Here is a 57,338-nt window from a genome sequence, read left to right as displayed (position 1 = left end):
CATGATCACAGGTGAAGTATTAATCCCTAAAAAACTCTCAGGAATTTCTCTTAGATACTTAAAAAATAGAATCTCAGTTCCAAGAGATATGCCAATTATTTCAGCAAGGTTATTAAGGCAATCATTAAATAAGATTGAATCGCTTAGTAATATCAATGAAATAGATAAGATACCTTTCAGGCATAGATATGATCAAGATCCTATAAATTTCGTTTCTAGTTATTAGTAAAACTATAAATTTTTTCTTGAATCTATTTGAAGTAAATCTCTTATTTTTTGAACTTGACTTGCAATATTTGGATCAATAGATAATTTTTTTTCAACTTGCTCAATAGCATACATAACTGTTGTATGGTCCTTACCCCCAAACTCATCTCCAATTCTTGGTAAGCTTAGATCCGTACTATGTCTCATAAGATACATACCTATTTGTCTAGCTTGACTTACTGGTTTTCTCCTACTTGAACTGATCAATTCATCAGTAGAAACTTTAAAGAAATCTGACACTTTATTAATAACTTGTTTTGGAGTAACAACTACTCCAACACTATTAGGATCAAGCATTGGAGCAATTGATTGAACTGTCATTGGCAATCCTGTTATTGATGCAAATGCAACAGCTCTAGTAAATGCTCCTTCCAACTCTCGAATATTCGAAGTGAATCTTCCTGCTATAAATTGAATTAAATCTCTTGGGAGACTCATCCTCTCTTGTTCTGCCTTTTTTTGAAGGATGGCTGTCCTCGTCTCAAGGTCAGGTGGTTGAATATCTGCGGTCATACCCATTGAGAACCTAGAAATTAATCTCTCTTGAATTCCCGACAATTGATTTGGTGGTCTGTCACTTGCAATAACTATTTGACTTCCTGATTCATGAAGAGCATTAAAAGTATGAAAAAATTCTTCCTGTGTATACTCTTTGCCTTCTAAGAACTGTATATCGTCTATTAAAATCAAATCTACATTCCTATATTTATCTCGAATAGCTGTCATTCCATCTCTACGAATACCACTAATAACATCATTTGTAAAAGTCTCTGTAGATACATATTTAACTTTTGCTTCTGGATCTATTTCTACTCGATAATGACCTATTGCCTGCATTAGATGAGTCTTACCAAGACCTACTCCTCCACAAATAAATAATGGATTGAATTCTCTCCCAGGAGATTCGGCAACGGCTAAAGCCGCGGCATGAGCCAACCTACTATTTGGACCTACAACAAATCTTTTAAATACGTAGCGTAAATTTAAACCATTAGGATTTTTGAATTGATTTTTTGTAGAATTATTTTGGTTATTACTAGAAAAAGATCTTGTTTTATGATGAAAGTTCTGTTCGTTAGGTTTATCTTCATTTGTTAAATCGCTGCTGTTATTCGTTTCAGATTTAAAAACAACTTTTACATCATGACCGCAGATTTCCTTTGCAGCTTTTTCAATAGTTTCACAATAATTCTTTCTTAACCAATCACTAGAAAATGTATTTGGAGCGATTAAAGTTAATAAGCCATCTTCAAAACAATTAAATTTAGCAGGCCTTATCCATGTCTCAAATGAAGGCTTACTTAAAGTTTTTTGAAGTGATTGTTGAACTTCCGCCCAAATAGGATTAGTTGCTTGCAAAGTTTTATTCTCTAGATTATTAATCTAGTTGGAATTTAATAATTGGCCATTATCAAATCACAAGATCACGACAAATTTAAAATTATTTAACAAAGTATCGACTAAATTTATAAAAATAAATTTTATATTTTTTAATAGGCATATAATTATTTTAAATTTCACTAAATTATTGGATAAAGCATTACTTATTATCATGGCGAAATGGCATGGTTTTGGAAGATGCAAAACAAGATTATCAAAAGACATAGGTAAAAGTAATTCGGCGAAAGTACAAAGCGTAATGACTAAACACACAATTTCAGTCGCAAAATTTCTTCAAGAAAATAAACTGATTGATATTTCTATTGCCATAACTGGTTTGGGAGTAGGAAATTGTAGAAAATGGTCTAGAAAATTAGGCATCAACAAATTTAATTTGCAGGGGAAAGGCTGCTTGGGAGAAAAAATGAAACGGCAAATAATTATCAACAAAAAATATTGTGCAAGACATAAGATCAAAAATATTATTTTTATTGGCACTGACCTTCCAGATTTATGCCATCAAGACTTATTGAATACTCTAAAAGAGCTTCAACATAATGATCTTATTTTAGGACCATCTAACGATGGAGGATATTGGCTTATTGGTTTATCAGAAAAAATAATGTTATCACATACATATTTACCTTTCATCAACATAAAGTGGGGGGGAGAAAATGTTCTTCAAAATACAATTGATAATTTTGCTTCTAAAAAATTAAAATATAAGTTTTTAAATAAAAAAATAGATATAGATACAATTATTGATATTGAAAATATAAAGTAATCGACTTGTCAAAAATTTCAATTATCATTCCAACTATTAATGAAGCTAGTAATTTGCCATTATTGCTTTCAGACTTGTCAAGTATTCAGAAAGAGGGCGAAATCATAATTGTTGATTGTGGAAGTGAAGATAAAACTATAGATATAGCAAATATTTATGGAGCGAAAGTATTTATATCCAAAGAAAGGAATCGAGGTTTACAATTAGATATTGGAGCTAAAAATTCAAAAGGAGAGTGGCTCATATTTTTACATGCAGACACAAGATTAACTTATGATTGGTTTAAAAAAATTAATCCATTTTTAAAGGGAAACAAGAATAGTATTTACTATTTTGAATTCAAAATTAATAACAAAAAGATAATTTATAGAGTTCTAGAAATTCTCGTGAATTTTAGAAGTAAATTTTTTAAAAAACCGTATGGTGATCAAGGGTTGATAATTCATAGAAGTACCTACTTTAAGAATAATGGTTTTAGAAAGATACCTTTGATGGAAGATGTAGATTTTTTAAGGAGATTAAACAAAAAAAAAGATTTAAAACAATTAAATTTACCTATTTTTATAAGTTCAAGAAAATGGGAAAGAACTAATATTTTTCTCCAAGCAATGAAGAACTGGCAATTTAGAAGAAGATGGTTAGAAGGCGAATCGTTAAAATCTATATATTCTGACTACTACAAAAAATGATTAATTTGCATACCAAAAAGCACATTTAGAGCCTCTAGGTTCTAATGTCCAACCTTGTCTTTTATAAAATGAAACCACTTCGGCATCAGCAAAAAGGGTTACTTTAGAAATCCCAATATTTTTCAATTCTTTTAGGACATATTTCATTAACTCTTTCCCCAATCCAAGTCCTTGATAGACAGGGTTAATAGCCACATCCCAAACTGTTGCTTCTAGAATTCCATCGCCAGTGCATCTTGCAAATCCTACAAGTCTAGGGAATTTATCATCATGACGCCATAACCCAACCACCAAAATACTGAAATCCAAAGCTCTTTTTACCCTCCTTATAGGTCTTCTGCTCCAACCAACAGTTTGCAAAAGTTGATCTAGTTCAATAAGATCTAAATCCTTATTTTTACTACATACAAATATTTCTTCTTTATTTGTTTGAGTGAACTCATAAGAATTTAAACCATAGAGATCTATCAGCTCTTCCCTTGATAAAGTGTTTGATTTTTTTATTAACGATCCTTGGTTTCTAAAAATCATTAAAAATTCACGAATCCTTTTTGTTGAAGCTCAGAGAGCTGAAAATATAAACCCTTTTTCAATCTCAGTTCACTATGTGTTCCCTCTTCAACTAATGATCCCCCTTTTAAGACTAAAATCTTATCAGAACTTTCAATAGTTGCTAATCTGTGAGCTATTACTAATGCTGTTCTTTTTGACAGAATTCTCTCAAGATCTTTCTGCAAAGTAGCCTCTGTAGAGGGATCCATAAACGCTGTTGCTTCGTCCATTATTAAAACAACAGGATTTCTAATCGCTACTCGAGCTACTGAAAGAAGTTGTCTCTCTCCGGAAGAGAGATTTCCCCCTCTTTCTCTTAGTAAGGTGTTCAAGCCTTCTGGTAATTTTTGTAATAAAGCATCTAACCCTAATTGGTTACAAAGATTTTCTAATTCAAGATTGTCTACATTGGAATTTAGTTTTAAATTATCTGCGACATTTCCACTAAAGATAAAGGTATCTTGCAAAACCACACCCAACATATTTCTAAGAGTTGCAATAGGAATATCTTTAATATCTATGTCGTCAATTAAAATTTGTCCTGACTGAGGCTCATACAATCTACATAATAATCTTATTATGGTGGTTTTACCTGAACCAGTTGGTCCTACAAAGGCCACATGCTCTCCTGGATTGATATTGAAAGATAAATTCTTTATAATGTGTTCTCCTTCGTTGTAGAAAAAATTAACATTTTTGAACTCAATTTTGCCCTTAAATTTTTTATTTACATTTTTAGCATTTTCTAAAAAATGATTTGCGGCAGTAGAGTCCTTAATCTGTATTTCTTCATCCAATAATTCGTTTATTCTTTCTACAGCTGTTAAACCTCCTTGTATTTGAGTAAATCTTTCTGCAAGCTGTCTAAGAGGTTCAAAAAGTCTTTGGGAATATAAAATAAAAGTTGTTAATGTTCCTAAACCAATATTTCCAGAAGTAACAAGATAACCTCCAACTGCTAAAACCAAGGAAACTGCGGCAAGAGAAATCCACTCTATAAATGCCGAAATACTACTATCATAAAATATTGTTCCATTAACTGCTTTCTTATAAGCGACTCCAGTTTTAGAAAATTTCTTGCTATTAAAAGCCTCTCTTCTGAACATCTGAACGACTTCTAAACCTTGAAGATTCTCTTGAAAATCAGAGTTGAGTTGAGACAATTCTTCCCTTACTTGATAATTGGCTCTTCTATAACGTTTTTGAAGCCAAATAATAAAATATGAAACTGGGATTTGAGTCAAAAGTAATATAATGGCAAGCCCTCTATCAATTGATAGCATTGTTAAAGAAATTACTATCAGACTGACGAAGTCAGCAATGACTCCAACTGCCCCACTACCAAAAACCTCGGCTAAAGCATCAACATCATTTGTTAATCTCGTTAATAATTTCCCTACAGGCATTTTATCGTGATACTTAAGAGATAAAGATATTGAATGTTCAAAAAGTTCTCTTCTTATTCTTGCTGTCAAACGTTGTCCCACTGCTTGGATATTGTAAGTTTGATATCCCTGCAGAACTAATCTAAATAATACAGTTATAAATAAAGTTAGAATTATGGCATTTATTGACTGCCCAAAGAAAGTTTTACTTAGCCAAACATCTGTAGTTTCTTTCTTTAAGATAGTAATGGCTTGACCAACTAATAATGGTTGAATTGCTCCAGAGAAAGAAACAGGTAACAAAACTATCAAGATTAGATAGATTGTTTTTTTATCTTTAGTTAAATATTTACCTAACTTTTTAATCCTTCTAAAATCTTTAAAAAACATTTAGCTAATCTTCTATAAAGCATTAGTTGATTCTATTGATAAAATAGTATCTCTGAGATGATTATCATCTAACCTCATAGATAAAGGATTTCCAATTAGTCTTGCAGTCGAGTAATAAAGATCATCTATTTTAATTAAACCATTCTCTTTAAGAGTCTTTCCGGTTGCAACCAAATCAACTATTGCTTCTGCCATACCTGTAATAGGACCAAGCTCGACTGATCCTGTCAAATGAACTATTTCTACAGGAATATTTAATTCTTCAAAATAAGATCTTGCTGTTTTAATAAATTTACTTGCTACTTTACAATTCGCTGGAAGATCAGTTGGTTTTGAATAATTGCTATTTTTCTTAACCGCCAACGACATATGACAACCACCAAATCCTAAATCTAATAACTTTGCCACTTTTAATTCAGATTCTCGTAAAACGTCATACCCAACAATACCCATATCAGCCTGACCATAACTTACATAAACAGGCACATCTCCATTTCTTACTAACAAAGCTTTTGCCCGTTTGCAATTTGATTCAAAGGTTAATGATCTATTATTTTCGTCCAACGCATCTGAGAAATCTAACCCAGCTCTTTTAAAAGTTGAAATTGAATCTTTTAACAGAGCTCCTTTTGGTAAAGCTATAGTAAACATAGATCAATTTCTTCCAAGGATTCTTCATTCTAAGTTAACAATGGAATTTAATAAAGCTCGAAATATAATCGGACTTAGAGTTTTAAGTGATAACGTCATTTGGTTGTTGGTAAAAGATAAATCAGTTGTGGTTGTAGATCCATCTGTTCACGAACCAGTTGTTAAATATATAAATGAAAACAATTTTCACTTAGAAGCTATTTTGCAAACTCATCATCATTCAGATCATATTGGAGGGACGAAGACTCTTATTGAAAGATGGCCAAATGTAAAAGTGATTGCTTCTTCTAAAGAAAAAAAGCGAATACCTTTTCAAAATGTATCTGTAGAGGATGGAGAAACTTTGAGTATTTTAGGTGAAGAAGTAAAAATAATTGAAGTATTAGGACATACAAGCTCACATATTGCCTTCTTTTTGGATGGAGAAAATCCTGTTCTTTTTATTGGTGACACATTATTTTCTGGAGGCTGTGGAAGAATTTTTGAGGGAACTTATCAACAAATGTATTCTTCACTAGAAAGAATCAAATCTTTACCACAAAATACTCTCATATATTGTGCACATGAATATACAAAGGCAAATATATTGTGGGCATTGAATCTCAGGCCAGAAGATCAAGATATAAAAAATAAACTTTCGGAAGTTGAAAGAAAAATTTCTCTTAATGAATTGACAATTCCATTTTTACTTGATGAAGAGATGAAAATAAACCTTTTCTTAAGAGCAAAAAATTTAGAAGAATTTACTTTTTTAAGAGCAAATAAAGATTTATGGGTTTAAATAGATAGGTAACTTCTTAAACAAATGTCCCCCAAACAAGTAATTAAAACACCAAATGCTCCAGATCCAGTTGGACCTTATAATCAAGCAATAAAAGCTGGGGATTTTATCTATTGTTCTGGTCAAATTGCTATAGACCCAGCTTTAAATGAAATAACATGTTTAGGTGATATAGAAAAGGAAACTATTCAAGTTTTAAAAAATCTCGCAGAAGTTCTTAAAGCTGGTGGAGCCAAAATAGATGATGTAATAAAAACAACTATTTACTTAACGGACTTAAGTAATTTTCAAATTGTCAACAAAATATATAGTGATTTTTTTAATATTGAGAATCCTCCAGCAAGGGCCTGTGTGGAAGTTTCATCTCTTCCAAAAGGAGTTTTAGTTGAAATAGATTGCGTCGCATTTCTAGATTAATTTCTAATTATTGAGAAATTTGAAATATGAACCAATTGTGCACCATAGTTGTATAGATTATTAGTTGATAATTCATCTTTGATCTATGTCAGCAGCAAAGCTTAATATAGATGAACTAGAAGCAGGTTATCCTTTATTTTGCAAAGCTCTTAGACTATTAATTTTAAAAGGAAACTCAGTTAAAGATATAGAAAAGACAGTGTGTTGGAGTCATCTTGAAACTTTAAATAGATGTCTACCTGGTAGATATAAAGCACCAACATATTTAATGGCTCTTATCAAAAGAGATATTGCAAAGCCAAATAATTATTAAAAAAGACTAATCTTCTAAATAAAATTTATCAATATCCATTGAAAAGTCTTTTTCCTTGTCCGATATTTCTTTATTGTCTAAAAATATTGAAAGACTTACAAAATTCTTTCCGAAGCTGATATTTGGATAGATATCCCTTTCTTTACATAATTTCTCAATTTCCCCCATGAATTTACTAATTTTTGAGTATTGATCAAATTCAAATCTTTTTTCAATCCTCAAAGGTGATTCTCTTTCTTGCCACATTACATTCTTTATACAAGACTAATTACACTATACCTTCAACAAAGTTTATCAATAAATTTTTGAAGATAAAATTCTTAGTCACTCTCCCAATAATCAATAATACCGCCAATTGTTAAATCGGTTTGAACTTCTGGATTAGGGCATGCAAACCTAGCGGCAGAGCCACTAGCAGTAAAAACCCAATTACCTTCTCTAGCTCCAACAGGATCAACTGCAACTAATTTCTTTCCTTTATTATTTTCTAAAATTCGTAAATTCATATGACCTAAGCCAGCGACTCTTTGAGTGCATACCATCCTTCCTAATACCTTCATAATTTCCACAATTTATATCCTCCTTTTTATGACTTGTCAGGATCCCAATGATCAATAATTCCAACAATCGTTAAATCGCTTGGATAAGATTTACTACCTGCAGCTTCTCTAGCAGCAGAACTTCCAACACAAATCACCCAATCTCCTGGCTTACAGCCAACAGCATCAACTGCAACTTTATTAGAAGAACCATCTAATACAACCTGCAGATGTTTATGTTCAAAACCAGGAATCCTATTGGTAGAAACAAGTGGTTTTACAACCTTGCAAATTAACATAATTAGTGAGCCTCCTCTGTTTTTTTATCTAAAGACATTCCAATAATTTGGGCGGAATGAATGTTGTCCCTATCTCTAATAGTAGAGCAAGTATGTAACAAACCTTGATCAACTAAATTTTTATATCTAATTGATATCGCATTATTAACTCTTTCACAATCATTTATTGCCCTCTCTTTTGCGCCGGGTACTTTTCCAGAGTAATCAAATCTTATTACTACCGGAATAGGTAGATCTTGAGAAACATTTAATCCAGTAAAAATCTTCACTCCTACATCTAAATCTGGAGCCCCTTCTTCGACTGTATCTAAATGAGCAAAATAAGTTAAATTTCTGAGATGTACTTCTTTGAAACCTATACCTACTCCAATAAACCTCTCTGCATGTCCAATATCTTCATAAGAACCATTATGAAAACTCTTAACATAATCAATTTGAGAAATATTATTGACAATTAATTTATACGTAAATTTTTCCAGTCCACTGAGTTTATCTTTTGAAGATTGATTAGAAATTGTCTGGCAAATTTCTCTTTCCGCATCCTCTTTTGAAAAGTTTATTGTTGAATTATAAATTTCTAATGTAGAAATAGTTTTTTCTAAATCTATACCGCCATCACTAGTTGATAAATGTATTTTCAATGAATCAGTGTCTGTATCAAGTCCAATTAACATTAAATCCACAGAAGCTCCGCAGCAAAAGCTATTCTCTACAGCCTCTTTGAAAGCATATAATTTATTTCTACCTTCTGCTGCAGCTAACTCGTCATTACTCCCATGAGCTGCGCATCCCTGATGTAAAGGATCTACTGAACTAAAATGATAAGTTACAACTTTTAAGTACCTGGTATCTTTATGAGCTTCATTAGGAACATTCTCTCTATATCTTTTATGTTCAGTTTTTACCCATCGATTAACAGTATTTTCAATATCAAAGAGTGCTCCAGCATGGGATCTTCTTCTTACGGAACTAAAAGGTATTCTCATTACATAAGCAACTGAATGAGCTAATCTTCCATCTGAACAAGGAGTTATATCAAGTAAATGAATTCCACAATCTAAGAGAAATTTTTCAAAATCTTCCGCATCCCTACTTCCAGCAGCACCTTCAAGTGGATCATTGTTAAAAAAATTGTCGCTAAGTTTCTCATGCTGTTTAAAAGCACACCATGCATATAAAGCTCTCATATCAAGAGGCTTAACCCAAGATTTATCTAATACATGGAGGGGTAAATCTATTCCTAAATTTTTTCTTGATATTTTCTGAGCCTTATTTATAAAATCTTCGTGATGTTGAATTCGAGCAATTTCCTTGAGAGTTGGAACAATTTCGTCAAAATCACTTTTTATTTTGCTTTCATACCTAAATAGATTTTCATTTTGAATATTATTGGTTAATTTATGAGACTTTCCAGAATTTTGGAAATTATTTGAATTTTTAGTTTGATTATGGATATTTTCAGTAAAAGTTTTCATTGGAGCGGTTGGCCCCAATGTGAAGTTCTTGGCTTTAGCCAGTCCTCTTAAAGGCATTATTTACTTAACCTCTTGCACCACCTGAAAAGGTAACAAGTTGTCCTTCACGAGTATTTCCACTAGATCCAGTTATCAAGAAATCTGGTTTTTCTGTTTCCTCATTTCTTTTAACTTCCATAGGGGGCATTGCGCTCATAAATCCTGCTCTTGATGGATTTCGCTTTCTAGAAGAAGCTCCCTCTGTACCTGTCACCTTATCACCGCGATCCCAATCATCACCAGTTACGTTTCCCACTGATTGTCCTTCACCAGTAATCCTTGATGCAACTCTTTTTTCTGGTGTCTTTGCAGCACGGTCTGCCTCTTCAATTTCCATTTTTTGTTTATAAGTAATATTTTTATTCGGCTCAAATCTAAATTTTTCAGTACCAGTGACCTTATCAACTGCCATATCAAAAGGTCCTGTTACCTTTGAACCATTTTCATATTTATTTCCCGTAACACCTTGAGTATTTTTTTCAGAATATTTGTCTCTTGATGGTGATTCAACAGAGAATTCATTCCAAGGGTTACCTGATGACTTTTCCGGATTCGCATAAGCAGTATCATGTGGAGAATTATCGCATGCTTGTGAGAACTGATCTCCACCAACATAAGGAGTCCCTGTTAGGTTTTTACAAGCACCTTTCTTAGCACCTGTCATTACTCCGCCAATGCCTGGTTGTTGTCCTGTAAGTCTGGCATTTGAATTATTTCCAGAATTAACTGTTGCTCGTGATTTCATATCTTCAGAAGTTTCATTATTACAATTCTCATTAATCTGATCTAAGCCTGCGTATGGTGTTCCTGTTAGCACTTTGCATGAACCTGGTTCATCTCCAGTTACTATTTTTGATCGTCCTGTCATAGTCCCGCTTATTAAATTTGACTTTGAAGAAAGGCTTAAACCTACTTTTCTAGCTTCTGGTTTTGGTTTTGAACCGCAAAACTTCTCATATTGTTGAGATCCTATGTACTCATCACCAGTTACATTCTTGCAACTCCCATGTTCATTGCCTGTCATATGGTCTGATCTTCCTACCCCAGTACCAGTTACATTATTCCCATTAAGAGTGTTATAACTACCTACTTTTTCAAATGCTTTACCTTTTGGATTTGGCTCTGAGCCAAGATATTGATCTCCAGTTAACTGATGTCCAGAACCTGATTCATCTCCAGTAACCAGAGTTGATCTACCCGGAAGTGATCCAGATACTTTTAATCCATCAGTTGTAGTACTATGTTTAACCTTTGAAGGATTTTTTGGAACATCACCACAATACTTCTGTGATTGATTAGCAGATACATATTCAGTACCTGTAAGATTTTTACAAGTCCCTGGCTCATCACCTGTGACCCTCTCTGATCTACCGACTTCATTTCCAGTTACTTTATTACCTGATGTTGTAGTGGTAACAGTAGATCTAAGAGGTTGTTTATAACTTGGTCTATCTTGACAAAATTGGTCAATCACTTCTGCTCCCATGTATTGAGTACCAGTTACAGTTCTGCATGTACTTGCTTCATTACCTGTAGTTTTTACAGATCTATTCGCTTGTGTTCCAGTAACTAATTGACCTGAATCAGTTTCACTTTTACCAACTTTCCAGCTAGCATCAGCAATATTTTGTTTGGCTCCATTTTTATTTGGACCACATGGTCTACATTTACCATTACCTTTTTTGCCTGTGGCACCAGTTTTACTTCTTAGCTCTCTCACTCTCTGAGAAATTTCTCTACTACTTAAATCTGGGTCTCCCCTTCTAGCTAAAGAAGCTGCACTGGTATTCTGTTTAGTTGCAGATTTACCATGCTTAGATTGAGCTTCTCTTCTCGCCAAAACAATATCTCTACTTGTATTAGTAATAGGCTTTCTCTTCTGTTTAATTCTTCTTTTAACGTTTGGTTTTGATGTTTTAATTTCTATATTATGTGAAGTTTGAACTTCTTGATTTTTATTTGTGGTAGTTTTGACTGTATTTACAGGACTTTCTTTTTTAACATCAGTACGAGTTCTATCGGATGAAGTTATAGCTGATTTGCCATGGGTAGACATTGCTTTTCTTCTCTCTATTACTAACTCTTTACTAGATAAATGTGTAGGAGAAGACTTTTTATTTATCTGAGTTTTTGGAATATGTTTTGTAGATGGTTTAGAAAAATTTTGATTATTAGAAGAAGACTGAGTACCAGAAATCTGTATATCTTGAGAAGACCGAACTCTATCTTTAGTATTTGAAGAATAAGCAGCAGCTTTTTTGCCGCTATCACTCATCGCCTTTCTTCTTTCTAGTGCAATCTCTCTACTGGTTTTTTTTGACATAATCTTCAAATGTGAAACTCTTTTGAAAAACTTTCTCCAAAAATATTTTTTGGAGAAAGATATTTACTACATAAAGTAGATTTAACGTCCTTGGAAAACTACAAAAGCTGTTCCTTGGCTTTGAGTGTAAGCATCGTATCCGATGATTCTTACATGGTGATCAGGGTATGCTCTATGACATGCCTCTAATTCACTTACAACCAAGTTAAGATCTTTTTCCCCAAAGAATGGGAGCTTCCAATAAGACCAATAAGTTTGCATACTTCCACTAGGATGAACATGCTCAATAACAGGACTCCAGCCTTGAGCAATTATGTATGCAATTTGATCGTATATCTCTTCCTGGGTCATCGGTGGTAAGAAACCGAATGTTTCCAGGGTTGCAACTGTTTGATAGTCGCCTATTGTGCTCTGGAAAGGCATAATTAATTTAAATGTGAATGAAATTACTCGTAATAGAACGAGATTTGTAGAAGTTTGAGGAGAAGAATAATCTCCTCAATTTTGAAATCTGGTTTAACCTTGAACGTCTAATTTGTCGACGGTATCAAATTCAAACTTAATTTCCTTCCAAGTTTCAAGAGCAATAGCTAATTCAGGACTGTGTTTAGCAGCTTCCATAAGAATGTCTCTACTCTCTTTTTCGATTTCGCGACCAGCATTACGTGCTTTTACGCAAGCTTCTAAAGCGACTCTGTTGGCTGCAGCTCCAGCAGCTGAACCCCATGGATGACCATGTGTTCCTCCACCGAACTGAAGACAAGAATCATCTCCAAAAATTGCTAGGAGTGCAGGCATATGCCATACGTGAATACCACCTGATGCGACAGCAAATACTCCTGGCATTGAACCCCAATCTTGATCAAAGAAGTTACCTCTTGATCTATCTTCGGGAACAAATGACTCTCTTAAGTTGTCAATGTAACCAAGAGTTGTTTGACGATCACCTTCTAGTTTTCCAACAACAGTTCCAGTATGTAATTGATCTCCTCCGGAGAGTCTCAAACATTTTGCTAGAACCCTGAAATGGATACCGTGTTTTGGATGTCTATCAATAACAGCATGCATCGCTCTATGAATATGTAGAAGCATGCCATTTTTACGACACCAGTTTGCTAATCCAGTATTTGCAGTAAAACCGCCAGTTATATAATCATGCATGATGATTGGCATATCTAGCTCTTTTGCAAATTCAGCTCTTTCGTAAAGTTCTTCAGGAGTGTTGGCAGTACAGTTTAGGTAGTGACCTTTAACTTCTCCAGTTTCTTGCTGAGCAAGCTTAACTGCTTCTGCAACAAACTCAAATCTTTCTCTCCAACGCTGGAATGGCTGAGAATTTATATTCTCGTCATCCTTCGTTAAATCAAGACCACCTCTAAGGCACTCATATACAACTCGACCATAGTTTTTACCAGATAATCCTAATTTAGGTTTAATGGTACAACCAAGAAGAGGTCTTCCATATTTGTTTAAACGATCTCTTTCAACTACGATTCCATTTGGGGGACCACCGCAAGTTTTGATGAAAGCGATTGGGAATCTAATATCTTCTAGACGTAGGTGTCTTAGAGCTTTAAATCCAAAAACGTTTCCTACTAGAGATGTTAATACGTTTGTAATAGAACCTTCTTCAAAAAGATCTAAAGGATATGCAATAAAAGCATAAAAAGCTTCAGGATCTCCAGGAACGTCTTCGATTCGATAACAACGTCCTTTATAAAATTCTAAATCTGTAAGTAACTCGGACCAAACTGTTGACCAAGTACCTGTTGAAGATTCAGCGGCAACAGCTGCTGCGACTTCTTCTCTGGGGACACCTTCTTGACCTGTACATTTGAAACAGGCTAGTAAATCGGTGTCTAGGGGTACATATTCAGGAGTCCAGTAGGTATCTCTGTACTCCTTTACCCCTGCATCATACTTCTTACTCATAAGGATAAATTTAGGTCTGTGTAGGGAAAATAATTATTGTGCAAAATTTATAAATTTTGCTTTACTTAATTAGTCCTTTTGACCAAGAAATTCACCGTTACCAAGAGCAGGTTCAACTTCTCTATGAGGACGAGCAATAATGTGAGCTGCAACTAAACCGTCACCAACTCTTTCACAAGCATCAGCACCAGCTCTTACAGCTGCGTTAACTGCGCCTGTTTCGCCTCTAACCAATACTGTGACATAACCGCCACCTACGAATTCACGACCAATAAGGCGAACTTCTGCAGCCTTTGTCATTGCATCAGCTGCTTCGATTGCAGGTACAAGTCCGCGTGTCTCGATCATGCCGAGAGCGATACCCATTGTTTCTGTAGCCATTGTCTACTAATTACTAAATGTGGAATGTTCAATCCGAAGAATGCTTCATTAAGTACTTATAAGTCAAGCGTTTTCGATAAAATCTCCATTAATGTTTTTTCTATCATTCATAAGTTAAACTTATCACCCTTGGTACTATTGATATGTCAATACTTATGCAAATTAGTTAGTGCATCAAAACATACTGTTGTGTTAAGAAAAAATTTACATTATGTTATTTCCGTACGAGACAGGCCCTGTCTACACAGGTGTGGAATGTTCAACCTTTCCTGTCTCCGTATCTAGCTTTGAAGTAAGATAATATTCTCAATTAATTTATTTATTATTTTGAACCATCCAATTTTAACTATTGCGAGTGGCAACAAAAATAAAGTTTCTGAAATTTCGGAAATGCTCGATGTTTTGTCTTTAAGAGTTCAGAAGCAACCAGAATATTTAAATATTGAAGAGACTGGAAACACATATTTTGAGAATGCACTTTTAAAGGCAAAAGCAGCCGCTTTAGAGACAAAAACTTGGGCATTAGCTGACGATTCAGGGCTTGAAGTGGATATCTTAGATGGTCGACCAGGCATATATTCTGCTCGATATGCCAAAAACAACGCTGAAAAAATTAAAAAATTAATTAATGAACTTTCTGATAGTCCTTACAGGAGCGCAAGATTTATAAGTTGTATGGTTTTATGTGATCCCTCAGGAAACTTAGTGAAGGATACAACTGGTATATGCTGGGGAGAAATTCTTAAGACTCCAAAATATCCAAATGGGGAGTTCGATTCTATTTTTTGGGTAAAAGAAGCTAACTCTGTTTATGGAGAGCTCTCACAATCACAACTAAGTAAGTTAGGAAGCAGGGGTAAAGCTGCCAAAATCATGTCACCTTATCTAAAAAAAGAAATTGGTTTAAATTAAAAAATTCTCAATAATTTGAAATTTCATCAATTGCTCTTATAGCAGCAGCAGCTGCTTCTTCTACATCTCCTTCTTTCCCTGCTAAAGTTAATCTACCAAAAGCTCCAACTGCCTTTACATCTACAACAGTTATATTTGATGCTTTTTCTGCTTCATTTGCTGCTTTTAAGACATACCCAGCCGGTTCAGTCTCTAATATGAACATGCTCATTCCAGATTGAATCATTGATCCACTTCTGTTTTGTCTATTTATTAAAACAGCATGATCTGGAGTAATAGCTCGAATAACTTCTGTCCAACTTGTTGAAGGTTTAGTTCTCTTTCTAACTTCACTTCCAATAGCATCTAGAACAACATCCCCAGAATGTAAAACAGTACTTTGATCTTTGTGATAAAGAGCAAGAGAGCCAAATGCTCTTTCAACAATCATCTGACCAAGTCTTACATTACTTGCTTTTAATGCAATGTCAGTGACTCTGTGCACGGCCATCCCAGGTGAAACTTCCATCCAAAGGCATGAATCTCCTGGTATAGGTAAAAAACCTCTACTAACCGTCCCCATATATGCAGCTAATTGAGGTTGAAGAGAATCCAAAAAAACATATGTTCTTAACTCAATTTGCTCAACTTGACTTGCTTGTCTGGACACCAAGGACTTTTCTGAATCAGTAGTAATAAAACAGCTTGCACCACTTGCCTGAGATTGCACCTCAGATCCTGTGACAAGAGAACTGCCTTTTTTTCGTTCCCCTCTGTTTAAACTAGAAGTTGGTTCCATTCACGCGACTATAACGGATAATGGTTCATTTTTTCTATTAAATTTACTTGCATGCTGCCCACAAAACGATAACTTCAAGAAAAGATATGCAATTTTATGGGAACTTCTCAAAAAAAAGAACCAAATGTTTCTGGGACTGAAAAAGAATTAACTCCTGATCAAACTCTTGGATTAGTTAGCCTAAGCTTGATGCAAAAACTAGCTCAGAAAGACCCATCTTTTACTTGGTTAGAAGAAGATAAAATTGAAAAAGTAAATCTTAAGAACCTTAGAGACAGATTAGAGTTAACGCAATTAGCAATAAATACTGGAGCACCTTTAACCACTTCAGAAGTGACAGCTTTAATTGGGGCAAAGCCCGGGAAATCTAAGTTAGAAAGAGCAGGATTATTAGCAACGAAAATAGCTAGAAATGTGTGGAAGATTTCAAAAATAAGTCAAGGAAATTCCTTCTACAGGAATTAAAATACGCCCCAAAAATTTTTTTCATAATTCCCATTTAAGTATTTAAACATTCATATAAGTTTTTTAAATGTGTTCATTTTGTAAGAGAACTTATTAATTACTTTCTTAAATTAAAAAGTTTATGCAAGCTTGAATTATAAGCTATTGAAAGTTTTTAATGAGTAAAGTTGAATTTAATAAGGAAACTGGGCCTAGGGAAGTTTTTTGTGGGTTAACTTCAATAGTCTGGCTCCACAGAAGAATGCCTGATGCATTCTTTCTTGTTGTAGGCTCAAGGACATGTGCTCATTTAATTCAAAGCGCTGCTGGGGTTATGATTTTTGCTGAGCCAAGATTTGGGACAGCTATTCTTGAAGAAAAAGATCTTGCTGGTCTTGCTGACGCTCATGAAGAATTAGATCGAGTAGTAAATGATCTTATTGCGAGAAGACCAGAAATAAAAACTCTTTTTCTAGTTGGATCTTGTCCAAGTGAGGTAATCAAATTAGATCTTGCCACTGTCGCAGAGAAATTAAATAAAAGATTTTTAGGTCAAGTGAGATTCGTTAATTACTCTGGCAGTGGGATAGAAACAACTTTTACCCAAGGAGAGGATGGAGCCTTAAAAGCTTTAATTCCATTAATGGAGTCATCAAATGAGGAGAAATTATTATTAGTTGGGACTCTTGCAAATAATGTGGAGGATAGGTTTAAAAAGATTTTTAGAAATTTAGGAATTTCAAATATTGAGAGCTTCCCACCCCGTCAATCAACAGAATTACCAAAGATTGGCAAAAATACAAAAGTTTTATTAACTCAGCCTTATTTAAGTGATACCGTTCGAGACCTAAAACATCGTGGGTGTGAAATAATTTCGGCTCCATTTCCCCTTGGTATCGAAGGAAGTACTGAATGGTTTTTAGCTGCAGCGAAAGCATTCAAAATTAGTGAACTTAAAGTTCATGAAATTATTTCGCCCTTAATTAATAGAGCAAAACTTGCTCTTAAATCACATAAAGAAATACTTAAAGGGAAAAGATTATTTCTTCTTCCTGAATCGCAACTGGAGATATCTTTGGCAAGATTTTTGCATAATGAGTGCGAAATGGATCTTATAGAGGTAGGCACTCCTTACCTAAATAAAGATTTAATGAAAGAAGAGATTAATTTATTGCCTGATAATACAAAAATTGTAGAAGGGCAACATGTAGAAAAACAATTAGATCGAGTAAGAGAATCTAATCCAGACCTAGTAGTTTGCGGGATGGGTTTAGCTAACCCACTAGAGGCGGAAGGAATTAGTACTAAGTGGTCGATAGAAATGGTATTCAGTCCAATTCATGGTATTGATCAAGCTGCCGATTTGGCAGGTCTCTTCTCCAAACCTTTAAGAAGGAATCAAATACTAACTTCAAAAACTTTAGTAACACATTAATAGACTATGGAATTAACCCTATGGACATATGAAGGACCACCACATGTCGGTGCGATGAGAATTGCCTCTTCAATGAAAGATGTACATTATGTGCTTCATGCCCCTCAAGGAGATACATATGCAGATCTTCTCTTCACAATGATTGAGAGGAGGGGTCAAAGGCCTCCAGTGACTTATACAACTTTCCAGGCTAGAGACTTAGGAGGAGATACAGCTGAATTAGTAAAGAAAAATATTAAGGAAGCAGTAGAACGATTTAAACCAAAAACTCTTTTAGTTGGAGAAAGTTGTACAGCAGAGCTAATCCAAGATCAACCAGGAGCTCTTGCAAAGGGAATGGGGTATGATATGCCAATTGTTAATCTTGAATTACCTGCTTATAGCAAGAAAGAGAATTGGGGAGCTTCAGAAACCTTTTATCAATTAATAAGAACCCTTTTAAAAGATAAAGTAAGTTCTTCAGAGAAAATAAATCCTTTAAGGTGGAAGGAATTAGGGCGAAGACCAAAAGTAAATATACTTGGCCCTTCATTGCTAGGATTTAGGTGTAGAGATGATGTTATCGAAATTCAACGTATACTTTCAGAACAAGGTATAGATACAAACGTTGTTGCTCCATTAGGTGCTAGTCCTAATGATATTAAAAGGCTAATTGATGCTGAAGTAAATATCTGTCTTTATCAGGAAATTGCTGAAACCTCATGTGAGTGGCTTAAACGGAACTTCGGAATGGAATATACAAATACTATTCCAATTGGAATAAAAAATACAATTGAATTTATAAATGAAGTTCATAAGAAATTAGATCTTCCTTTGACGAATAAAAAAGAATTAGAAAATAAATCAAAACTGCCTTGGTACTCAAAATCAGTTGACTCAAATTATCTAACTGGCAAAAGAGTTTTTATTTTTGGTGATGGAACCCATGCAATTGCAGCAGCCAAAATTGCTAAGGAAGAATTGGGTTTTGAAGTAGTTGGTCTTGGAACATACAGTAGAGAGATGGCCAGGCAAGTAAGAGCTACTGCAAAAGATCTAAATGTAGAAGCTCTGATAACCAACAATTATCTAGAAGTGGAAGATGCCATGAAAAAAGCAGCCCCTGAACTAGTTTTAGGGACCCAAATGGAAAGGCATAGTGCAAAAAGACTCGGCATACCATGCTCAGTAATAAGTACTCCAATGCATGTTCAAGATGTTCCTGCGAGATACAGCCCTCAAATGGGATGGGAAGGAGCAAATGTGATTTTTGATGACTGGGTACATCCTCTAATGATGGGATTAGAAGAGCATCTTATTGATATGTTCAAACATGACTTTGAGTTTATTGATGGCCATCAAAGCCATTTAGGGCATACAGCGACAAACACAAAGGACTTTTTAAATTCCGACGAAAAAAAAGAAAAAAATAGTAAAGAAGGAATTATCTGGACTGAATCTGGTAGAGCTGAATTAACAAAAGTTCCATTTTTTGTAAGAGGTAAAGTCAAAACAAATACTGAAAAATACGCAATCTTGAGAGGAATACCAGAGATAAGCGATGAAACTCTTTACGATGCTAAAGCATATTTCAGTTAATTAATTACTAATAAACTATAATTAAGTCATGAGTATTTTCACTCATAATCCAATAGATTTAATCCTAAAAATTCAGTTATAAGAACATATTTCATGCTTTTAATACAATTAAATACATATTTGTTTAGAAACATATTTCATGTGTATTTGCGCTGCAAGAATATAAATAATAATGTGTTTTAAGTTTTAAATGAAAAGTACTATAAATAGACCTCTTGATGGAGAAGGAAGTGTTCAAGTAAAGCAAGATCCAAAAATAAATATTGAGGAAGGGGCTTTAGTTATTGCCGTTTATGGGAAGGGTGGCATCGGAAAATCAACTACATCATCAAACCTTTCTGCAGCATTCTCAAAATTAGGTAAAAAGGTTCTACAAATTGGATGTGATCCGAAACACGATAGCACCTTCACTTTGACGCACAAAATGGTTCCTACAGTTATCGATATTCTAGAAGAGGTAGATTTTCATAGCGAAGAATTGAGGCCAACCGATTTCATGTTTGAAGGTTTTAATGGCGTAATGTGCGTCGAGAGTGGAGGCCCTCCTGCTGGGACAGGGTGCGGGGGATATGTAACCGGTCAGACAGTTAAACTATTAAAAGAACATCATTTATTAGAAGATACTGACGTCGTTATTTTTGATGTCCTTGGAGACGTCGTTTGCGGAGGATTTGCAGCTCCATTGCAACATGCAAATTATTGTCTAATTGTTACAGCTAATGACTTCGATTCAATATTCGCTATGAATAGAATTGTCTCTGCAATCAAAGCAAAAGCAAAAAATTATAAAGTTAGACTAGGTGGGGTAGTCGCAAATAGATCAAAAGACACAGATCAAATTGATAAATTCAATGAGAGAACAGGTTTAAAAACTATGGCCCATTTTAAAGATGTCGACGCCATTAGAAGATCAAGACTAAAAAAATGCACCATTTTTGAAATGGAACCAACTGAAGATGTTATTGAAGTTCAAAATGAATATTTATCTCTTGCCAAAAATATGCTTGAAAATGTAGAACCTTTAGAAGGTAATCCTCTTAAAGATAGAGAAATTTTTGATTTATTAGGATTTGATTAGTCTTAACTAACCCGACCCATTTTGTCATAAGTAAATGTTCTCTGAGAACGTAGTATTTACAATGGTTTTATTGAATGTTCTAATTTAATCCAAGAGTTTTTTGTTTTAATTTGATATATTCATCTTCAGATATTAATTCTTTTTCTCTCAAATCTTTCAACTCTATTAGCTTTTTTTCAAGTTTGTCTTCAGAAGCATAGTTACCGCCCTCGGGAACACTTTCAGTTATAGGTTCAGATTCATTATCCAATGAGTTTGGATCGATTCTTTTATTGGTTAAAAGTGTATAACAAAATGAAAGGAAGTCATTATTTGTAGTATTAGTGGGATATCCATTTTCAAATAAATTTTGCCAACCTAATGAAATTATAATTCCATTATTTACTGGATTTTTTATCAAAGGAGGGGCTTTACCAGAGAACAAAGATGCATGATATGAAAAAAGAACGAAGTATGTATAAATTTCATCTAAAAAATCTTCAGGTGCAAGTAAGTAAAAGTAATCCGTCTCAATTTCCGCATTACCAAAGCCTTTGGATTTATATTTTAATAGGTTAATTTCGTCCCATGGGATAAAAGTATTTGGCACTTCTGAATGTCCAGGCATCCACCAATCACCTTTAGCTGAATAAGAAATTCCATATGCACAATGTTTATATTCCACTACGGCTCTAAACAAAGGAGTTGAATTTTTTGGTCTTAAATGAACAGGTTGTTCCTCCGAACCACCTTTGCCATCCCAATAGTAAATTAGCTGCAAAGCTTCTGAAGGTGGAATACCTGATAGTTCATATAATTCTCTGCAAAATTTACTCTCTAACATTTATTTAAAAGCGAGACTGATTTCCTTTCATTTTAGAGCGACTGTCAATAATTTTATTAATGAATAGATTGGCTTTACCATTTGTTAAAGAAGTTTTTGCGTTAATTTATAAAACCATCTTCAATTGAGCTAAAACTAGTGATACCAATAGGTTTGGCTAACACATTAAGGGTATAGTTAATCTTAATTAATCTAATCCAACCAATTGGCTTGTTAAATCATAAGTTTGTTGCGAGGTCTTCGTATCAATTATTCTTTTTGACAACTTTTGAGAAAAAGCTTTTCTGCCAGTTTTCTGACGATTTCCCCAGCTCCAATGGACTGATGGTTTAGCAAATTCTTTATAAGTTGCCACTTGAGCGACCCTCTCTCCAGCCAGTCTTTGTGAAACATATCCTTTTGTTATGAATTTTTGAAATATCGGGAAAAGGAATCTAAATAACCAAGGTGTATCTCTAAAAAGTTTTGTATCAGCAACACATCCAGGATATAGAGAATTTACAATAATCTTTTCTGCAGGATATCTTTTTGATAATTCCTGAACTGTCACCATATTGCAAAGTTTACTATCCTTATAAGCCTTACCAGGTTTAAATTTCTTTCCATTCGCCATACTTATTGGGGATAAAAAACCATTTTTGAATCCAGATAAATCTCCCAAATCAGCTGGGGCAGGGATGGGGATCCTTCCTCCAAGTTCTGAATAATTAGCCGTAACAGTCCCTAATACCGTAATTCTTGGCTTGAATACAGTTAATTTGCCATTTAAAACAATTTCTCTTTCAGAAGATAAAATATTTTCCATAAGTAGGTTTATCATAAGAAAATGCCCAAAATGATTTACTGCCATAGAGTTTTCAAACCCCTGAGCAGACCTTTCAGGTCTCTTTAGTCTCGGTTTATAAACTGCTGCATTACAAATAAGAGAATTTATTGGGTTCTTAAATCTTTCTAATATTTCATCGCAACCTTTTCTCACATCATCCAAGTTAGAAAGATCTATTTCTATAAAGTGAACATTTTTAACTTCCTCTTTTGTCAAAGATTCCTCAGCTATTTTTATAGCTCTTTTATTTGATCTATTAACTGCTATAACCTCCCATCCAAATCTTAATAGAGGTTTTAGAGTATTTAATCCAACCCCTGAAGTTGTTCCTGTTATTAGGACTAAACCCTTGATGTTCTTACTCACTAGCAAAAAAGTTAATTGAAAAATGAAAAGTAGAATGATACAAGATCATCCTTATCAACGCCATATTACTCTGATAATGTCCCTAGAAATTATTTGATCTTGATCCTTCATAAATCTTTGCTCACCTTCAGAAGAGAATAAATCATCAAACTTATCTGTTAAAACATTAAATCTATATTTTTCGTATAAAAATGAGTCTTCAATTTCCCTTAATCTAGTCAACCTCACTTTAGAACTATAGCCAAGCTTAATCAGGCTTATTATTGCTAAAAGGGAAAAGCTAATTTTTATAATTAAAAAGATCAATGATACAAAATTATCCTGTTTCTGTTGTCTTTTTATAAATACAGACCCTAGATATTTTTTGTAGAAAATACTATTTTTATAAAAAGATTTTGACAAATTAAGTACTAGATATTTTTACTGAATAAATCAATTCAGTCTTACTTTATTATTACCTTATAAATTTTAAATTTTCTAATAGACTTTAGTTCCTACCTAAACTAATTCCTAGTCTTAATGCTAAAACTCCTGCATGCATAACAACTATGAGGCTTAATGCAATTAGATTTATTGTTTGAGTTGGCTCCATTGTAAAAAAATTATTTTCTATATTCTCCACCCAAAAGAGAAGATTTGAAACAGTATTACAAAATGATGTTACGTAATTAACAAATTGAAAGAAAAAATTTATTGAAAATTATCATAAATAAACCTACAAAGTTAATTTTGGGAATTGAAAAACAGGCTTTAATTTTTTCAACAAACAATTTACCTGGATTTGATCAAATGGCTTTAGATTTAAATTCTTTAGATCAGACAATTTCGAATCCTGAAATAATTTTCACATTGAGGTTCTACTATTGGACTGGGGATTGGCTTTCAATTGGCTATCACCAAAAGGAAATTCCTCTTCATTGGAAAAATTTGTCATCAAATGGTGAAATTAATATTGTTAGACGTCCATCTGGAGGGGGAGCTGTTCTGCATTCAGGAGGCATAACATATGCATTAACTTTTAAAAAAATTTACTATAAAGTCTTAAGTTATGAAATGATTAATAATTGGTTAATTAAAAGTTTTAGAGAATTAGGTCTAAACTTACGATATGGTAATTTACGAAAATCAAGCATTAAAACAAATTGTTTTGGGACTTCATTAATTTCTGATTTAGTTGATCAAGATGGGTTTAAAAGAATAGGTAGTGCCCAATTTCGTAAAAAAGGTGCATTCCTTCAACATGGAGAGATTCAAACAAATCCTCCAAAAAAATTGTGGTTCAAATTATTCAAAGAAGAAGCCCCACCAAAATTAAATATAAAACTAACAAATGATGAAATAGTTCAACATTTGAGAAATTCATTCCTGAAAAATAAATCAAATATAAATTTAAAAAATATTGCCATAGATAATAAAAAAATAAAAAATTTTAATGACAAGAATTATTGAAGATCTCCTTTCTGCTTCATTGAATTAATTATTCTTGGCAATTCAATTCCCAAGGGATAATGATTTTTAAAGTTTAATTTGTTAATAATCTCTGAAGGCAAATTAAAACCTAACTTATTCAATACAAAGTTTCCAATTTTTGACCTATCAATTATCCCCAAAGGGATATCTGCAGCATTGAGAACTAATAAAGAACCTTCATTTGTTTTTTCAATTCTTTCTATAGTTTTCCATAATTTTTCGTTATGAGATACACATTCAAAACTATCGATTGGTTTCTTAAAATCTCCAACAAATTTCCGTTCCCATTTTTTTAAGGAAACAGTTTTTAAAATATTCTCATCAACAAAACCGGTCCATCTGCCATTATTAGTAACAAAAAAATATTTATCCGATGCATCTTTTTTATTTTTTATTAATGTATTAAATTCTGAGAAATTTGCATCGTATTCAATTTTCCTCAAAGGCTTTAATTTGATCTCAGAAACTTTACTAAATTTAAGTATGTTTTCAATTTTAAAAAATTGACTTTCAGATTTTGAAGAATTAACTCCAAACAAGCCTAAACAAGAAAGAATAAAACCAAAATAAAAGTTAAATCTAAATAAACAAACTATCCCAAAAAATAAGACAAAAAAAGATAAAAATAAATTTACTTTATTGAGGAAATTTCTTCCTTTATTTTTACTCCCTGAGAAATGCCAAATAATACTTTTTAATAAATTCCCCCCATCTAAAGAACCAATTGGAATCAAATTTAAGAAACCTAAGAATAAATTAAATATACCTACTCTAGAAATTACATTAACTGCTATTTGTTCTTGAGATGCACTGTTATTACTAATTAAAAGTAGTATAGATGCTGTAGCGAAACATAGAAGAGGTCTAACAATTGCAATTTTTATATTACCTAAAGCAGTTTGACAATACTTATCTATTTGCAAAATTGCTCCTAGAAAATAAAAAGTAATTTTTTTTATTTTTACACCCTGATTAATTGAAACAAAAGTATGAAAAACCTCATGAAAAATTATTGAAGATAATAAGAAAAAAGAAGTTAAAAATCCTATAATCCAAGATTCTTTAATATTATAAATATCGCTTGAAGTTAAATTAACCTGATTACTTATACTCCATGAGAATAAAAAGAGAATCGCAAACCAATAAGGATGAACTTTAAAGGGAATTCCCCATATTTTAAAAATTTGCCAACTTCTCAAAAATAATCTCCGCTATATTAAGCAATAATATTAATTTTACATAAAGGATTATTATATGCCCAAGAGTAATACTTTAATTAAAATTTGTGGCCTAACTTCAGAAGAACAAGCTCTTCAAGTAGCAAAATTAGGAGCGCATGCTATCGGCATTATTTCCGTAGAAGAGTCACCAAGATATATATCCGCTGAAATTAAGAAAAATATTTTTACAACCTTAGAAAGGTTGTATCCAAAAATCGAGAGGGTATCAGTTGTACAAAATTGTCCAATAGACTTGATTATTAAAAATTTCTTAGGAAATCCAAGTGAAACTATAATTCAATTACATGGAGATGAAGATATTGATTATTGCAAAAAAATAAGGGAAAAAATTCCTAATATTGGTTTATGGAAGGCTTTCAGAATAAAAACGGAAAAGGACATAGATAAAATAAAACCTTTTGAAGATTTTGTAGATGCGATACTACTTGATTCTTGGAATAAAGAAACTTATGGAGGTTCAGGGAAAAAAATAAATTCTATTTATTTAAAGAATTTGCAATTTAGCAAACCATGGTGGTTGGCAGGTGGAATATCAATTGAATGGATTGATGAAATCCTCACTGACTTCAAGCCAGATGGATTAGATATTTCAAGTAGTATTGAAGTATCACCAGGTATAAAAGATATTAAAAAAACAAAAGATCTTTTTAAATTTTTAAAAAGAAATTAGTAATTATTAGTAGCAGACTGCTGTTTTACAAGCTCAAAAAATTCTTGTTTTAAACTTAAATCGTGTCTAAAATCGCCTCTAACCACAGAATTAATCATACTTGTATTTGGCTCTTTAACTCCTCTCCACTTCATACAATAATGTTGGGCCTTTACAATAATACCTAAACCTTTAGGTTCACACAGTTTTTCAATTTCATCTGCAAGTATCATTACAGCTTCTTCCTGTATATGAGGTCTTGAAAAAACCCAATCAGCAACTCTCGCAAATTTTGAAAGTCCTATGACTTTATTTCCAGGTTTAATACCTATCCAACACTCTCCTAAAATTGGAACTAAGTGATGTGAACATGCAGATCTAACCGAAATTGGGCCAACTGTATAAATTTCATCAAGATTCTTATCATTAGGGAAACTTGTAACTTTAGGTTGTTCATGATATCTGCCTTTAAAAACTTCATTTAGGTACATTTTTGAAACTCTTTCAGCAGTTTCTTGAGTATTATGATCATTTTCAACATCAATTACGAGGGACTTAAGTAAATCTTTAACTCTTGAGGCTACTTCTTTTTCTAAAATTTCTAATTCACCTGGATTTATAAAATCGGAAATATTATCGTTAGCACTAAATCTTGTACCAGAATTCTTAATTCTGTCTCTTATAATTTCGGAGATTAATTTATTAGTAATCTGATCGTCAAAGTTTCTAATATTATCGTTGGGTAATGTAGAGGTCATAAAATTCTTGACAGAAAATTGTACGCAACTTAATTAACTGTATCTTCTTAAGGCTTAATTGCTTATACACTATATCACATTCTTTTGTTTAATCGGGTTCGCTTAGCCCTAAAAAAAATCACTTTTTAAGGATTAAGAAAAGAAAAAGAATGTTTAGAAAGCTCCTCCGGAGGGCATTAAAGTTAAGTCTTCAATCAGTTGTGATGCAGGTTGTTGAGCCATATAGAGAATAGTATCTGACACTTCGCTTGAGGAGAGCATAGAAGTTCTATCAAAATCAGCATTTATAGATTCTGAGTCCCAAAGAGGAGTATTTACTGAGCCTAAAGTTATTGTGCAGGCTCTAATTGAATTAGATCTCTCCTCTTCCCTCAAGCATTTAGTAAACATAACTAGTGCAGACTTTGAAATACAATATGCTCCCCATTGGGGAAATGCATTATAAGAGGCATGACTACTAACATTAATAACTAAACCACCATTTTTTCTCATTTGAGGGACTATTAAACTACAAATTTGAAAAACACTTGTGAGGTTTATTTGAATAGTTTGTTCCCATTGATCTAATTCCATTTCAACTAAAGGGCCATTAAATGCGCAACCGGCATTATTTATCAATACTGAAGGGCACCCATACTTCTCAATTGCCTCTTTAACACAATGCTCTATTTCTAAAGGATTAGATAAATCACACTTTACTAGGTTAATTTTTGATTTAGTAGTGAACAGTTCGCTCTTTAGTTTCTCCATTAAATCCATATCCCTGGAGAGTAAAATTAAATCCCAGCCAGCATTGGCGAAAGTAATTGCGGTAGATCTACCAATACCCTTCGTAGCACCCGTTATAAAAGCTAGTTTCAAGTTATTCAGTTTTTTGGGGAATTTCACTATAAATCTCTTCAATATTATTTGCTTCGATAAATTTACCTAAAACTCTAAACTTTTTATATCTTTCCTCAATTAATTCGTCTTCGGGCATTTGCATTAAAGCATTAAGATGTTTCTCGATAGCCGCTTTTAGTGTGTAACCAGCATCTAAAGGAGCCCAATTATTCCCACCAGAAGGTTCTGGTAATACCTCATCTATTATACCTAATTTAAGTAAATCTTTACCTGTAATTTTAAGTGCTGATGCAGCTTCTGGTGCCTTCGCAGCATCCCTCCACAAAATTGATGCACATGCTTCCGGACTAGCAACTGTGTAAACACTGTGTTCAAACATTAGTAACCTATCTGCAACACCAATTCCAAGTGCGCCTCCTGAACCTCCTTCTCCAATAACAGTAGCCACAATTGGGACTTTCAATCCAAACATCTCTCGAAGGTTTCTTGCAATCGCTTCTCCTTGACCTTGTTCTTCAGCTTTTAAACCGGCATAAGCTCCAGGAGTATCAATAAATGTAAGAATTGGCAAAGAAAATCTATTTGCATGCTGCATTAATCTAAGAGCTTTTCTGTAACCTCCTGGTTTTGCCATCCCAAAGTTTCTTACTACATTTTCTTTTGTGTCCCTTCCTTTCTGATGCCCTAACATCAACACTGGCCTATTATTTATCGAACCTATCCCCCCAATTAGTGCCATATCATCGCCACCATTTCTGTCTCCATGTAACTCGATCCAGTCATCACAAAACATTTGAACAAAATCCAAAGTACTTGGCCTTTGAGGATGTCTAGCTACCTGAATCTTTTGAGCAGGGGTGAGAGATTTAAAAATTTCTTCTCTTCTTCTAGCAGCTAAGGTTTCCAGCTGTAGAAGCTGTTGACTAACATCTACCTCTGAATCTCGAGCTAATTCTTTAATTTGATCTATCTGCTTCTCAAGTTCAACAAGAGGCTTTTCAAAATCAAGGAGGTAACGTTTAGCCATAATTTATACAGTTAATACTTTAGGCTGCTTATCAAGTCCAATGGCGGAAAAACCATGCTTTAAAGAAGCTGCCCCAATAAATTCCATCTTTTCAAGGGAAATGTTATTTCTTCCCCAACTAAAGTTTGTATGACACTTTTCAAATTCTAAAATCATAGCCTCTGCAAAGCAAGCAAACATTTCTCGCTGAGGGTTTTGCATTTCGGCAAGTTCCATCATATTCCAACCAATATCATTGAAAAACTCTACTATACCTCCTTTTAAAACATAAATATTTTCACCCTGAAATTTCTCATCAAGATTTTTGGGGTATCCACCATCAATCATTAAACATGGTTTTTTTAAGTTATCAGTATCAATTTCAATAGTTTTAGGCATACTTGCAACCCATACGACAATATCCGCCTTTGGCAATGCCTCATCTAAGCTTGTTATGATGCCACCATCTAATTCTTTTTGTAACAGCGCTAGAGGTTCTTGTTGTCTTGCTACCATAAGAAGTTCTGAAATCCCAGTTTTATTGATAAGCCACCTACAAACAGCACTACCAATATCTCCTGTAGCACCAATTACAGCAACAGTTGCTTTTTTAAGGTCTATCCCAATGCGAGGCGCATTTATTTCTAGTTGCTTACAAATAACCCAGGCGGTATGAGTATTGCCAGTAGTAAACCTTTCCCACTCTAATGAAGTATTTCTAATTTGTTTATGCTGTAGAAGATTAAAATTCTCAAAAATAATAGAAGTAAATCCTCCTAAAGCGGTAATGTTAATCCCTTTTTTCTGAGCTAGTTCCATAGCATTTAGTACCTTCCTTCTAGCCGTTTTAAACCTAGAAAGCATTTCAGGAACAAAGCACGAATCTATATAAGAACCTTCAATAGATATTCCAGTAGCACTCTTAACTTCTACATTTTCAACAAGCTGAGGAGGAGCAGTACACCAAACATCCAAGTCACCATCAGCAATATGATCAAAGCCTAGCATCGAAGCTTTTCTCTTTGCATCTTCAAAACTGGTTGAGTGGCCTATTAACCCAAACATTTAAAATTTATAAATGGTTTCTATACGATGTTATGAACAATAGCACAGAGGTAACTACTTAAATAGGATTGATTAATTATTAAAATCGTTAAATAATTAGAAATGTAATCAGACGATAGCTGCCATAGCCATTCTTGCAATTTCTCTATTATCTAGACCTATTTCCATCAATGTATCTTGATAAGCAATCATAAATTCTTCCATTAATTCTTCTCTGTCCATAGCTAAAACTGATGCATCATCTGCTACTTCATCTAGCATTTTTTTAATTAACGGAAGATTAACCTTATTAGCTTCCATTAATTCCTCTTTACAAGTAGATAGATTCTCTTTAAGCCACTCTTGACCATAATTTAAATGAAGATATTCATCTTTCACAACTCCTTCCGTTATTTTCTTTGCAAAAGGATCGGCAACTCTTATGTAGACGTTATAAGCAGAGATTGCAAATGCTTCAATTAATATAGCTTGTATTAAAAGACATGTTGTTAAATTTCCTTTTTCAAGAGCAATTTGAAAATTACCATGTAATTTAGAAAAGAATTTTTTAGCAAATTCCATATCAGCTACTACACCTAAATTTCTACCACATGCAGTAAAGCCTTTTTTATGCTTCATTTCCATTCTAGCCAATTTAGTTAACTCCTCTAACTCATTTGGAATTAAAGTTGCTATTGAAATGTAATTATCATGAGCCTCTTGCTCTCCTTCTATAACAATTGCATTGATTCTGCTATATGCATCCTTATAAGAATCTGTAGTGAAGTCGGGCAAATCTAAAGAAATCGGATTAGTCGATTCTTCAATAGTTTTTTTATTTGATTCTAGAGTTTGCATGTCAGTAATCTTTAGCTCATTATGCATGAATATTACACGATTATAGAGAGTTTATTTAAATATCATGAAAATAGTTTCAATTGTTAAGTCACATTTTTTACTTAAACTTATTTAAGAATTGTTTGGCCAATCTGATTGCATCAGATTCATAATCAATTTGAACCAATGATTAATCAATAATTCCTTTAAATTTTTCCCTAAAGACTCATTTGCTCCTCTACTATCTCCTATAACACCTGATTTACTAAAGTCATCAGTAAGCCAAGCAGTAGGCGCATTTCCCTCTAGACTCCAACCTTCTGGGATCTTTCCTTTAATTCCCTCATTTGGGCGTTCATCGCCTACTAATTCTGGTTTTAAAGCAAGCATCAAACTTGTTTCAGCTAATGAAGCATGAAGCCCATCCTCGATCTCAGTTTTTGTTAACAATTCACTTAATCCATTAACACCACTCCATAAGAAACAAGGGAAAACTGCCATCCCTGGGGAGAAACTTCTTAGCTCTCTTGCCGCTGTATTTAGAAGTGAGATTTGACCTCCATGTCCATTAATCAATATCAATCTTTTAAAACCCATTTCAGATAATTGACCTCCGACTTCCTTAATCATTGCAGTTATTAAATTTGAAGAAAGTGAAATTGTCCCGGCGAATCCCTTATGTTCTGGTGAAAAACCAATATATTGTGTTGGAAGTTTTTTTAATGGAATATCGGAAGAGAATAATTTTAAAACTTCATTAATGATTTCATCAACAAAAATACTATCTGTAGCAAGAGGTAAATGGGGTCCATGTTGCTCAACAGCACCGAATGGCCAAATCACTGTTGATCTTTTTTCTTTTGCAATACTCTCAATTTCTTGCCAATTTAAATATTCAAATTTATTAGGTATTGGTTTAAGGTTCATTAATTTTAATTTTGAGTACTAACATTTAGAGTATGTTAATAATTAATTATTCTTATTTTACCTACAATGGGAGTCAGTAATAAAAATGCCCAAGATAATATCCAACCAAAGGGCAATAAAAAACCTCTGCAGGTACTTCACATAAGCAAGAAAGATTCTCAAAAAAAATCTAAAGAAATACATGATGAGCGAACAAATTCGCAAGAAGATATTAAAAAAGAGAATATTGCAGTTAATCCTCAAATCATTAAAGATAATTCAGTAAAAGAAATTGAAGAAAGTAATGAAAAGACCAAGGATTTTGATATTCCTCAACAAGATTTAAATAGACCTCTTAATTTTTCTAAGCAAAACACAGATTTTCAATTAGAAAGAAAAGTTGATGAATTCGATTTTGATGAAAGTGCTTTTTTGGAGGCTTTAAATGCAAATGAGCCAATTGGGGCTACTGGAGAAACAATTTCAGGTAAGGTTATAGCAATCGAAAGTGATGGATTATATGTTGACATTGGTGGAAAAGCACCTGGTTATATGCCCAAAAAAGAATGTGGTTTGGGTGTCATAACTAACTTTAAAGAAAAGTTTTCTATGGGCCTAGAAATGGAAGTCTTGGTTATCAAAGAACAAAATGCTGATGGAATGGTAACAGTGAGTGCTCGGGCATTAATTCTCAGGCAAAGTTGGGAGAAAGTATCAAGTTCCGCAAAAAATGGAGAATTAATTAACGTTTTAATTAATGGATTTAACAGAGGTGGGCTTACTTGTGATGTAGATGGATTAAGAGGATTCATCCCAAGATCTCAACTTGAAGATGGTCAAGATTATCAATCATTTGTTGGCAAAACTCTAAAAGTAGCGTTTCTTGAAGTTAATCCAGAATCTAGAAAATTAGTTCTCTCTGAAAAGAAAGCATCATTAGTCTCTAAACTTACAAGTCTAGAATTGGGACAACTAATTGAAGGAGAAGTTTTAGCTGTAAAACCATATGGCTTTTTTATTGATTTAGGTGGAGCTAGTGGACTTCTTCATCAATCCTCACTAACAAATGGATCGATTCGTTCTTTAAGAGAAGTTTTTAGAGAAGGGGAAATTATAAAAGCTTTAATATCTGAAATTGACCTCGAAAAAGGGCGCATTGGTCTCAATACAGCACTCCTTGAAAACTCTGCGGGAGAATTAATTATTGATAAGCAAAAGGTTATGCAAGAAGCCGCAGAGAGGGCACTAAAAACTAAAGCACTCTTTGATAAAAAAGAACAAAACAAATGAACATAAATAAAGAAATGGAGTCTAGTCTTAAATTAAAAATTTCAGATTGGGAATTAGACTTTTACTCAAGACCAATTATTGAATCAAATGGAAAAAAAAGGTGGGAGTTAATTATTTGCTCTACAAGAAGTTATAAGACAGAAGGTGTTTTTCTTTGGAATAAAAAATGCCCTGCAAATGAAGTTAATTCAGTATGGCTTACAAAGGCACTAGATGAAGCAATAAGTGAAGCAAAAAAACAAGGCTGGGGGAAACCTTCAATAGTTCGATTTTGGAGGTCGTCAATGAAATCTATCATTAAGAAATCTCTGGAGGCCCTGAGTATTGAGGCTATTGTAAGTAGGAGAACTTACGATTTATTAGATAGAATCGAATTCCTTGAAAAAGAGATTTATCCAAAGGAAAAAGGTTATGTAAGAGGCGTATTGGCCCCTACTTTTACTTCTAAAATGGAAAACTCTCCTCAACCACTGCCAGAAGCAGTAAGGGGCGATGCTTTAACTATCTCTGAAATATCTATTGGCGAATTAAAATCAGCAGAAAATTGGCCTATAGAATTTGGAGATATTTTCCCAATTCAGCAAGATTTAGATAATAATTACTTAGTTCCTGGATTGAGACTTTTTAGCAAAGATAGATCTTTAGCACTTTCTGCATGGTTCAGTTGTTTAGAGCCTATTAAATTAGTCATCAATAAGAACCAACTCATACTTGAAGCTTCAGAAGACGATAATTGGCTGGTAACTGATTTGCCAGAAAAAGATGCAAACATTTTGAGTACCAAATTTTTAGAGAATAAAAAAAATTCTTTTGGTTATCAATTTATTTCCATACAGTCAACGCCATACATCGAAAAATTTGCAGGATTCTGGATCTTGAGAGATATTGAATTAATTTCATAAATTCAGATTAGGAGCTGGAACTATTCAATACAAAGAAATATATTTCTCAAAAGCTGAATTTTTCATTCAGAACAAAAAATTTGAGTATTATTCATCCCCTATCCTTAGTAAATATAATTTCAAACATGCCTATTTTACGAAGTCTAGCTCTGAGAAATTTCTTCAATTATTGGGAAATCACTTTAATGAAAATTACATAAATTGTGTTTCCAATCAAATTCACAGTAATGAAATAGTTCTTGGATCACTTTCGCAAGAAGGTAATAAGACTAATGCAGATGGTCTTTTTGGCAATAAATGCAATCAAAACTTGTGGATTTATACAGCTGATTGCATGCCAATATTTTTTGCAGATAAAAGGACAAGAAATATAGCAGCCTTACATTGTGGAAGAAAAGGATTAGAAAAAAAAATAATAAAAAATTTAGTTAAAATTTTCGAAAATTTTGGGGCATCTAGAGATGACTTACTTGTTGCCATTGGACCAGCTATTTCTAAGGAAAATTATCTAGTTGATCAATTTACATTCAAGGAATTTTATAGAAAGGCCGAAAACAAAAAAATAACGGTGAATTTGACTAAAACTGAAAAAGATCTTTGTTTTAGTGATTCAAATCACATCAAAGAGCAAAACTTAAATCAACTTGATCTCAAAAGATCTGCCTATAGACAACTTTTATGTGAGAACATTCCTAATACAAATATAGACATTTCAAATTTATGCACATACAAATTAAAAAATGAATTTAATTCTTGGAGAAAGTGCAAAACATTCTCGAGACAATGGAATTTAATTTGTTCATAGAGATAGTTAACTTTGACAAATTTCACTAGTTAAGTCTTTAGCAACTAATAATTCGGTCATCTCCTTTGTACCTTTAATATTAAAAACTTTGGCTAACAAAACATTATCTTTGAAACCAAAAGGTTTTATTTTCACTTTGCTTCCCCTTGGGAATTCACTCTTAAGTAAATTAGTTGCTTCAAGCTCGTCAATTTCATTTACATCTACACAAAATAGTCCAATCGTTAAATTCCTATTTTGATCCCCCACCAAAATAGTATTTGAACTTTTAATTTGAAGAATTTCGGCCGAGTTAACTATTACAGGATTAAGAACAATCAAGCAGGCTATGATTAAAATTTTTGATAATTTTTTCAATTTCGAAATATCTAAGTTTTTTAAATTATCTTAAAGTTAATTTTTTAAAATGACGAATTTAAAAAAAATTAGTCTTCACAATTAACATATCCAACCATTTGAGCATTACTTTTACCAGGAGGGACCATTGGATAACAATTTTCACCTCTTCTCACAAGGATATTAATCAATGCAGGGCCGTCATAATCAAGCGCATGTTTTAATTCATTCTGTAGTTGTTTTCTATCAGAAATCAAGTATCCCTTAACTCCAAAAGACTCAGCAAGTTTTACAAAATCAGGCTCGCCACAACTCATATCAGATGAGGAATATCTTTCATCGTAGAAACTTTCCTGCCATTGTCTTACCATCCCTTGCCAGCGATTATTGATAATAACCAATTTCACCTTTAGACCATATTGAGATAAAGTTCCTAATTCTTGAATATTCATTAAGACACTTGCATCTCCTGCAATACAAATTACATCTGAATCAGGCAAGGCTGCTTTTACTCCAATTGCCGCTGGCAATCCAAAACCCATAGTTCCTAAGCCTGCACTACTAATCCATTTTCTTGGAGAATTCCTAAGATATTGAGCAGCCCACATCTGATGTTGTCCTACATCTGTAGTTATATAAGCTTCAGGTGAAAATTCTCTCACTTTTAAAAGAACCTCTTGAGGATAAATTTCTCCTTCTTTAGGCGGATCATATAAAGGGTGTTTATTTTTCCAAAAATCAATTTTTTCTAACCAGTTTTTTGTCTGAAAAGTAAGTTTGTTTTTTAGAGATTGTTCATTAATTTTAAGAACAGCTTTTGAAACATCAGAAACAATTGCAACATCTACACGTCTATTTTTATTAACTTCTGCTGGGTCGATATCTATATGAATTACCTTTGCATTAGGTGCAAAAGTATCTAATTTTCCTGTCACCCTATCATCGAATCTAGCTCCAATAGCAATTAAAAGATCGCATTCTGTAACAGCGAAATTTGCGTAAGCAGTTCCATGCATTCCTAACATCCCTACTGATAAATTGTCTTTTTCATCAAAAGCGCCCTTCCCCATTAAGGTTGTGGTAACTGGTATTTGATAATTCTTTGCCAAAGTTTTTATTTCATCATGAGCCCCTGAAGATATTGCCCCACCACCTACGTATAAAAGAGGTCTTTCAGAATCTTCTATTAATTTTATTGCTTTATTGATATCGGAATCATTAATTTCTCCATTCCTTTTAAATCCTTTAGGGATAATCTCACCAGGCAAAACTCTTTGGTAATTAAAGAACTCCTGACCTACATCTTTGGGTATATCAATTAAAACAGGGCCAGGTCTTCCAGATGAGGCTATAAAAAAAGCTTCAGAAACTATTTTCGCTATATCTGAAGGATCTCTTATTACCCATGAATGTTTCACTATTGGAAGAGTTATGCCAAAAATATCAGTTTCTTGAAAAGCGTCAGTTCCTATAGCAGGTCTTGGGACTTGACCTGTAACTACAACTAGGGGGACTGAATCCATTTGCGCAGTAGCAATTCCAGTTACCAAATTTGTTGCACCGGGGCCTGAGGTTCCAAAACATACTCCTACTTCACCAGTAGATCTTGCATATCCATCAGCCGCATGTGATCCACCTTGCTCATGCCTAACCATATAATGCTTTAACCAACCTTCTTGTTCTGCCTTATGCACAGCATCATAGATTGGTAGTATGGCTCCCCCGGGATATCCAAATATAACTTTTACTCCATGAATTTTTAAAGAATCCATTAGTGCGTCTGCACCAGTTATCCAAACTGGATTTTCATGTTTTGAACTACCCTTTGAAAAGGATCTCGAAGTAAGAGTCACTAAAGAAATTCAATATTTACTATAAATATTAAACTTAATTAAATACTTTTGCCTCATTTAGAAATGTAATGTCAGAAATGTATTCAAAATAATCTTTTAATAGATTAAAAACTATTTAATAAATTTCAATTTTTCTTTATAAAATGCCTAATTTATGTAAAGGTCCAGAGCCTGAAATAAGTTCAATAAAAAGCACAAGAAAAATAATCATTGCGACCCTTCCGTTCCAAACTTCTGAACTATTATTCCAACCCCATTGCCACTTCTCTTGAGGATAAAGTTTAACTTTTTCAGGCAACTGTGAAGCCTCTTCTAAATTAACAAGAGGGCCTTCCAAGCAGGAAATCACTAGATCACTAAGGCCATCAATAAAAGTAGGATGAGTATTTAAAGCCTTAACTCTCCGAAAGTTTTTAATACCAGCCTTTTCAGCAATTTCTTTATATTCAATATCAATTTCTTGCAATGTTTCGATATGCTCTCCAACGAAACTTATAGGAACCACAATCAGATCATTAACATTTGACCTTCCAAGATCAGCTAACACTTCTTCTGTATAAGGCTTCAACCATTCCACAGGACCAACTCTACTTTGATAAGAAAGGGTATGAGGGTTACTATGCCCTAAACATTTTTCCAACTCATTAATGATTAATAAAGAACAATCTTCAATTTGTTGTTTGTAAGGGTCTCCAGCTTCCTCTACGTAACTCTTAGGAACTCCATGTGCAGTGAAAAAAATATGGGCTTTTGAAGGTGATTCACAAAGTGAAATTTGTTCAGAAATTAATTCAACCATAGACTTTAAGTAACCTTCTTGACTAAACCAACTCCTTACACATCTCATTGGAACCTTCTTAAATTCATCATCAGAATCTCGCAATTTTTTTAATTCCCTAAAGCTCGAACCACTTGTACTTATCGAAAAATGTGGATACAAGGGTATTACAACTACTTGATCTATGCCATCTGCTTTCATATCAGCAATTGCTGATTCGGTGAAAGGATGCCAATACCTCATAGCGATGTAGGTAGTAGCGTTAAATCCCTTGTTCCTTAATTTAGATTGTAATTCTCTTGCTTGTTGTTCGGTTATCCTTCTGATAGGTGAACCTCCACCTATAGAAAGGTAAGCCTGTTGTGAAGTGGTACTCCTAAGCGTGCTAATTAACCAAGCTAGGGGCTTTTGAAAAACAGGGAAAGGGGTCCTGATAATTTCTGGATCAGAAAAAAGATTGTATAAGAATGGGCCTACATCAGTAATGCGTTCAGGCCCTCCTAAATTCATTAGTAAGACGCCTATTTTATCCATTTAAAATTTATGAAGATTGAAAATCAACATTAAAAACGTCATTATATGGTCAATTATATAAGTAAATGAACGTAATTCAGGAAATTAATAATGTCAATGATAAATTTGCTACTCAAGGCAGCAAGCTTAAAATTGAGAAAAGAGGAGATAAATTAAATATTCGTGGTTCACTACCCACTAAAGAAGATAACAATAACTTTAAAATCCAAAGAATATCTCTTGGTTTAAAGGCTGATATTTCTGGATTAGAAGAGGCCCAAAAAAAATTACAATTAATCAATTTGCAATTAGAATTGAATCAATTTGATTGGATTAATTGGATAGGCAAGCCTTATAAAAAGGAAATAAAAGATGGGTTTGAATTTCCAAAAAGATTAAATCAATTTGAGGAATTTTTTTTTAAAGAAAATAAAAGTGATTTTAGAACCAGCACTAGAAAAACTACTTGGAGAAGTTCTTACAAACCATATATGAAAAGAATCCTAAATATCTATAATGATTATGAGAATGAAGCTCTAGAAAGAATATTTCAAAAAACTCTTGAAAGTTATAAGGAAGGTAGCAGAAGTAGGAAACAATGCGCTACTTCTTTAAGTGTATTGGCTAAGTTTTTGGACATTAAACTACCAGAAGATTGGAAATTAAATTCTAGAGGATATGGTCTGAACAAAGCAGGATTTAGAGATTTACCAAAAGACGAATTAATAGAGAAAATGTGGGAGAAGATCCCAAACAAGTCTTGGAAATTTGTTTTTGGTCTAATGGCTACATATGGATTAAGGAATCATGAAGTATTTTTTTGTGATTTAAGTTCTCTTACTAATTTTGGGGACAAAATTATTAGAGTTTTACCTACGACTAAAACTGGGGAACATCAAGTTTGGCCATTTCATCCTGAATGGGTTGAAAAGTTCGAATTATCAAAACTTGGTGAAAATCCAGAACTTCTACCAAATATTAATAGAGACCTTAAAATTACAACCTTACAGAATATCGGAAAAAAAATTACAGACCAGTTTAAGCGTTACTCTTTACAAATAAAACCTTATGATCTAAGGCATGCTTGGGCAGTAAGAACAATTTTTTATGATTTACCTGATACTGTGGCCGCCAGAATGATGGGACACTCTGTTAGTTTGCATACTCAAACTTATCACCACTGGATTACTAAAAGAGATCAACAACAGGCAGTAAATAATGCACTTTTAAAAGTTAAAAGAGCTAAAAATATTTAAAGATTTATAATTATAAAAATAAAAATTAAGGTCATATGCAAGAAAAACCCTTATCTTCCGAGAAAATATTTAACCTCGATAATCAAGCAAATAAACTTGGAATGGGAGGAAAATTATCTCCGGATAGCGATGAAAGCTTATATAAAAAAAGAATGCAGCAAAGAAAAGATATTCAAGCCGAAAGACTACAAATTAGAAAAACAAAAAAAGGATTATTGATTGTTTTTACAGGAAATGGCAAGGGCAAGACAACTGCATCTTTAGGTATGGCTTTAAGGGCGATAGGGCATGGCTATAAAGTAGCAATAATTCAATTTATCAAAGGAGGCTGGACCACCGGAGAAGAAAAAGCACTTAAAAACTTGTCTTCAAACATATCTTGGCATTCATTAGGAGAGGGATTTACTTGGGAAACACAAGACAGAATAAGAGATGAAAAATTAGTTCAAGGGGCTTGGAAACTAGCCAAAAAATATATACAAAACGAATCTTATAAACTTATAATTCTTGATGAAATTAATATTGCGACAAAACTTGGTTATCTTGCACCCGAAGAAATAATCACTTTTTTAAAAAGCTTAAATAATAGAAAAAATCATATTGTTTTAACTGGAAGGGGAGCATCTAATTCCATTATCAATTACGCTGATCTAGTTACAGAAATGAAACTAATAAGACATCCTTTTAAAGAGCAAGGAATAAAAGCACAAAAGTGCGTTGAGTACTAATTAAACAAATGTTTATTTGATTTCTTCAGGCAGGTTTAGAAATGTTTAAAGACGCAAGCAATATCTGAACAAAAAATAAATTTGGTACGTTTACTTGCTAAGGTCTTAAAAGTACGATTATTGAATGACTTACAAAAGAGTTCTCTTAAAACTTAGTGGTGAAGCACTCATGGGTGAAAAACCTTATGGTATTGATCCTGCCATAGTTCAGTCAATTGCAGAAGACGTTTCAAAAGTAGTCGAAAATAATGTACAACTTGCAATAGTTGTTGGTGGTGGAAACATTTTTAGGGGGCTTAAAGGGTCTGCAGATGGCATGGATAGAGCAACAGCTGATTATGTTGGGATGCTCGCAACAGTGATGAATGCTATTTCACTTCAAGATGGTTTAGAAAGAGTAGGTGTTGCAACCAGAGTTCAAACTGCAATAGAAATGCAGGAAATTGCAGAACCTTATATAAGAAGAAGAGCTATGAGACACCTTGAAAAAGGTAGAGTTGTAGTTTTCGGAGGTGGATGCGGAAATCCATTTTTCACAACTGACACAACAGCAGCCTTGAGGGCAGCGGAGATAAATGCTGAAGTTGTCATGAAGGCTACCAAAGTTGATGGAGTATATAATTGTGATCCTAATAAGTTTAAAGATGCAAAAAAATATTCCTCTCTTAGTTATCAACAAGTTCTTAGTGATGAAATCACAGTAATGGACAGTACTGCGATTGCACTTTGCAAAGATAATAATATCCCAATTATGGTTTTTGATATATTCAAAAAAGGAAATATTTCAAAAGCTGTTGCTGGTGAGCCAATAGGCTCTTTAATTAGTTAAAGATCATTTAATTTTTTTAATTATGAAAGAAAAAGAAATTCAAGAAAATATGAATAAAACTGTTGAAGCCACGCAAAGAAACTTTAATACAATTAGGACAGGCAGAGCTAATGCCTCATTGTTGGACAGGGTGAGTGTTGAGTACTACGGAGCAGAAACACCAATCAAATCACTTGCCACAATAAGCACTGTTGATTCACAAACTATTTCAATACAACCGTTTGATATTTCATGTTTACAAGCAATAGAGAAATCTATTTCTATGAGTGATTTAGGTATTACTCCAAATAATGATGGTAAATTGATAAGAATAAATGTTCCTCCTTTAACAGAAGAGAGAAGAAAAGAATTTTGTAAATTAGCCTCTAAATATGCAGAGGAAGGGAAAGTAGCTTTGAGAAATATTAGAAGAGATGCTGTTGATAAAGAAAAAAAAGAAGAAAAAGATGGACTTATTTCTATTGACGAATCTCGAGATAATCAATCTGAGATTCAAAAAATCACTGATAAATATATAGCTTTAATAGAAACTAAATTGTCTGAGAAAGAGAAGGAAATTCTAAAAGTTTGATAGGATTTGACGTTGTAATAATTGGTGGTGGTTTATCAGGATCTTCCACTGCTCTAAATCTATCAAAGAAAGGATATTCAGTTTTAATTATTGAAAAAGAAAAATTCCAAGATTACAAACCATGTGCAGGTGGGATGGCATCTGCAATGCAAAGATTTCTTCCTTTAAATATAGAAGATTGCATAGAATCAAAAATTAAGAATGTTGAATTCAGATGGAAGGCTGCAGATAATGTTACTGCTGATCTGACTGGTGAATCCCCATTTTGGATTGTTAAAAGAGAAAAACTAGATCAATTATTGCTTGATGCATCCTTGAGTAATGGAGCTCAGATAATGAGACCATTATTGATAGAAAAAATTATAAAAAAAAATGATAAATGGGAAATTACTTGCAATAACAAAATAAAATATATTACAGAATTTCTTGTAATAGCAGATGGGTCCCAATCGAAATGGGCAGGTTATTTCAATTTAGGGCCAAGAAAGCCCAAATTTGCCAACACAATCTCATTAAGATTGAAAGGATTAGGTGAAATACCTAGAGATGCAGTTAGATTTGAGTTTGGATTTATAAAATATGGTTTTGCATGGGCATTCCCCCTAAGAGAAAGCTTAAATATTGGTCTAGGTACTTTTATAAATAATGGTCTCCTAGAAAATCAAGCTATAAATAAACAAGTAATCAGAAGCTTCGGTTTCGATGATTTTCCTCATAAAACAATTAGTAAGAAACTGAGAATATGGAATGGCTTCCATGCAATTAATGGTGACAAAGTTTTAGCGGTTGGAGATGCAGCATCTCTATGTGATCCATTTTTAGCTGAAGGAATTAGACCATCTTTAATTAGCAGTTTTTATGCTGCAGAATATATAGATCAGTGCCTATCAGGAAAAGTAGATGATTTAAATATTTATACGAAAAAAATTAACAACATTTGGGGAAAATCAATGGCTTGGGGGAAGAGAATAGCCCAAGTATTTTATAGATTTCCTAGAACTGGTTACCAACTAGGTGTCAAAAGAAAAACAGCACCTAAACGTATTGCTCAAATATTATCAGGAGAAATGAATTATGAAGATATTGCAAAAAGAGTTATCAGAAGACTTTTAACAAAAAGTGGGGGTTAAATTCTTTTTTTTTCAATTAAAACTTAAATTTAGTTAGCAGAAATTAATTTATGATTTTTAATTTCAGAATATCTCTTAAGTAGCAGTTCTTCCAATTCTTCTATAGCCTTACTGAATCCAGTGATACCTTCACTAAGCTTTTCACTTGCCATTTGATCTTCTAACATGCTTAATCTGAAATCTTTTTCTTCAAATTGGTAGTCAATAGAATTATTTATTGGGGAACTTACATCTAATTTTCTAACTAACTCTCCTTTTTCTTTTTTCAATTCCTCAAGAAATTTTGGTGCGATTGTTAAAAGATCACAACCTGCTAATTCTTTTATTTCATCAAGATTTCTAAAACTTGCTCCCATTACTTCTGTCTTTAATCCCTTTTCTTTAAAATACTTATATATTTGCGTAACCGAAATAACACCAGGGTCTTCAGCACCAACAAAACTAGTTTTACCAGTTTTTGCCTTATACCAATCCAATATACGGCCAACGAACGGAGAAATAAGGGTTATCTTTGCATTGGCACAAGTTACCGCTTGGCAGAAGTTAAAAAGTAAAGTTAAGTTGCATTTAATGCCCTCTTTTTCCAAAATTTCAGCTGCCTTAATTCCCTCCCAAGTTGCAGCAATCTTAATCAAAATTCTTTCCTTTTCAATTCCAAAATTCTTATAAAGATTGATCAATTTTCTCGCTTTTTCTACCGTAGCTTCGGTGTCAAAGCTCAGTCTTGCATCAACTTCTGTAGATACGCGCCCTGAAATAATTTTCAATATTTCTTTTCCAAAAAATACTGAAACTTGATCAACAGTTTCTTTGATTAATTCAATTTCAGAGAATCCTTTGGGCAACGCATTTTCTGAACTTTCTAAAGCTTTATCAATTAATTTCACATAATCAGGATTCTTGGCAGCAGCAAGAATTAGCGATGGATTGGTGGTGGCATCCCTTGGTTGAAACTTTTTTATCGAATCTAAATCTCCAGTATCAGCAACAACAACGGTCATTGCGGACAATTGTTCTAAAATTGATTTCATATCTAGATAATCATATATATACATAAACTAGCTTTTATTCCTGATGAAATCATCAGATAATGAACTAAATATTTATAAAAATGGAAAATTTTAGGGTTTTTTAACAATCATTCCATGATCTTTGATATTAGGAGGTATTTTTTCAATTACTATCAAACTCTCGATAATTTCTTTCACAACTGGCACAGCAACAGTTGAACCATATGCATATGATTTAGATGGCTCATCAACGACTACAAGGACAGCGTATTTTGGATCATTAACTGGTAAGGTCGCGACAAAACTACAAACTTTTTTGCTTGTATACGAACCATTTAAGGCTTTTTGAGAAGTGCCCGTTTTCCCAGCAATCCTATAACCCTCGATTTTTACTCCAGATCCACTACCTTTATCAACTACGCTCTCCATCCATTCAAGAACAGTTTGAGAAACCTCTTTTGAAAAAAGTTGTTTTTTTGGATTTTTATTAAATCTTTCCTTGAAAGTTGAGGTTACATGAGGAGTCACTTCAAAACCCCCATTTGCCAGAGCCGCATGAAGTTGAAGCAATTTAAGTGGCGAGATTGAGAACCCTTTACCAAAAGAAGTTACTGCAGGCTCAATTGATTGATTTACAAACAAATCTTTTCTCTTAAGTTGGCCAGCAGTTGATTCGAATAAGTCAGTCTCTAAATTTTTATTTATACCTAAATTTTTTAGCCAATCCCAATAAATTGTGGGGTCTAAATTTTGCATTATTTTTACCATCCCAACGTTACTTGAAACCTGCAAAACTTTTGGATAGTCAATATATCCATTACCTTTTTTGTCCCAATTATAAAGTGTCCATCCTCCAACATTAATTTTTCCAATATCTTCAACTACTCCATCTTTCTGGATTACTTTTTCTTCTAAAGCTAAGGCAAGATTAATAGGTTTAAAAGTAGAACCAGGCTCAAATAAGTCTTGAGAGTACCAGCCCCTAAAAAGTTCAGAATCATACTGCCAAAATTTATTTGGATCGTACGACGGGACTGAAACTAAGGAGAGAATCTGACCATTATTAACGTCCATAACAATTGCAAATCCCTTCTTTGCATTCCATTTGCTTACTTGCTTTGATAATGCATTGAATGACGCTTTCTGTAATTTTGAATCTATAGTTAGGCCTAATTTTTTGTAATCAGAAATAAAATCACCAGGGGCTGAATTATCCGGAAGAGGAGTTCCATCTCCTCCTATTTTTATAAAATTACTCTTATTAAAAACTTTAATTTGATTATCTAAATGAAGCTCTAAACCCGCTGAAGCTATATTCTCATCATTAACAAAACCGACAAGATTAGAGTAAATCGCCCCTTGTGGATAATATCTCTGCGAATATTTAAACAAATCAAGTCCGCTTATTTGAAGGTTTTTAATCTTTTCTGCCTTTTCTTCGGAAATTTTATCCAAAAGCTTTATGCCACTGATTTTATTATTAAATTTACTCAAGAGTATTTCACCATTTATATCCAAGATGGGCGACAATTTTTCAGTAACTTCTTCAATACTGCGAACTCTGTTAATTGAATCACCAGGAAAATTAAAATATTTTGGATGGGCCCATAATTTATAGAGCGGTTTATCGTAAGCAATTAGTCTATTATTTCTATCAACAATCGCTCTCCTTTTTTTTAAGGCGTTAGTTTTAGAAGACTGTATTAATCTTGCTTTCCTTTGCAAATCAGAGGAATTAAAGACTTGCAATTGAACTAACCTACCAAACAAACAAAATATTAATAGTAAGCTAAAAATATAGAGAAATTTAAATCTTCTTTGATCCAGTGGTTTTAGACGAACAATTTTTTTGTATTTTTTCATCAATATCCCCTTTGATATTTGCTATCTAGAAAACCTTCAATGAAACTACTTAAATTTTTCTTAAATAAACTTTCTTTTTTTTCTGGAAGTTTATCTAGATAGATTAAATCTTTAGGTTTAGTTTTTGTATAAGTATTAATAGACTCAAGTTCACTAATATAAAATTCCTCAATTTTGGAAATATAATCAATGAGATTATTATTGATAGCTCTTGTTTTAGATAAGTTTTTATATGTATTTGACCATTTTCTTTGACTATTAAAAGACAAGAACAACAAGGTGAAAATTAATACCAAAAGAGATATATTAATGGTGTCGAAAATTTGATGTATTAATTTGACATTAAATATATATATTTTTTCAGAGTTTTTTTTACTTTCATATGAAACTTTTTTTTTTAAATTAAGTTGATTCCCATAAGGTTTCATCTATGATTTATTTTTTAAATAAAAGAAGTGTTATTAATTAAATAAACATCTTTTTGTTTGATTCGCAAGTAAAAATTAAATATTTTATGTCCTCAATAGGAACAAATTTAAGAAAGTCAATCCATTCCATAAAGAATGCATAATCACTGAGGAAAACAAACTCCCCGAAGCAATTCTTGTAATTGCTAATCCAATCCCTAGAACAAATAATGGCGGCATTTCTCCCAAACTTAAATGGGCTAATGCAAAGATAAAAGCTGAAACTATGATGCCCGAAATTACTCCAAAATCTCTTGAAAGAGTTGGCAGTAAAATACCGCGAAATATAATCTCTTCAAATAGAGGAGCTAATAGAGTTGTTGTTACAAATAATAGAAAAAATGATGCGTAATTATTATTATTAAGAACAATTTCCAGCAAGGGGTTACTACCATTCTGATTATCGATCAAACTATTCATAATAAGAGAGATCAATAAAACAAAAGGAACAATTGTTAACCAACCTTTAATTCCCTGAATAATTGCATATTTTATTGGCAAGAAATTGAACTGTAAATAATCCTTTTTAAAAGTAAATTCACCATTCAAGGATTTAATTTGATAAAAAACTATCCATAATGGCGGAATAGCCATAAAAAGATATCCAAAGAAAATTTTTAAAGATTGAGATAATTCATTAGAGATATTTTTAGAAAAAAGTTCAACCAAACTGATAGAAAATAAAGGGGATACCACTTCTCCTAAAACAACAAATCCACCTGCAATTAATAAAACCATATCTATTAATTCTAAATCTAAGGATTTAATTTCTTTCCAACCAAACTTTTTCAAAGATATGGTTTTCCATAATATTTTTAAAGCCAGAATAGAGCCAATAAATATTGTTAAAAGTGGAATTAGTCTTATGGCTAATATTTTAAAAAACATTTTTCTTGAAAATGATTTTGTTATTAATGCACTATCGTCAAAATCAAATTTCCTGCTTAAAAGATGATATAAAAATCTATCACCTTTAAATAAATCAAATTTATCAGAATTAGCTTGATATGAATTATTATTAGATTTCTTTTCTATCTCATCAATCAGAAATTTAAAGTTTTTATCTTTAAAATCTTTGGATATATTTTTATAAATTAAAGAATCATTTGATTCTGAAGTGATTATTCGAATTAATTTATTTCTTTCTGTCAGCTCTTCAAATGAGACATCAGAGAGTGATTTATTTATTTGATCAACAGGGTCATTAATTATAAAAAATTTTTTAAGATTTACATTTATTGATTGGACAGATAATTCAGCAATTTCTTGCTCTTTTTGACTAATATCAAATGAAACAGATGGTCTATCTAAACTGTCTCTTAAGCCTTGTTGCCATACAAAAAAAGTTATGACGATAGAAATAAAAGCTAAAGTGAGTTTTGACTTAGAACTATTTTTAAAGATCATAACTTATTATATTCTTGAAAACTATAGTTAGTTATCATTGAATTTCCTTATATTTATGTATCTATTTTAATCACGCCATGAGATGATTAAATTATCTTAATTTTCAAATTTATATAATGGCTATAAGATTAGTTTTAGTTAGGCACGGACTAAGCAGCTTCAATGCAAAAGGATTAATTCAAGGAAGAACAGACGATTCATTATTAACCGATGAAGGATACGAACAAGCCCGAAAAGCAGGAAAAGCATTATCAAAAATAAACTTCGATAAAATCTATTCCTCCCCACTTGTGAGAGCGGCGGAGACTGCAAAAACAATTAAAAAGACCTTCAATAAAGAACAAAATATTATATTCGACGATAATTTGCTAGAGGTAGATCTTAGTGAATGGTCTGGTCTAAAAATTGATGAAATAAAAAAGAAATTTCCAGAAATTTACCCTATATGGAAAAATGATCCAGAAAATCTTATCTTAAAAAGAAATGGCAATAAAACTTATAAACCAATTCAAGAGTTATTTTTTCAAGCAACAGATTTTGTAAAAGATATTTTAAAACTTTATCAAGACAAAGATGATATAAATATTTTAGTTGTTGGACATAATGCAATTCTAAGATGTTTAATACTCTTGTTATTAGGAAAGCCTAAGCAAGGTTTTAGAAAAATAAGATTAGAAAATGCTTCTTTCTCGATACTCAATATTTCAAAGAAAGATAACTCTTTTAAGACTCAAATTGAATGCTTAAATCAAACTTCCCATCTTAATAAAAATATTCCAAATAAAATTGGAGATTCCAGAATATTTCTAATAAGACATGGTGAAACTAACTGGAACAAAGAAGGAAGATTTCAAGGCCAAATTGATATCCCTTTAAATGAAAACGGAAAAGATCAAGCTAAAAAGACTTTTGAATATTTGAGAAATATTTCTTTCAATAAGGCATTTTCAAGTTCAATGCATAGGCCTTATGAGACTGCACAAATAATCCTTCAAAATAACAAAGATTTAAAAATTGAGAAAATAGATTCACTCGTAGAAATCAGTCACGGATTATGGGAGGGTAAATTGGAAGCAGAAATTAGAGAAGAGTGGCCTGCTTTACTAAAAAATTGGCATGATAAACCTGAAGAAGTAATAATGCCCGAAGGTGAATCTATAAAAGATGTATCAGAAAGGTCCGTAGAAGCTTTTGACAAAATTTGTTTATCTCAAGAGGATAATGACCTAACCCTTTTGGTTGCTCATGATGCAGTCAATAAAACCCTAATTTGCAATATCCTTGGGATTAATTATTCAAATATTTGGATGATAAAACAAGGTAATGGTGGCATAACTATAATTGACCTCTTTAATGATCCCAATAAGCCCCCTGCGATTAGCGCTTTAAACATAACAACCCATCTAGGAGGAATAATTGATTCAACTGCTTCAGGAGCACTTTAAATTGAAACCCTTTTTAAAAAATTTTTTTAATGAAGTCAGTTTCAGAAAAAGGCTTTATTAATTGAAAAAGCCAACTTGATTAAGAGGCCAAAATCTAAAATATGCTTTACCAATTATCTCCTTTTTATGAAGAAATTTATTTCCAGGCCAATATCTACCATCCCAGCTATTTGACCTATTATCACCTAAAACTAAAAAATGATCTTCAGGAACTTTTATATTTTCAAATTTACCACAGTTATTAAAGAGGGGTGATGAGCACTTGTAAGAGACATAAGGTTCAGGAATTAATTTATTATTTATTATTAATTCACCCTTTCTGTTTACACTAACAATTTCCCCTGGCATTGCAACCACTCTTTTAATATACGCATCGCAAGCTTGATCCCTCAAGCCTGGAACAAACGACATCGGGGGGAAACTCATGAAAAAACAATATCTTTTTTTTGGGAGAGGCTTAGATCTTGATGAAATTAATTTTTCATCAAAGGAGTAAGGTGAGTTAAAAACAACAATATCTCCTCTTTTGGGTAAGGAGTTTCTTAGCGAAAATTTTTCAATAATTAGCCTATCGTTTATTTGTAATTCTGGGAGCATTGAACCAGAAGGTATATAACGTGGTTCTGCGAAAAAAGATCTACAAGAAGAAACAAAAAAAGTTAATAAAATTAGTAGACCCCATTCTTTTAAAAAACTTTTAATAGAAGCATGCATAAAATTAAAAAAGTTTTGATTTTTTAAACTTATATAAATTGATTGGAATATTCAATTTCGTTAAAACCTAATATTACTTTTTTACCTTCGTAAATCAAAAATGGTCTTTTTATTAATTTGCCATCACTTAAAAGAAGTTGAATAATTTCTTCCCTTGATAAACCATAAATATCAAGATTAAGAGTTTTAAAAGCTTTACCTCTTGTATTAAAAATCCGTCTCTTATCATCAGAGTATTGTTCTAAAGCTAGATTTAAATAATTAACAAGTGGCGGTTCTTTTACAATATCAATTAATTGGAATTCAAAATCTTTGCTTTCAAGCCACTTTGCAGCTTTTCTGCAAGTAGAGCATTTTAAATAACTATAAAAAATTATTTTTTTCAATTTAATTTACTAATTTTTGATTTCTTAAGCACTTTAAAGTTTTTCTTTTTTAGGGGTATACAACTTTTCAATAAATTTTGAACAACATCAAAATCCCTCCAACCGTCAATTTCAACTGTTCTTCCATCAAGTCCTTTACTTGTCCTAAAAAATTCAGCAACATCCTCAAGCTGATTAGGAGCAATTTGATTAATACTAACTATATTAGCTTGTCTAGGATTAGCCATAGGCACACATAAAAGTTTTCCATCATATGCCCCACAATCATGCATATCCAAAACTCCAATAGGTCTGGCTTTTATTAAACAACCAGCAAAAGTAGGTTCATCCATTATCACCATTGCATCAAGAGGAGCTCCATCATCAGCGAGGGTATTTGGGATAAACCCATAATCAAAAGGGTACCTAACTGAAGAATGCAAAACTCTGTCTAGGGCCATAATTCCTGCATCAGAGCAATATTCATATTTATTCCTACTCCCTGCAGGTATTTCAACAACAATATTTACTATTCCCTTCATTGGAGATGGAGGTATTGAGCTAAGGTCCATCTTTTTTAAAATCGTGATTATGAATTATCTCGTTTCCTTGAGATAAAGGTCTTCCAATTAAAATGCTTATTGAAGGTAAAAAGATTGTCAAACAGGCAAAAATAATACCTAAAGATGTTATTGATAGACTCCTTATACTTAAGGGGTCATCATCATCTCTTTCAAAATCACTTCGAGCAGAACCATGAGATGATTCTTCGCTTGATTTACTTTGAATAAATTGCTTTGATTTCGTGTAACTCAAGGACTCTGAATTGGAAAGATTTAGGAGATAATAGACATCATTATTTTACATTCAAAATGTCAATAAATCAAAACATTGATTAGTATTTTTTTAATTACTCTTTCTCTAGCAAAGACCTGATAGATTTAAGTTCGTCTAATATTTGTACCATTATATTTTGAGCCGCGGAGGAAGGTGTATTAAAGACCTCTACAGTAACCTCCTTAATTCTTAAAATATCCTTTGCAAATCTTGCAACTTCATTAGGATGAAACTTTAAAGGATCTTTTTGATCAGTTCTAAATTCGGGATTTAATTTTCTTGGATTAAAGCTAGGGTTTAGATTTCTTAAATCTGTATTTGTATACCTATAGACAGAAGCTCTTGATCTGTTAAGGAATTTTTGAACTTCATCAATACCTACTAATTCCTCTTCACTAGAGATATTGGAATCTATATTTTCCATAAACTTAAGAAAATGATTAAGTAGTAATGAACTTTTTAAAAAGTCTGAGCTTCATTACAGAAGAAGTTAGCAGAAAGAATATTCTTAGACTAGCCGCGTTGAGGGACTCAAGACACTTTAAATTATTTTTTCATCTTAATTGATAAAATTAAATATTATTAAGGATTTTTCTGTATGCGCGTGACAACCTCATTTCCTCTGGGGACACTTCGTGACACACCTTCTGAAGCTGAGATTATTTCACATCAATTACTCTTAAAAGCTGGGTATATTCGCAGAGTTAACAGCGGTATTTATGCATACATGCCACTAATGCTTAGAGTAATTGAAAAAATATCGGCAATAATAGATAAAGAACTTAATAGTATTGGTTGCACGAAATTACTATTACCCCAACTTCATCCTGCAGATTTATGGAAAAAAAGTGAAAGGTGGGAAGGATATACCGCAGGTGAAGGAATAATGTTTAATCTCAAAGATCGACAAGGTAAGGAATTTGGTTTAGCACCAACTCACGAAGAGGTAATCACGAGTATTGCATCAGAGACCATCAACTCCTATAAGCAATTACCTCAATGTTTTTACCAAATTCAGACAAAATTTAGAGATGAAATAAGGCCAAGGTTTGGATTGATGAGAAGTAGAGAATTCATAATGAAAGATGGCTATTCTTTTCATTCTTCAGAAAACGATCTAGCTTCTTTCTATGAAAAGGTAGGCAATGCTTATGAAAATATTTTTAAATCTTGTGGACTGCAGACAGTAGGGGTTGAAGCTGATAGTGGAGCAATTGGCGGTGCTTCATCTAAAGAGTTTATGGTCACTGCTGATGCTGGGGAAGATTCCATTTTGTTCACTCAAAGTGGTTCTTATGCTGCCAATATCGAAAAAGCTGTTTCTCTACCCTCTCAACCTATTCCACTTAAAGATAATATTGCAGAGTGGTTGGAAACGCCTCATCAAAAAACAATCCTAGAAGTTTGTGATAATAACAATTTAGACCCAAGTCAGCTTATTAAAGTAGTCATATTCCTTGCACAGTTCGAAGGTGAATTTAATATCCCAATTCTTGCATGCATAAGAGGCGATCAACACATTAATGAAGTAAAGCTTTTTAACTTAATCAATAAACTTCATCACTTCAATCTCCTTAATCTTAAAAAGATTGAAGACAAAAATACTATCGAAAAAAACCTAGTTGATTTACCCTTAGGTTTTATAGGGCCAAATATAGATAATGAAACTATTAAAGCTAGTTCTAATTGGGAAAAAAAATGGACAAGAATAGTTGACCATTCTGCAAGTGACCTTTCAAAGTTTATAAGTGGTGGGAATAAAGTTAATTTCCATAAAGTTTTTCAAGAATTTTCTTTTGATTCGAAAGACTATCTAATTGGGGATATAAGGAATGCCAAAAAAGGAGATAAAATAAGTATTTATGATAATGAAGAACTTAAAGAAAAAAAAGGTATCGAGATTGGACATATTTTCCAACTAGGTCAAAAATATAGTGAAAAATTAAATGCAAAGTTCTCTGATAAGGACGGTCAGCTAAAAAATTTATGGATGGGTTGTTACGGAATAGGAGTGACAAGAATAGCTCAAGCCGCTATCGAACAGAATCATGATCAAAAAGGCATTTGTTGGCCTATCCAGATTTCTCCTTTTGAAGTTATTATTATCCCAACAAACCTAAAAGATCCTATTCAAAGTAATCTTACTGAGCATATCTATAACAACTTTTTAATTAATAAAATTGATGTCCTTCTCGATGATAGAAACGATAGAGCTGGAGTGAAATTTAAAGATGCGGAATTAATTGGAATTCCTTTTCAGATAATTATTGGCAGAGATTCTATTAATAAAGAAGTAGAACTTTTATGCAGAACAAATAATACTAAGCTTAAAATTAGTACTGATAAATTATTAGAAACATTTATTTCCGAATCTAAAATAATGTACAATAGAAAGTCTTGAGGCTAATTTTTTTTGGGAGCTAAGTTATGTTACTGAAATGGACATCAAAATTATTTTTTAAGAACCTTACCAAAGCTATATCTTTTGCAATATCCTTAATTGTTGTTTTTACACTATTTAGTTCCCCTTCCATAGCGGCAAAAACCGCTATGACAGGGGACTATACAAAGGATACAATTTCAGTTGTTAAAACATTACAAACAGCTGTCGATACTCCAAAAGATTCTCCAAATAAAGATGAAGTAAGAAGTGAAGCCCTTACACTCATAACTGACTATATTTCCAGATATAGGAATAGAGGGATGGTGAATAAAACGCAATCATTTACCACAATGCAAACAGCATTAAATGCTATGGCAGGTCATTACAAAAACTTTGCAAGTAGACCTTTACCAGATAAACTTAAAGAGCGTTTAACCAAAGAATTTTCTCTTGCTGAAAAAATGGTTCTAAGAGAAAGTTGATACAATTCATTTACTTTTTAAAAGTAAACCAAGATTTTTGAATATATTAAATATTCGCACAAAAATAATGCTCTTCTAAAATTGGCCAATGTTGTTGTAATCGGAGCCCAATGGGGCGACGAAGGAAAAGGTAAAATAACGGATTTACTTAGTCGTTCGGCAGATGTTGTCGTTCGCTATCAAGGGGGAGTAAATGCAGGTCATACTATAGTTGTTGATGATAAAGTCTTAAAATTACATTTAATTCCCTCAGGGATACTTTATAAAAATACTTCTTGTCTAATTGGTTCGGGAACTGTAGTAGATCCAAAAATCTTGCTTAAAGAAATTGACATGTTAATTGATAATGGAATTGATATCTCAGGATTAAAGATTTCATCAACATCACATGTAACAATGCCCTACCACCGAATATTAGATGAAGCGATGGAGGCTGATAGAGGTTCAAACAAAATAGGGACAACAGGTCGTGGGATTGGCCCAACTTATGCGGACAAGTCACAAAGAAATGGCATTAGGATAAGAGACTTGCTCAATAAGGAAAGGCTAAGTGATGTGATCGAAATTCCATTAAGAGAAAAAAACGGTCTACTAGAAAAAATCTATGGCATTAAACCACTTAAATTAGAAGATATTGTTGAAGAATATCTTGACTATGGGGAAAGATTATCAAAGCATGTTGTTGACTGTACGAGGACTATCCATGCAGCCTCAAAAAACAAGAAGAATATTCTTTTCGAAGGTGCTCAAGGGACTCTACTTGACTTAGATCATGGGACTTATCCTTTTGTTACCTCATCAAACCCTATATCAGGAGGGGCATGTATTGGAGCTGGAGTGGGTCCAACTTTAATTGATAGAGTCATAGGTGTCGCAAAAGCTTATACCACAAGAGTAGGTGAAGGGCCATTTCCAACTGAATTACAAGGAAGTATTAATGATCAACTCTGTGATAGAGGCAGTGAATTTGGAACCACTACTGGGAGAAGGAGAAGATGTGGGTGGTTTGATGGCGTTATTGGGAAATATGCTGTATCTGTAAATGGTCTTGATTGTTTAGCCGTTACGAAACTTGATGTGTTAGATGAATTAGATGAGATTCAAGTTTGCATTGCATATGATCTCGATGGAGAAGAAATAGACTACTTTCCTACAAATTCAGATGACTTAAAAAAATGTAAGCCAATCTTCAAAAAATTAAAAGGTTGGCAATGTTCAACTGCAGATTGCAGAAAACTATCTGATCTTCCAGAGAATGCCATGAATTATCTCAGATTTTTAGCTGAATTAATGGAGGTTCCAATTGCTATTGTCTCGTTGGGGGCGAATAGAGATCAAACTATAGTAATTGAAGACCCAATACATGGTCCTAAAAGAGCACTGCTAAGGTAATTTAGTTCCAAATTAATGAAGGAATCCTTTAGACATTTTGAACATAAAAAAGTTGATCTCATTGGTCTAGGCAACGCAATAGTAGATATTATTGTAAATATTGAAGATGAGTTTCTTGAGATAAATAATCTGGATAAAGGATCAATGAATCTAATTAATTCTGATGAATCTCAGAGATTGTTAGAAAATTGCAAAGTGATCAAACAAATTTCAGGTGGATCCTCAGCAAATACCGTTGTTTCTTTAGCAGAATTAGGCAATCATGTGCAGTTTATAGGAAGAGTGAAAAATGATCAATTTGGGAATTTCTTTTCTGACGATATAAAAAAAAGTAAAACTATATTTAATACTCCACCTACTATTGAAGGTGCTCCTACAGCTCATTCAATCATTTTGGTTACACCGGATGCACAAAGAACTATGTGCACTTACCTAGGAGCATCTGTAGAGTTTGAACCAAAAGACATTGACTTTACTGTAATTAAGGAAAGTAAATACTTATATTTAGAAGGATATTTATGGGACAGCGAATTAGCTAAAAAAGCTTTTATTAAAGCCGCCCAAATTGCAAAACAATCTAATACAAAAATAATTCTTTCTTTGTCTGATTCATTTTGTGTAGATAGACATCGTGAGAGTTTCTTGGAATTAATTTATGAATATGTAGATATTGTTTTTTGTAATGAATCCGAGGTGTTAAGTCTATTTAAAAATGATAAATTAGCAGGCTGCCAAGAAGACCTAGCTTCCTTATGTGAATTAGTCATAGTAACTCTTGGGAGCAATGGTTCTCAGATCGTTTACAAAAATAATGTTGAAATAATTGAGTCAATAACGAAGGGCAAGATTATTGATACTACAGGAGCGGGAGATATCTATGCGGGAGGATTTATCCATGGATTAATAAACAATTGTTCCCTCAAAAAATGCGGAGAGATAGCTTCAATTTGTGCGGGGCAAATAATTACGCAATTAGGATCTAGATCAGATATTGATCTTAAAGAGTTAATAAAATAGATTTAATCAAATAGTCTTATTCAACCAATCATAATATTTCATCTCAGCATGGTATTTTTTGTAAATAATTTGAGGGACATCATATGTGGAATTTTTATTTACGAAATCAATTAAACAATCTTTAAATTCTAGTTTACTTTTTATTGTGATTTCAAACTCTTTAGTATCTTCAATATCATCATCCCACTTATAAATTGAAAAAATTTGTTTTATCGAAACACAAGCTGCAAGTTTATTCTGTATTAGTAATTTAGCCATTCGCAAAGCATTTGCGTTACTTGATTCAGTTGTGATTATAACTAATACTTCCATAATGAATTAAACATCAATATTTTTTAATTATATGATTTATCAAATTGTGATATTGATCAAAAGTGTAAGAATAATCATTTTTAACTTTCGGCCTTTTAACCAAAAATAACTTCATCTTACTTCCAGAAACTATTCTCTCCCAGTTTTTCTGAGAATAACTTCCTGATTCTCTGCATAGAACATAATCTATCTCCCAAAAATCACAAAGTTTTTTTTCTAAAATGCTTTTATTATTTTTACTTGGTTCAAGTATCGCTATGTTTGAATTTTTAATACATGATCCAAAAGCTTTAGTTATACTCTCATAAACTGGAAGTACCCTTGTAAATACATTTGCTTTACAATTCATATAATAATTAGCTGTATCGTTAAGGAATCTTGATCCTATTGCAAGAAGAATATTCTTATTCTCAATATCAACATTATTTATATCCTTTAAATGATCAATATAAAAAAAATTATTAGTGTTTTTTATTAGAGATTTCCTTTCAAATAGTAAAAGAGGTATATTAATCTCTTTACATGCATTATTAAGATTTTTAGAAATTATTACGGCAAACGGATGAGTAGCATCGACAACGCATGTGATTTTATTTTTATTTATGAAATTAATTATTTGATCTTTATTATTTAATTTCCCCGTAATGATATGTAACTTTGGATTCTCAATATAAGCTTGCCCTGCTTTATAAGTTAAAACACTTGCAAAGACTGAATAATTAAGTTCAAGAAGCCTATTAGCTATTACAGGTCCATCCGAAGTTCCTGATAGGATCCAAACATTTTTATAGCAATTTCCTTGATTCTGCATCAGTATGTCTTTAATTAAATAGTAAGTAATGAATCATTGTTTAATTCAGGCGGTCATTAATAGCGCTCCCCAAATGAGGTATACCAAAGAAAACCAAACTCCAATTGCAGAAATGATTGTTAATTTTAAAGGATTACGTAGTGAAGATCCAACCAGAGATCTCAAGATTATAGGATGGGGAAATATTGCCCAAGAAATGGTAGATGAACTAAAGGAGGGGCAAAATATTGTTATTGAAGGACGTCTAAAGA

At 32.8% G+C, this 57,338-nt stretch carries 65 protein-coding genes (1 of these 65 running past the window's edge); 27 read left to right on the top strand and 38 right to left on the bottom strand.

The genetic code is table 11. The annotated features are described in order from the left end of the window. Positions 1 to 226, top strand: the 3' portion of a protein-coding gene (locus HA152_RS03070; protein WP_209133451.1) for a glutathione S-transferase. The gene continues 1,007 nt to the left of window position 1, outside the view; the window shows 226 of its 1,233 coding nt (coding positions 1,008-1,233); the start codon falls outside the window, past its left edge; it ends in the stop codon at positions 224 to 226. Positions 227 to 231: 5 nt separating this feature from the next. On the opposite strand, the gene dnaA is transcribed toward HA152_RS03070, so the two are convergent. Beyond that, positions 232 to 1,626 carry a chromosomal replication initiator protein DnaA gene (gene dnaA / locus HA152_RS03065; RefSeq protein ID WP_209133449.1) on the bottom strand — a complete coding sequence of 465 codons (1,395 nt, stop codon included), beginning with the start codon at positions 1,624 to 1,626 and terminating at the stop codon, positions 232 to 234. A 193-nt stretch (positions 1,627 to 1,819) separates the two neighbouring features. Here dnaA and HA152_RS03060 point away from each other — a divergent pair, with 193 nt between their 5' ends. Both HA152_RS03060 and HA152_RS03055 read left to right on the top strand, forming a co-directional pair. Next, positions 1,820 to 2,431 (top strand): TIGR04282 family arsenosugar biosynthesis glycosyltransferase, encoded by a 612-nt coding sequence (locus HA152_RS03060; protein ID WP_209133447.1) that lies wholly within the window; start codon positions 1,820 to 1,822, stop codon positions 2,429 to 2,431. A 5-nt stretch (positions 2,432 to 2,436) separates the two neighbouring features. Continuing rightward, positions 2,437 to 3,120 (top strand): TIGR04283 family arsenosugar biosynthesis glycosyltransferase, encoded by a 684-nt coding sequence (locus HA152_RS03055; RefSeq protein WP_209133444.1) that lies wholly within the window; start codon positions 2,437 to 2,439, stop codon positions 3,118 to 3,120. Here HA152_RS03055 and HA152_RS03050 read toward each other — a convergent pair whose 3' ends face one another. From HA152_RS03050 to hisG, 3 genes are read right to left on the bottom strand one after another with little or no spacing between them, the layout of a single operon-like run. Beyond that, the gene (locus HA152_RS03050; protein WP_209133442.1) at positions 3,121 to 3,651 is read right to left on the bottom strand and encodes a GNAT family N-acetyltransferase; all 531 of its coding nucleotides are present in this window, start codon (positions 3,649 to 3,651) and stop codon (positions 3,121 to 3,123) included. Continuing rightward, the gene (locus HA152_RS03045) at positions 3,651 to 5,447 is read right to left on the bottom strand and encodes an ABC transporter ATP-binding protein (RefSeq protein ID WP_209133440.1); all 1,797 of its coding nucleotides are present in this window, start codon (positions 5,445 to 5,447) and stop codon (positions 3,651 to 3,653) included. Before HA152_RS03045 ends, HA152_RS03050 begins: the two co-directional genes overlap by 1 nt. Positions 5,448 to 5,459: 12 nt before the next feature. Continuing rightward, positions 5,460 to 6,098, bottom strand: coding sequence for an ATP phosphoribosyltransferase (gene hisG, locus HA152_RS03040; RefSeq protein ID WP_209133438.1), 639 nt, complete (start codon positions 6,096 to 6,098; stop codon positions 5,460 to 5,462). Positions 6,099 to 6,138: 40 nt separating this feature from the next. Here hisG and gloB point away from each other — a divergent pair, with 40 nt between their 5' ends. The 3 genes from gloB to HA152_RS03025 all read left to right on the top strand — a co-directional run bounded on the left by gloB (position 6,139) and on the right by HA152_RS03025 (position 7,609). Beyond that, entirely contained in the window at positions 6,139 to 6,879 is a 741-nt protein-coding gene (gene gloB / locus HA152_RS03035) for a hydroxyacylglutathione hydrolase (protein WP_209133436.1), read from the top strand. A gap of 24 nt (positions 6,880 to 6,903) precedes the next feature. Beyond that, positions 6,904 to 7,296 carry a Rid family detoxifying hydrolase gene (locus HA152_RS03030; RefSeq protein WP_209133434.1) on the top strand — a complete coding sequence of 131 codons (393 nt, stop codon included), beginning with the start codon at positions 6,904 to 6,906 and terminating at the stop codon, positions 7,294 to 7,296. Between the two features lie 85 nt (positions 7,297 to 7,381). Beyond that, a complete protein-coding gene (locus tag HA152_RS03025; protein WP_011862573.1) occupies positions 7,382 to 7,609 on the top strand; it encodes a DUF3136 domain-containing protein in 228 nt (75 codons plus the stop codon). Between the two features lie 6 nt (positions 7,610 to 7,615). On the opposite strand, the gene HA152_RS03020 is transcribed toward HA152_RS03025, so the two are convergent. From HA152_RS03020 to HA152_RS02985, 8 genes are all read right to left on the bottom strand, one after another. After that, positions 7,616 to 7,855: a 4a-hydroxytetrahydrobiopterin dehydratase gene (locus tag HA152_RS03020; protein WP_209133431.1), complete on the bottom strand. Its 240-nt coding sequence runs from the start codon at positions 7,853 to 7,855 to the stop codon at positions 7,616 to 7,618. A gap of 74 nt (positions 7,856 to 7,929) precedes the next feature. Next, positions 7,930 to 8,178 carry a carboxysome peptide B gene (locus HA152_RS03015; RefSeq protein WP_011376112.1) on the bottom strand — a complete coding sequence of 83 codons (249 nt, stop codon included), beginning with the start codon at positions 8,176 to 8,178 and terminating at the stop codon, positions 7,930 to 7,932. 17 nt (positions 8,179 to 8,195) lie between these two features. Further along, positions 8,196 to 8,447 carry a carboxysome peptide A gene (locus tag HA152_RS03010; RefSeq protein ID WP_002805244.1) on the bottom strand — a complete coding sequence of 84 codons (252 nt, stop codon included), beginning with the start codon at positions 8,445 to 8,447 and terminating at the stop codon, positions 8,196 to 8,198. Between the two features lie 2 nt (positions 8,448 to 8,449). After that, the gene (locus tag HA152_RS03005) at positions 8,450 to 9,979 is read right to left on the bottom strand and encodes a carboxysome shell carbonic anhydrase (RefSeq protein WP_209133429.1); all 1,530 of its coding nucleotides are present in this window, start codon (positions 9,977 to 9,979) and stop codon (positions 8,450 to 8,452) included. A gap of 7 nt (positions 9,980 to 9,986) precedes the next feature. Continuing rightward, positions 9,987 to 12,284, bottom strand: coding sequence for a carboxysome assembly protein CsoS2 (gene csoS2 / locus HA152_RS03000; protein ID WP_209133427.1), 2,298 nt, complete (start codon positions 12,282 to 12,284; stop codon positions 9,987 to 9,989). Between the two features lie 81 nt (positions 12,285 to 12,365). Next, positions 12,366 to 12,707 (bottom strand): ribulose bisphosphate carboxylase small subunit, encoded by a 342-nt coding sequence (locus HA152_RS02995; RefSeq protein ID WP_209133425.1) that lies wholly within the window; start codon positions 12,705 to 12,707, stop codon positions 12,366 to 12,368. A 93-nt stretch (positions 12,708 to 12,800) separates the two neighbouring features. Beyond that, positions 12,801 to 14,216: a form I ribulose bisphosphate carboxylase large subunit gene (locus HA152_RS02990; protein ID WP_002805854.1), complete on the bottom strand. Its 1,416-nt coding sequence runs from the start codon at positions 14,214 to 14,216 to the stop codon at positions 12,801 to 12,803. A gap of 69 nt (positions 14,217 to 14,285) precedes the next feature. Further along, positions 14,286 to 14,597, bottom strand: a complete 312-nt coding sequence (locus tag HA152_RS02985; protein WP_002807869.1) for a BMC domain-containing protein — start codon at positions 14,595 to 14,597, stop codon at positions 14,286 to 14,288. A gap of 327 nt (positions 14,598 to 14,924) precedes the next feature. On the opposite strand from HA152_RS02985, the gene rdgB reads away from it, so the two are divergent. After that, on the top strand, positions 14,925 to 15,509 hold the full coding sequence (gene rdgB / locus HA152_RS02980; RefSeq protein WP_209133423.1) for an RdgB/HAM1 family non-canonical purine NTP pyrophosphatase: 585 nt from the start codon (positions 14,925 to 14,927) through the stop codon (positions 15,507 to 15,509). A 7-nt stretch (positions 15,510 to 15,516) separates the two neighbouring features. On the opposite strand, the gene HA152_RS02975 is transcribed toward rdgB, so the two are convergent. Next, complete coding sequence (locus HA152_RS02975; RefSeq protein WP_011818055.1) at positions 15,517 to 16,287, bottom strand: hypothetical protein; 771 nt, start codon at positions 16,285 to 16,287, stop codon at positions 15,517 to 15,519. Between the two features lie 96 nt (positions 16,288 to 16,383). Between HA152_RS02975 and HA152_RS02970 the strand changes: the two genes are divergently transcribed. From HA152_RS02970 to bchL, 4 genes are all read left to right on the top strand, one after another. After that, entirely contained in the window at positions 16,384 to 16,752 is a 369-nt protein-coding gene (locus HA152_RS02970) for a hypothetical protein (protein ID WP_209133413.1), read from the top strand. Between the two features lie 157 nt (positions 16,753 to 16,909). Beyond that, on the top strand, positions 16,910 to 18,166 hold the full coding sequence (locus HA152_RS02965) for a ferredoxin:protochlorophyllide reductase (ATP-dependent) subunit N (RefSeq protein WP_209133411.1): 1,257 nt from the start codon (positions 16,910 to 16,912) through the stop codon (positions 18,164 to 18,166). Positions 18,167 to 18,172: 6 nt separating this feature from the next. Continuing rightward, the gene (locus tag HA152_RS02960) at positions 18,173 to 19,744 is read left to right on the top strand and encodes a ferredoxin:protochlorophyllide reductase (ATP-dependent) subunit B (protein ID WP_209133408.1); all 1,572 of its coding nucleotides are present in this window, start codon (positions 18,173 to 18,175) and stop codon (positions 19,742 to 19,744) included. Positions 19,745 to 19,934: 190 nt separating this feature from the next. After that, positions 19,935 to 20,822, top strand: coding sequence for a ferredoxin:protochlorophyllide reductase (ATP-dependent) iron-sulfur ATP-binding protein (gene bchL, locus HA152_RS02955; protein ID WP_209133405.1), 888 nt, complete (start codon positions 19,935 to 19,937; stop codon positions 20,820 to 20,822). A 79-nt stretch (positions 20,823 to 20,901) separates the two neighbouring features. On the opposite strand, the gene HA152_RS02950 is transcribed toward bchL, so the two are convergent. The 4 genes from HA152_RS02950 to psaM all read right to left on the bottom strand — a co-directional run bounded on the left by HA152_RS02950 (position 20,902) and on the right by psaM (position 23,429). Continuing rightward, positions 20,902 to 21,645 carry a hypothetical protein gene (locus HA152_RS02950; protein WP_209133402.1) on the bottom strand — a complete coding sequence of 248 codons (744 nt, stop codon included), beginning with the start codon at positions 21,643 to 21,645 and terminating at the stop codon, positions 20,902 to 20,904. Between the two features lie 187 nt (positions 21,646 to 21,832). Further along, a complete protein-coding gene (locus HA152_RS02945) occupies positions 21,833 to 22,837 on the bottom strand; it encodes a protochlorophyllide reductase (protein WP_209133399.1) in 1,005 nt (334 codons plus the stop codon). A gap of 54 nt (positions 22,838 to 22,891) precedes the next feature. Beyond that, positions 22,892 to 23,239 carry a hypothetical protein gene (locus HA152_RS10125; RefSeq protein WP_209133397.1) on the bottom strand — a complete coding sequence of 116 codons (348 nt, stop codon included), beginning with the start codon at positions 23,237 to 23,239 and terminating at the stop codon, positions 22,892 to 22,894. A gap of 85 nt (positions 23,240 to 23,324) precedes the next feature. After that, complete coding sequence (gene psaM / locus HA152_RS02935; RefSeq protein WP_025887817.1) at positions 23,325 to 23,429, bottom strand: photosystem I reaction center subunit XII; 105 nt, start codon at positions 23,427 to 23,429, stop codon at positions 23,325 to 23,327. 101 nt (positions 23,430 to 23,530) lie between these two features. Between psaM and HA152_RS02930 the strand changes: the two genes are divergently transcribed. Then, positions 23,531 to 24,286, top strand: coding sequence for a lipoyl protein ligase domain-containing protein (locus HA152_RS02930; protein ID WP_209133389.1), 756 nt, complete (start codon positions 23,531 to 23,533; stop codon positions 24,284 to 24,286). On the opposite strand, the gene HA152_RS02925 is transcribed toward HA152_RS02930, so the two are convergent. Continuing rightward, positions 24,280 to 25,506, bottom strand: a complete 1,227-nt coding sequence (locus HA152_RS02925; protein ID WP_209133387.1) for a site-2 protease family protein — start codon at positions 25,504 to 25,506, stop codon at positions 24,280 to 24,282. The two genes, HA152_RS02930 and HA152_RS02925, sit on opposite strands and share 7 nt — an antisense overlap. Before the next feature lie 55 nt (positions 25,507 to 25,561). Here HA152_RS02925 and HA152_RS02920 point away from each other — a divergent pair, with 55 nt between their 5' ends. After that, positions 25,562 to 26,218: a phosphoribosylanthranilate isomerase gene (locus HA152_RS02920; RefSeq protein WP_209133384.1), complete on the top strand. Its 657-nt coding sequence runs from the start codon at positions 25,562 to 25,564 to the stop codon at positions 26,216 to 26,218. Here HA152_RS02920 and folE read toward each other — a convergent pair. From folE to HA152_RS02890, 6 genes are all read right to left on the bottom strand, one after another. Continuing rightward, the gene (gene folE / locus HA152_RS02915; RefSeq protein WP_025945790.1) at positions 26,215 to 26,955 is read right to left on the bottom strand and encodes a GTP cyclohydrolase I; all 741 of its coding nucleotides are present in this window, start codon (positions 26,953 to 26,955) and stop codon (positions 26,215 to 26,217) included. The two genes, HA152_RS02920 and folE, sit on opposite strands and share 4 nt — an antisense overlap. A gap of 153 nt (positions 26,956 to 27,108) precedes the next feature. Further along, complete coding sequence (locus HA152_RS02910) at positions 27,109 to 27,843, bottom strand: SDR family oxidoreductase (RefSeq protein WP_209133382.1); 735 nt, start codon at positions 27,841 to 27,843, stop codon at positions 27,109 to 27,111. After that, on the bottom strand, positions 27,818 to 28,825 hold the full coding sequence (locus HA152_RS02905; RefSeq protein ID WP_209133380.1) for an acetyl-CoA carboxylase carboxyltransferase subunit alpha: 1,008 nt from the start codon (positions 28,823 to 28,825) through the stop codon (positions 27,818 to 27,820). Before HA152_RS02905 ends, HA152_RS02910 begins: the two co-directional genes overlap by 26 nt. Before the next feature lie 3 nt (positions 28,826 to 28,828). After that, positions 28,829 to 29,869: a long-chain acyl-[acyl-carrier-protein] reductase gene (locus HA152_RS02900; RefSeq protein ID WP_209133378.1), complete on the bottom strand. Its 1,041-nt coding sequence runs from the start codon at positions 29,867 to 29,869 to the stop codon at positions 28,829 to 28,831. 108 nt (positions 29,870 to 29,977) lie between these two features. After that, the gene (locus tag HA152_RS02895) at positions 29,978 to 30,706 is read right to left on the bottom strand and encodes an aldehyde oxygenase (deformylating) (RefSeq protein ID WP_032517822.1); all 729 of its coding nucleotides are present in this window, start codon (positions 30,704 to 30,706) and stop codon (positions 29,978 to 29,980) included. A 111-nt stretch (positions 30,707 to 30,817) separates the two neighbouring features. Next, a complete protein-coding gene (locus tag HA152_RS02890; RefSeq protein ID WP_209133376.1) occupies positions 30,818 to 31,612 on the bottom strand; it encodes a creatininase family protein in 795 nt (264 codons plus the stop codon). 66 nt (positions 31,613 to 31,678) lie between these two features. Between HA152_RS02890 and HA152_RS02885 the strand changes: the two genes are divergently transcribed. Genes HA152_RS02885 through pgeF form a run of 3 tightly spaced genes read left to right on the top strand, consistent with a single transcriptional unit; the run spans position 31,679 to position 34,588 of the window. Continuing rightward, positions 31,679 to 32,881, top strand: coding sequence for a S1 RNA-binding domain-containing protein (locus HA152_RS02885; protein ID WP_209133374.1), 1,203 nt, complete (start codon positions 31,679 to 31,681; stop codon positions 32,879 to 32,881). After that, the gene (locus HA152_RS02880) at positions 32,878 to 33,783 is read left to right on the top strand and encodes a Tab2 family RNA-binding protein (protein ID WP_209133372.1); all 906 of its coding nucleotides are present in this window, start codon (positions 32,878 to 32,880) and stop codon (positions 33,781 to 33,783) included. The genes HA152_RS02885 and HA152_RS02880 overlap by 4 nt, the downstream gene beginning before the upstream one ends. Positions 33,784 to 33,805: 22 nt before the next feature. Further along, entirely contained in the window at positions 33,806 to 34,588 is a 783-nt protein-coding gene (gene pgeF / locus HA152_RS02875) for a peptidoglycan editing factor PgeF (protein ID WP_308789020.1), read from the top strand. A 6-nt stretch (positions 34,589 to 34,594) separates the two neighbouring features. On the opposite strand, the gene HA152_RS02870 is transcribed toward pgeF, so the two are convergent. From HA152_RS02870 to hemH, 3 genes are all read right to left on the bottom strand, one after another. After that, positions 34,595 to 34,945 (bottom strand): hypothetical protein, encoded by a 351-nt coding sequence (locus HA152_RS02870; protein WP_209133370.1) that lies wholly within the window; start codon positions 34,943 to 34,945, stop codon positions 34,595 to 34,597. Positions 34,946 to 35,013: 68 nt separating this feature from the next. Further along, positions 35,014 to 36,777 (bottom strand): biosynthetic-type acetolactate synthase large subunit, encoded by a 1,764-nt coding sequence (ilvB, locus tag HA152_RS02865; RefSeq protein ID WP_209133368.1) that lies wholly within the window; start codon positions 36,775 to 36,777, stop codon positions 35,014 to 35,016. A gap of 136 nt (positions 36,778 to 36,913) precedes the next feature. Next, complete coding sequence (gene hemH, locus HA152_RS02860) at positions 36,914 to 38,089, bottom strand: ferrochelatase (RefSeq protein ID WP_209133366.1); 1,176 nt, start codon at positions 38,087 to 38,089, stop codon at positions 36,914 to 36,916. Between the two features lie 65 nt (positions 38,090 to 38,154). On the opposite strand from hemH, the gene HA152_RS02855 reads away from it, so the two are divergent. From HA152_RS02855 to HA152_RS02835, 5 genes are all read left to right on the top strand, one after another. Further along, complete coding sequence (locus tag HA152_RS02855) at positions 38,155 to 39,324, top strand: site-specific integrase (RefSeq protein WP_209133357.1); 1,170 nt, start codon at positions 38,155 to 38,157, stop codon at positions 39,322 to 39,324. Between the two features lie 35 nt (positions 39,325 to 39,359). Then, the gene (gene cobO, locus HA152_RS02850) at positions 39,360 to 40,052 is read left to right on the top strand and encodes a cob(I)yrinic acid a,c-diamide adenosyltransferase (RefSeq protein ID WP_209133355.1); all 693 of its coding nucleotides are present in this window, start codon (positions 39,360 to 39,362) and stop codon (positions 40,050 to 40,052) included. A gap of 124 nt (positions 40,053 to 40,176) precedes the next feature. Next, a complete protein-coding gene (gene pyrH, locus HA152_RS02845; RefSeq protein WP_209133353.1) occupies positions 40,177 to 40,881 on the top strand; it encodes a UMP kinase in 705 nt (234 codons plus the stop codon). Between the two features lie 22 nt (positions 40,882 to 40,903). Continuing rightward, positions 40,904 to 41,452, top strand: coding sequence for a ribosome recycling factor (gene frr / locus HA152_RS02840; protein ID WP_209133351.1), 549 nt, complete (start codon positions 40,904 to 40,906; stop codon positions 41,450 to 41,452). After that, positions 41,449 to 42,582: an NAD(P)/FAD-dependent oxidoreductase gene (locus tag HA152_RS02835; RefSeq protein ID WP_209133349.1), complete on the top strand. Its 1,134-nt coding sequence runs from the start codon at positions 41,449 to 41,451 to the stop codon at positions 42,580 to 42,582. The genes frr and HA152_RS02835 overlap by 4 nt, the downstream gene beginning before the upstream one ends. Before the next feature lie 29 nt (positions 42,583 to 42,611). Here HA152_RS02835 and tal read toward each other — a convergent pair whose 3' ends face one another. The 4 genes from tal to HA152_RS02815 all read right to left on the bottom strand — a co-directional run bounded on the left by tal (position 42,612) and on the right by HA152_RS02815 (position 47,329). Continuing rightward, positions 42,612 to 43,613, bottom strand: a complete 1,002-nt coding sequence (gene tal, locus HA152_RS02830) for a transaldolase (protein ID WP_209133347.1) — start codon at positions 43,611 to 43,613, stop codon at positions 42,612 to 42,614. Positions 43,614 to 43,703: 90 nt separating this feature from the next. Then, positions 43,704 to 45,455 carry a peptidoglycan D,D-transpeptidase FtsI family protein gene (locus tag HA152_RS02825; RefSeq protein WP_209133345.1) on the bottom strand — a complete coding sequence of 584 codons (1,752 nt, stop codon included), beginning with the start codon at positions 45,453 to 45,455 and terminating at the stop codon, positions 43,704 to 43,706. Beyond that, on the bottom strand, positions 45,455 to 45,883 hold the full coding sequence (locus HA152_RS02820) for a hypothetical protein (protein WP_209133343.1): 429 nt from the start codon (positions 45,881 to 45,883) through the stop codon (positions 45,455 to 45,457). Before HA152_RS02820 ends, HA152_RS02825 begins: the two co-directional genes overlap by 1 nt. A gap of 84 nt (positions 45,884 to 45,967) precedes the next feature. Further along, entirely contained in the window at positions 45,968 to 47,329 is a 1,362-nt protein-coding gene (locus HA152_RS02815; RefSeq protein ID WP_209133341.1) for a CPBP family intramembrane glutamic endopeptidase, read from the bottom strand. Positions 47,330 to 47,445: 116 nt separating this feature from the next. On the opposite strand from HA152_RS02815, the gene HA152_RS02810 reads away from it, so the two are divergent. Continuing rightward, on the top strand, positions 47,446 to 48,774 hold the full coding sequence (locus tag HA152_RS02810; protein ID WP_209133339.1) for a histidine phosphatase family protein: 1,329 nt from the start codon (positions 47,446 to 47,448) through the stop codon (positions 48,772 to 48,774). A gap of 57 nt (positions 48,775 to 48,831) precedes the next feature. On the opposite strand, the gene lepB is transcribed toward HA152_RS02810, so the two are convergent. The 5 genes from lepB to HA152_RS02785 form a co-directional block, all read right to left on the bottom strand. Beyond that, complete coding sequence (lepB, locus tag HA152_RS02805) at positions 48,832 to 49,488, bottom strand: signal peptidase I (protein ID WP_209133337.1); 657 nt, start codon at positions 49,486 to 49,488, stop codon at positions 48,832 to 48,834. 29 nt (positions 49,489 to 49,517) lie between these two features. Continuing rightward, positions 49,518 to 49,874, bottom strand: a complete 357-nt coding sequence (locus HA152_RS02800) for a Spx/MgsR family RNA polymerase-binding regulatory protein (protein WP_209133335.1) — start codon at positions 49,872 to 49,874, stop codon at positions 49,518 to 49,520. Continuing rightward, complete coding sequence (locus HA152_RS02795; protein WP_209133333.1) at positions 49,871 to 50,425, bottom strand: inorganic diphosphatase; 555 nt, start codon at positions 50,423 to 50,425, stop codon at positions 49,871 to 49,873. The genes HA152_RS02800 and HA152_RS02795 overlap by 4 nt, the downstream gene beginning before the upstream one ends. Beyond that, positions 50,415 to 50,669, bottom strand: a complete 255-nt coding sequence (locus HA152_RS02790; RefSeq protein WP_209133331.1) for a hypothetical protein — start codon at positions 50,667 to 50,669, stop codon at positions 50,415 to 50,417. Before HA152_RS02790 ends, HA152_RS02795 begins: the two co-directional genes overlap by 11 nt. 94 nt (positions 50,670 to 50,763) lie before the next feature. After that, entirely contained in the window at positions 50,764 to 51,114 is a 351-nt protein-coding gene (locus HA152_RS02785) for a resolvase (RefSeq protein WP_162482243.1), read from the bottom strand. Positions 51,115 to 51,288: 174 nt separating this feature from the next. Between HA152_RS02785 and HA152_RS02780 the strand changes: the two genes are divergently transcribed. The 4 genes from HA152_RS02780 to HA152_RS02765 all read left to right on the top strand — a co-directional run bounded on the left by HA152_RS02780 (position 51,289) and on the right by HA152_RS02765 (position 55,964). Next, positions 51,289 to 53,091 carry a proline--tRNA ligase gene (locus HA152_RS02780; protein ID WP_209133329.1) on the top strand — a complete coding sequence of 601 codons (1,803 nt, stop codon included), beginning with the start codon at positions 51,289 to 51,291 and terminating at the stop codon, positions 53,089 to 53,091. Between the two features lie 26 nt (positions 53,092 to 53,117). Continuing rightward, positions 53,118 to 53,555: a photosystem II protein Psb27 gene (psb27, locus tag HA152_RS02775; RefSeq protein ID WP_025926148.1), complete on the top strand. Its 438-nt coding sequence runs from the start codon at positions 53,118 to 53,120 to the stop codon at positions 53,553 to 53,555. 81 nt (positions 53,556 to 53,636) lie between these two features. Next, positions 53,637 to 54,947 (top strand): adenylosuccinate synthase, encoded by a 1,311-nt coding sequence (locus tag HA152_RS02770; RefSeq protein ID WP_025926147.1) that lies wholly within the window; start codon positions 53,637 to 53,639, stop codon positions 54,945 to 54,947. Between the two features lie 15 nt (positions 54,948 to 54,962). Next, positions 54,963 to 55,964, top strand: a complete 1,002-nt coding sequence (locus HA152_RS02765) for an adenosine kinase (RefSeq protein WP_209133327.1) — start codon at positions 54,963 to 54,965, stop codon at positions 55,962 to 55,964. Between the two features lie 6 nt (positions 55,965 to 55,970). On the opposite strand, the gene cutA is transcribed toward HA152_RS02765, so the two are convergent. Continuing rightward, entirely contained in the window at positions 55,971 to 56,276 is a 306-nt protein-coding gene (gene cutA, locus HA152_RS02760; protein WP_209133325.1) for a divalent-cation tolerance protein CutA, read from the bottom strand. A gap of 13 nt (positions 56,277 to 56,289) precedes the next feature. After that, complete coding sequence (cobK, locus tag HA152_RS02755; protein ID WP_209133323.1) at positions 56,290 to 57,087, bottom strand: precorrin-6A reductase; 798 nt, start codon at positions 57,085 to 57,087, stop codon at positions 56,290 to 56,292. Positions 57,088 to 57,115: 28 nt separating this feature from the next. Between cobK and HA152_RS02750 the strand changes: the two genes are divergently transcribed. Beyond that, the coding region (locus HA152_RS02750) for a single-stranded DNA-binding protein (RefSeq protein ID WP_209133320.1) at positions 57,116 to 57,338 on the top strand (223 nt) is incomplete at its 3' end.

The sequence above is a fragment of the Prochlorococcus marinus XMU1412 genome, assembly GCF_017696315.1.
Classification (GTDB): Bacteria; Cyanobacteriota; Cyanobacteriia; order PCC-6307; family Cyanobiaceae; genus Prochlorococcus_A; species Prochlorococcus_A marinus_AF.
Note: the sequence above shows the minus strand (reverse complement) of the source record. Positions and strands in the feature narration are given on the sequence as shown.

Coding starts and splice junctions, on each gene's coding strand:
- HA152_RS03005 (WP_209133429.1), bottom strand. CDS start 9,979: ATGCCTTTAAGAGGACTGGCTAAAGCCAAGAACTTCACATTGGGGCCA.
- HA152_RS02960 (WP_209133408.1), top strand. CDS start 18,173: ATGGAATTAACCCTATGGACATATGAAGGACCACCACATGTCGGTGCG.
- hisG (WP_209133438.1), bottom strand. CDS start 6,098: ATGTTTACTATAGCTTTACCAAAAGGAGCTCTGTTAAAAGATTCAATT.
- HA152_RS03045 (WP_209133440.1), bottom strand. CDS start 5,447: ATGTTTTTTAAAGATTTTAGAAGGATTAAAAAGTTAGGTAAATATTTA.
- HA152_RS03025 (WP_011862573.1), top strand. CDS start 7,382: ATGTCAGCAGCAAAGCTTAATATAGATGAACTAGAAGCAGGTTATCCT.
- HA152_RS02785 (WP_162482243.1), bottom strand. CDS start 51,114: ATGGAAAATATAGATTCCAATATCTCTAGTGAAGAGGAATTAGTAGGT.
- gloB (WP_209133436.1), top strand. CDS start 6,139: ATGGAATTTAATAAAGCTCGAAATATAATCGGACTTAGAGTTTTAAGT.
- HA152_RS02970 (WP_209133413.1), top strand. CDS start 16,384: ATGGGAACTTCTCAAAAAAAAGAACCAAATGTTTCTGGGACTGAAAAA.
- HA152_RS03010 (WP_002805244.1), bottom strand. CDS start 8,447: ATGTTAATTTGCAAGGTTGTAAAACCACTTGTTTCTACCAATAGGATT.
- HA152_RS02900 (WP_209133378.1), bottom strand. CDS start 29,869: ATGTTTGGGTTAATAGGCCACTCAACCAGTTTTGAAGATGCAAAGAGA.
- tal (WP_209133347.1), bottom strand. CDS start 43,613: ATGAAATCAATTTTAGAACAATTGTCCGCAATGACCGTTGTTGTTGCT.
- hemH (WP_209133366.1), bottom strand. CDS start 38,089: ATGGATAAAATAGGCGTCTTACTAATGAATTTAGGAGGGCCTGAACGC.
- HA152_RS02780 (WP_209133329.1), top strand. CDS start 51,289: ATGCGCGTGACAACCTCATTTCCTCTGGGGACACTTCGTGACACACCT.
- frr (WP_209133351.1), top strand. CDS start 40,904: ATGAAAGAAAAAGAAATTCAAGAAAATATGAATAAAACTGTTGAAGCC.
- HA152_RS02990 (WP_002805854.1), bottom strand. CDS start 14,216: ATGAGTAAGAAGTATGATGCAGGGGTAAAGGAGTACAGAGATACCTAC.
- HA152_RS02895 (WP_032517822.1), bottom strand. CDS start 30,706: ATGCAAACTCTAGAATCAAATAAAAAAACTATTGAAGAATCGACTAAT.
- HA152_RS02890 (WP_209133376.1), bottom strand. CDS start 31,612: ATGAACCTTAAACCAATACCTAATAAATTTGAATATTTAAATTGGCAA.
- HA152_RS02815 (WP_209133341.1), bottom strand. CDS start 47,329: ATGATCTTTAAAAATAGTTCTAAGTCAAAACTCACTTTAGCTTTTATT.
- bchL (WP_209133405.1), top strand. CDS start 19,935: ATGAAAAGTACTATAAATAGACCTCTTGATGGAGAAGGAAGTGTTCAA.
- HA152_RS02825 (WP_209133345.1), bottom strand. CDS start 45,455: ATGAAAAAATACAAAAAAATTGTTCGTCTAAAACCACTGGATCAAAGA.
- HA152_RS03050 (WP_209133442.1), bottom strand. CDS start 3,651: ATGATTTTTAGAAACCAAGGATCGTTAATAAAAAAATCAAACACTTTA.
- lepB (WP_209133337.1), bottom strand. CDS start 49,488: ATGCATGCTTCTATTAAAAGTTTTTTAAAAGAATGGGGTCTACTAATT.
- HA152_RS03060 (WP_209133447.1), top strand. CDS start 1,820: ATGGCGAAATGGCATGGTTTTGGAAGATGCAAAACAAGATTATCAAAA.
- pyrH (WP_209133353.1), top strand. CDS start 40,177: ATGACTTACAAAAGAGTTCTCTTAAAACTTAGTGGTGAAGCACTCATG.
- HA152_RS02820 (WP_209133343.1), bottom strand. CDS start 45,883: ATGAAACCTTATGGGAATCAACTTAATTTAAAAAAAAAAGTTTCATAT.
- HA152_RS02885 (WP_209133374.1), top strand. CDS start 31,679: ATGGGAGTCAGTAATAAAAATGCCCAAGATAATATCCAACCAAAGGGC.
- HA152_RS02995 (WP_209133425.1), bottom strand. CDS start 12,707: ATGCCTTTCCAGAGCACAATAGGCGACTATCAAACAGTTGCAACCCTG.
- HA152_RS02985 (WP_002807869.1), bottom strand. CDS start 14,597: ATGGCTACAGAAACAATGGGTATCGCTCTCGGCATGATCGAGACACGC.
- folE (WP_025945790.1), bottom strand. CDS start 26,955: ATGACCTCTACATTACCCAACGATAATATTAGAAACTTTGACGATCAG.
- HA152_RS03020 (WP_209133431.1), bottom strand. CDS start 7,855: ATGTGGCAAGAAAGAGAATCACCTTTGAGGATTGAAAAAAGATTTGAA.
- HA152_RS02795 (WP_209133333.1), bottom strand. CDS start 50,425: ATGGACCTTAGCTCAATACCTCCATCTCCAATGAAGGGAATAGTAAAT.
- HA152_RS02950 (WP_209133402.1), bottom strand. CDS start 21,645: ATGTTAGAGAGTAAATTTTGCAGAGAATTATATGAACTATCAGGTATT.
- HA152_RS02880 (WP_209133372.1), top strand. CDS start 32,878: ATGAACATAAATAAAGAAATGGAGTCTAGTCTTAAATTAAAAATTTCA.
- cobO (WP_209133355.1), top strand. CDS start 39,360: ATGCAAGAAAAACCCTTATCTTCCGAGAAAATATTTAACCTCGATAAT.
- HA152_RS02975 (WP_011818055.1), bottom strand. CDS start 16,287: ATGGAACCAACTTCTAGTTTAAACAGAGGGGAACGAAAAAAAGGCAGT.
- cobK (WP_209133323.1), bottom strand. CDS start 57,087: ATGCAGAATCAAGGAAATTGCTATAAAAATGTTTGGATCCTATCAGGA.
- csoS2 (WP_209133427.1), bottom strand. CDS start 12,284: ATGTCAAAAAAAACCAGTAGAGAGATTGCACTAGAAAGAAGAAAGGCG.
- HA152_RS02965 (WP_209133411.1), top strand. CDS start 16,910: ATGAGTAAAGTTGAATTTAATAAGGAAACTGGGCCTAGGGAAGTTTTT.
- HA152_RS02855 (WP_209133357.1), top strand. CDS start 38,155: ATGAACGTAATTCAGGAAATTAATAATGTCAATGATAAATTTGCTACT.
- HA152_RS02905 (WP_209133380.1), bottom strand. CDS start 28,825: ATGGCTAAACGTTACCTCCTTGATTTTGAAAAGCCTCTTGTTGAACTT.
- psaM (WP_025887817.1), bottom strand. CDS start 23,429: ATGGAGCCAACTCAAACAATAAATCTAATTGCATTAAGCCTCATAGTT.
- psb27 (WP_025926148.1), top strand. CDS start 53,118: ATGTTACTGAAATGGACATCAAAATTATTTTTTAAGAACCTTACCAAA.
- HA152_RS03030 (WP_209133434.1), top strand. CDS start 6,904: ATGTCCCCCAAACAAGTAATTAAAACACCAAATGCTCCAGATCCAGTT.
- HA152_RS02765 (WP_209133327.1), top strand. CDS start 54,963: ATGAAGGAATCCTTTAGACATTTTGAACATAAAAAAGTTGATCTCATT.
- HA152_RS02810 (WP_209133339.1), top strand. CDS start 47,446: ATGGCTATAAGATTAGTTTTAGTTAGGCACGGACTAAGCAGCTTCAAT.
- HA152_RS02920 (WP_209133384.1), top strand. CDS start 25,562: ATGCCCAAGAGTAATACTTTAATTAAAATTTGTGGCCTAACTTCAGAA.
- cutA (WP_209133325.1), bottom strand. CDS start 56,276: ATGGAAGTATTAGTTATAATCACAACTGAATCAAGTAACGCAAATGCT.